Origin of the sequence: Mesorhizobium sp. DCY119 (genome assembly GCF_003590645.1) — a bacterium.
GTDB lineage: Bacteria > Pseudomonadota > Alphaproteobacteria > Rhizobiales > Rhizobiaceae > Mesorhizobium_M.
Genome location: NZ_CP031834.1, coordinates 4467660 through 4525111 on the forward strand (window position 1 = coordinate 4467660; position 57452 = coordinate 4525111).

Genomic DNA, 57452 nt, shown 5'->3' on the forward strand with positions numbered 1-57452 from the left:
CTCGCTCGGCTCCGGCTTCTCGAATGCTGACCGCGATTTCGTAATTGATCAGGTTCCGAATCTTGGGAACACCCCGGAGGGCAACCGCAAGTTGGTCGATATCCAGCGCAAACTGAATGAGCGCAAGCGGGATATCGCCGGCATTGCCCGAGACTATGCGTCCCGCAACGACGGCAGGATTGACGCCGGGTTTGACGACTATCTAGCGAAATGGTCAGAGCAGAATCCGCTGTTTCGCAATACGCCCCGAGATTCTACGGGCCGGGGCGCTGGAAATGAAACAGGGCGTCAGCGCGCCCGAAACCCCAAGACCGGGGAAACCGTCGAATGGGACGGCACGCAGTGGAGGCCGGTACGATGACCAGCAAGATTCCGGCTCCACCTCCCGGTTTTGTCATCGAGGAAGCACCCCGCGATTTGCAGGGGCCTCCGATGTATCGCCCGTTTAAGAGCGGGGAAACGCGCCCCAATGCGGATGGATCGTACTCGACGGAGGTATCTACCACCTGGCAGCAGCCAGACGGCCAGTGGACCAATATTCCGTCGCTTTGGATGGGACCGAATGGCCCGACGCAGTTCAACCCGGACGATGAAGATGCCATTACCGCCACTGCCCGGAACTATGAACAAGCTCGCGGCCAGACATTTCCGCGCTTCGATAGCGTTCAGGATGCGGAAACCTCCGCCCGGTCACGCTCAGAACAGGGTGGCGCAGGGATGATTCCTCCGCCACCTGGTTTTGAGTTGTTGGAGATGAACGACCTCGGTCACGGTGTACCTCAGTTCGCTCCTCCGGGCGTTGAAGGGTATGATCCGGCAACAGGGCTTGTAACAAAACCCGCCCCCAGCCTCAGCACAGCCCAAGCTTTTGCTAATGGCGCAGCTGATGTTGGTACATTTGGATTTGGAGATGAAATCGCCGCAGGTATCGGAACCTTGGCCGATATGCTTCCTGGCGGACATGGTGAGGGTTACGCCAGCATACTTGACGATATTCGCAGTAGGCAGAAAGCCGGCGCGGAACAGCATCCTATTGCCAACGTAGCCGGCATGGTGACGGGTGGCGTTGGCAGCGGCTTTGGATTGGCGCGCGGTGGCCTGTCTCTCGCAGCACGAGCGGCCCAAGGCGGTAAAGGCTGGTTTGCCCGCATGCTCGGCGGTGCTGCTGATGGCGGCATTGCCGCTGGCGCATATGGTGCAGGCAGCGGCGAAGGCACAGCAGGGCGATTGAGAAACGCCGCCGACAATGTCCCTCTCGGATTGGCCTTTGGAGCAGGTGGCGAGGCTGTTGCTACCGGTCTGGGTGCCGTTGCGCGTCGCATCTTCAGTGGAGCTGATAATGTCGCTCCCGGAGCGAACCCCGCCGCAAATGTCTCGCTGGCGCAAGAGTTCGGCATCCCTCTTTCCCGAGCACAAGCTACGCGCTCTGTCCCACAGGCAAACATCGAAAACCAGCTTCGGAGCCAAGGTGCGATGTCAGCCTTCGACCAAGCTCAAAAGGAAGCTGTTGGACAGTCAATTAGCGATGTGCAGAGCCGGCTTGCATCCGGCGCTCCCGTTATTCCGGGCCCAGCGTCCGCCTATGAAGGCGTTCCCAGTGCTCTTCGCGGTAAACGCGATGCTCTTAAATCCGCAAGCCAGGAGGCCTACGAGGCCTCGGTAAACAATCCTGATGTGCTTGTCTCCGGCGATGCAGTTCGCTCAATACCGGATTTCATTCGCGGCAAGCTTTCCGCCGATGATATCCTGATTGATCCCATGTATCACCAGGGCGCAGCGCGGGCGATGTCCTTCGTTGACGACTATATCGGGCGCATGCCGGCGGTAGGAGGCGACGTGAAGGGCGTTCAGGCCCAATTGCGTTGGATTGAGAATCTGCGTGCTGGCCTTCGCAAGAACTTCCCTCCGATCGGCCAGGACGCCCCTGCCCTCAAGGCCATCAGTGGTGCAATCGATGATTGGACCGACGATGTTTTTGACAAGGGGCTTGTCAGTGCCAGTGACGATGTCTTGTCCGAACTGAAAACCGCCCGCTCCAAGTGGTCGGAATATATGTCCATGGCCGATCCGAAGCCAAGGAAAGGGGGCCGGCTTAATCCTCAGTATGAGGCGCAGGCCAAGGTTCGCAACATCATGGATAAAGATTTCTCGCCAGAAGAGATTGGGCAGTATCTGTGGGGGTCCTCGGTCGCCAGCCCAAAGAACGCGTCCTTTATGACCGCTCAGGAGCTTCGCAGGACGCTTGGCCCGGACAGCCCGGAATGGAACGGCATTCGCCAGTCTTTTTGGCTCCGTGCCACTCGGGCTGGGGATGAAGCGCTGAATCCTACTCAGATTACGAAAAACCTCGACGGGCTTCTAAACGGAAACGGTAAGGGCGTGGCCATGATTTTGTTCAGTCCAGCCGAGCGCGACTTGATGTGGAAATATGCCAGCGTCATGCGGCACCTTTCCCCCGCTCGTGAGGGCATAAATGGATCCAATACAGCCAATCGTCTAATGCCGGCGTTGCAAAAATACGGAACGGCGATTGTTGGCGCTCTCGCTGGCGGTGGAGGCATGTGGAGCGGCTTGGGCCCCTTAGAGGCCTTGGGCGTTGGAGCCGTCTCTACCGGACTCCTACGTGGCGTCAACAGCGTTGCTCAAGCCTCTCGCGCAAGCACCGCCACCCGTTTGCCTGTTCCAGTCAATCCATCCGGGTTGGGCGGCGCAACGCTCCGTGGAGGTTCGGTCCCACTCGTTCTAGGTCAAGAGAAACGGCAGCCACTTCAAATTACTGTAGGGAGGCCACAGCGGTGAGCGCGTCAACGAGGCTGGTAGGGCTCGCCGGTCCATCCCCTGACGGTTTCGTAAACCCAATCGCCAAATGGCAGCGACACGTTCTGATGTATAACCGGAGCCAAGAGATAGAAAAGCAGCCCCATAACCAGAAGGGTCCCTATCACGCACGTAATCCGAAACACCACTTTGCCCGTGGGCGAGAAATGTTCAGGCGGGCGGAAATGATCGAATTGGCTCATACGCTGAAGAATACTCGAAAATTGAGGGCGTTAGAAGTCAGATGACCCAGCCAATCCCCACCCTTCCCGAGCGAATGGATCAAATCGAAGCAACCTTGGTCGCAGGACTTACAGGAGAAGATATCTCAGAACCCATTTTCGCTATCGTTTGCGAGATGTTATGCGAACCACTCTCAATTCACGCCGATATTTTTGAACACGTGGCTGTGGCTCGTGGCTGTCATTCCGCCGCGCAGGAGTTACACCGGCAGGGCAAGCATACGATTGCGGAAGGCTTTTCAGCTATGGGTCAAGATATCTTGGCGAAGACGATTGCCGTCATTGCGGAATTCGCCGCCCTGGACCGGTACATTTCGGGAGGGACCATCCATTAAGCGCCTGAAAACAGACGGACATCAGACGGAAAAACCCTGCTGAAAACAGTGGCAGAACAACGGAGAGACGATTGTCCAGCGCATATGTGAACGAAGGTTTTTCGGGCATCACATTGCGCGTAGACGAAATCATCAGGACACCGAGTTCCATGGCGCAGAAAATCGTTCGGTGAAGCGCTCGGACCTTTGAAAACAAGCGTTTAGTGATTTTTAAATCGCCCGAGCCGCATTTTTGACTTCGGCCAGACAAGTCAGCTTCTTAAGCAGTTAAAAATCAACCATTTAATTGTGTCTAGCCAATTCAAAGGCTGTCCGTGAAGTTGGAATCGAGCTTATCGACAATTGATTGTGCGCAGACCTTCACTCCAAAAAAATTGCATATTATGTGATTAGTGGCCGATACCTACCTCGCCTAACCTTTTGGATGTGAGGAAAGTACGGACCGTAGCAGCTGATGCGGGTATGGAGGGCGGAAGCAATTGACTTGATCGTTTTATGATCCGAGCTGGCAACGCGTCGTTTTACGAGGCATTTGTACCAATAGCTGTTCGGTTGGTCCAAAACGAATTCCGGGTTCTTCACCAGAATGACGGCGTCGATCATGCCGGTTTCATCCTGTTCGAGTTCAAGACCCCCCATTTTTCGACCAACGAAGTATTCGTCTGCCGCAGTCGAGCTGCGCATTTCTGTGTTATCGGAAATGATCAAGATTCGAAGTTGACCATCACTGTCGACATATTTGGCGTGTTCCTCGAACTTGTGTTTTGCGTTTCGAATGGACTTCATCATTTGGCCTAGTATGAAGTCGGTCAATTTACGGCTTGCGTCTTCTGGGTTCGGGAGCGTTTCGATAATCCGGCCCATATTGAACTGGCCGACTGCATAGAAAGGCTTTCCCTGGTTCTTAGCAATCTCTTGCAGCTTGTAATAGACGCGCGAATTGTCGGCCGCATTCCGTGATTTTCTTTCAATAAACACCTTACCGTCGAGAATTGCATGGTCAGGCGCTTTGAACTGCCTCCCTCCAGGCAGAAAGTTGTTCTGATCAGGTACAGTCTGTTCAGGGAAAACGTCCTCGATCGCCATGCGGACGACATCGTCAACTGTCGTTTCGACGAGATGATTTTGTTTATTCAATCCCCGCACCGATCAACCCCCGCTCCAGTAATTGGCAGAAGTTCCATAGACAGCAATTGCCACGGAATCCTCAATGAGCTTTTATGCGCGTGCGGCTTTTGGTTGGGGTTGGGGTTGGGAGGCATCCATGTCTGACGATGGCGACAAACCGAAGCCCAGATTGCGGGTGGTGGTTGAAAATGACAGCATCGAAGTGCGCAAAGAGCAGTATCGGTGGCTGTTCGATCAACCCTTGAGGGAGCTAGCAGCAAACATCATTCGAACTTCTCGCGGCGCTGGGAAACCATATGACATTCTCGGTGAGTGTATCGAGGTCGTTAAGAAATTTCAGGAATATCGCGAGGTTGTCGGTCATTGGCCGTCAAGTTTCGACATACAAGCATCGCTAGCGGTTCGAAAAACGTATGACTTTGACAACCCGCAGTATTTTGACGAGATCGATTATTCGGCGGAAACGGTAATTAGCGGTGCGCTTCGCGTCAGTGCCGCACGATTGGTCGGTCAGGACCTCCAGGAGCGGCACGGCGAAAAGGAGCTCTGGCAGGGGATAGACGCTGTCGAACGTCATCGCGAGGAGATGAGGGCAAAGCGCGCGGCAGAATTGCGAGCAGCTAGATCATCCACGGCAAAGCCTCGCAAGGCACCGAAAAAACGAGCCAAAAAATGACCCGCCAGAGCGGCAACCACGGCGGGTGAACAGCTTCAAGTCAGCCTAGCCGTTGCTCATCATTCACTCCATGCCGCCCAGAAGGGCTATGACGGCTTTATGGCGGTTTCGATGCGTGGCGCGACCAAGACAAACCCGGCCTGGTGATCAATCTCAACCCGCCATATTCCACCGTGCATTTCCTGCATCTGCCGCGCGAGAGTGTTTGCGGTGTGGGTGACCCGAGATTTGGCGCGGTCAGCGGTTTCGACGGCATCAGTGAGAAGGGCGTTGATTGCCCGCTGGTGAACGAGGTGTGTCATGTACGCGCCTCCGAGAAGGGCAGCGGCCCCGGTGATGGTGAGCGGCGGGTGATGGGCGTGGTCATACCTCCCTCACCTTGCGAATGATTTTTAGCGTCCGGTCGCTGAAGTAGACGTTCGGCCCGTCGCTGCGACCTTTCCACCAATGGCAGGCGCGGTACATGTAGCACTTGTCCATTTCAGCGTAGACGCGATCGATGAAGTAGACGGGGCGGTACTTGCCGTCCTGTATCTCGTAGATCGCCGGCCCCGACCATTCGAGATGGACTGGAAGCGCGGGCTTATGCGCAATCAGCATAACCGGGATGGCTACGTACGGGCCTTCTGCGTCGGTTGGAACCGCTGGCTCAGTCCATCCCTCGATGTCCGGCCATAGTTCTTGCGCGGCTGCCTTCACTTCCTCCAGCGCCGCGAGCAGACGTTCACGAGGTGACAGACTCACTGGCGCGGCAACGGCGGGTGCTACTGCGGTGGTTAGAACAGCGCCAGCGACTGCTGTGTTGCGAAGGAACAGGCGGCGGGAGAGGTTGCTGGTGATGTTCATGTCAAATCCTCCACAGAGCGAAAATCATGGCCTCTCGGGCCGGCCCGACAGCGCGGTGGGCTACTAAATTGGCCTCCCAGCAGCGGTTACATTCGGCCTTGTCGATCGGCTTGGCCCGAAGGCTTTCGCTGTAGGCTTTGTGAGTCTGGACCGATGCGCGGTGCGCGTGCTGCCAAGCCTTGATCTTCTCCACTGTCTCGGTGGGGATAGCCGTTAGATCGACCGATGGAGTAGCCGCAGCCTCGATAACGGCAGGGGCCGCTATTGCGGCAGCCGCTGCGCTCGCGGCTACTGTACCGCGCATGAACAAGCGGCGGGAAATTCTTGGCAAGCCTTCAGCGGCTGCCGGAACGAGGGTGTTCGGCATCGGTCTTTCTCCCTAGCTAGGTTGAATGGATTATTCTCCCGCGATCGGGTATGCGGCTTTCAGAGCGGTGTGGACCGCAAGTCGGTCTCCTGGGCTGTAGTTGGCAAATCGTGCCTGGCCCCAAGCCGTACGCAGAGCGCGAGATAACAATGCGGCACGAAACGGTGAGCGATAGAGGTTCATTAGGTTGCGGACGATGGCCCAGGCTGCCGTCATGATTTTCGAGCGATTGAACATGGGACGTTCCTTGAAACTTTCGTTTTGAGGTGCTAACTTTCTATTTACATAATTCATGTAGCTTTCGCTTTCAAGCACGAAGTTATGAAAAAGGAAAGTTTATGATATCTCCAGAACAATGCCGTGCGGCTCGCGCCCTGCTGAATTGGACGCAAGCGGACCTAGCTAGCCGTGTTTCGATCAGTGCCGTTTCCATTCGGGCATTTGAGAAAGGCGGGGAGATGCGCGACTCGAACCAGAAGCTATTACGGCTCACGTTTGAGCAGGCCGGTATACAGTTCATACCGGAGAATGGCGGCGGCGCAGGCGTAAGGATGGCGAGGCCAAAGGCGTCATTGGACGGCAAACGGCCTGAAGATTTAAATGCGACCAATGACGACTAGCGTCCAAGAATAAGCCGGCCCAGAACGGGCCGGCTTGTACCATTGGGGTCAACGTCGATTGCGACTGGACAATGCAGCCAGAACAAAAGCCAGCGATGCTTTGTCCGCTATTCCAAGCTCTGCCGGATCGTCTTCATTGTCATGCTGCTCTTCAAACGGTTCCGGTTCAAAGTCCGGATCGCCGTCTAACTCATCCAGGATGCCAATCAATCGTTCGATAGCATTCTCGATGTGTCGCCGCGCCGGTTTCACTCATCGATCCATTCGACGACCATCCTGCCGCCCAAGGCTCGAACCGCGCGATAAATATGAGCCGGGCTTATCGGTTTACCATGGGTGCAAGTCTGGAATGTTTTTGTCCGGCCAAGGGATCTGTCCAAATCAGCTATGCTCATTTTCATGTCAAAGGCCCTTAGGCGGATCGCGTCGACAATCGGGTCTCCGACTAGTTTTGGCGGACGCTTTGCCAAGTGGATTTTGGAATACATCATGCGGCCAGCGACCTGCTGAACGCTAAGCCCGAGTTCGGCGGCTATCTCTTTGCGCGTCACTCCGGTAACCGCAAGTCGGCGTAGCTTCGATTGTTCGGCAGCAGTCCATATGTGTTGAACTCTTTCTGGTATCAGCCCGCACCGCTTCGCCATGTTTCTTATTGCACGTTCGGTGCGGTATTTCAGATGTCGTCGTATCAAATCTACATCAGGCCAGTGTTTCTTAAGAACCTCGCTTTCAGAGTAGGTCCACGTATCATCGCGCCGGACAATGCGGGCGCGACGGAATGCTGTCACAGTTCCGTGCATCGATATCTCCCTTCAATGCCGTGTGCGCTGAATATTTGCGCGCAAACAGATAAGGTCTTCGATTTCATAATTGCTACGAAACTAATCCTCGATGCCCGATTTCCTCTAAGTTACTGTTGAAACAATAAAAAATGCGAGGATTAATAAGGAAAGACATTGATATTTCTCGAAAGGCATATTTCAGGGATTGTCCCAACGGCATTCTCTTCATTCATCCTTAACCCTGTTTCTGCACCCTCTCACGGCGCATTGTAATGAGTACGCGTCTCGAAAATGATCGACGGACAGTAGGCTGCCCGTCGTTCAGTTCGATTGAACTGAACGGAAGCTATGAAATACGAGGCTCGTTACGATTGGACCGGAGCAAAGGTTGCTGGCGGACCACCGTCAGCGCGGCCTTCCTGGTCGGATCACTTCTGCAATAACTGATGAAACTTTAATTTCGAGGACCGGACAATGACAACCGGCCAAAGCATGCTCGCCCGTCGATCCTGATTGCAATAGTGCCACTCCTCGTGGCGATAGTCGTTGCAATCGTTCTGGTTGGAAGATTTGCCCAGGAGCCCGCCGTTGCGAGGGCGGCAACGGCGAGCGTTATGCTGCCGGGGAGTTATGGGAATGCCGGCAGCTTGCCGCCACGGCGTGGCAACCGAAATGGGCGGCCCGAATTAACGCTTCGGCGCTCCGACTGTTCCAATCAAATTCGCTAGCCGGGCAGGAAATTCAGTGATTATCTGATCGCGTGGCTGGGTCCGCCGGCTGCATTGGCCGATACGGCGAATGGAACCCTCGCCGTGTCGGCCTCTCATGAAGCCGTGCGGTAGGATAGACTCCAAATGCCCCCCGCCCCTGCTCAACGCCCCAAGCCTGCATTGAGCAAGCATACGTGACAGTACCACCGAAAATTGCGGGCAAAACTGATGTAGATCAGCCGCCGCTAGGACATTTTGCTAAAAAATCCCGCCACCCCTTTCAGAGCGGCGGGGCTGTGCAGCGCGAAGTGCGGGGGGGGGGGGTGAGTTGGCTTCGCAACTGCTGAACTGCGGGAAGTTCGTTCGTTAGGTAGTACGTGCAGAAGGGATGATAGACGTTCGGTCTAGAACTCGCTGTTCAAAAGTGACCACCGGTACAAAAAAGGGAAACATTCGTGCGCATGGAAAGCCCGCCACCCCTTTCGGAGTAACGGGAAGCAGCTTGGCGATCGGGAAACCGCCTACGCTCGCTGCCTGAGTTTTTGAACCAGGACTTTTTCCTCATCTATACCGGAGGAATAGAGGACAAAGGCGAGGTCAGCGATTTCTTTCGCGCCGTCTCCGTTTGCTTCAATGCCTCTCGCCTTGCGCACTTTTCTGCAAACACGTGTCAACATCGACAGTTCATCGGGAAAATAGACGGTGGGGTGAAACGATTGGCGGTTGGTCACAGCTTCCTCCTCCTGCGTTGGGGCGAAAGCTTGATGACCTCTTCCAAACGCCGGCGCCCTGAAGATTGGCCAGCGACACGACAATTATGCGCCGATTTGCAACCCAGGCAATGCAATTCGGAAACGCGAGCGAATCCAGATGCTTGCCCGCTAGACGACAAAAAAGCCCGCGCGCTCCAGAAGGAACACGCGGGCATGACGGGCTCGAAGGCGCAGAATACCAGCCCGCCACCGTTTTTGCCACTGCTGTCTATACCTGAATTCAGGGATACCAATTTCGCCGGCATATACCCAGGCTTGCCCCATTTTCCATGCAAGGAGACTGGCCGTGGCATTGGACGACGCGATAGCACTCTTCGAACGTCTTATTTCGGAGGAACTTAAACATCGAGAATGGCTGCTGACGTTTGTTCTGGACGATCCTACTAACGGCACGAGGTTTGCCATCGAGCAGAGTGATCGGGTGATTGCGACCTACCAAATGCTCATTGAGAAGGCGAAGTGTCTGGCACAGACTAGCGTAAGGCATTGACGAATGGTTTGAATTTTCGCATTTCTCCTCCGGGGGAAATTTTGCCGACGAAAAAAATTAACTTTGAAGATATCTGGCCAATTGGCACAGACAAACTGACTGTTCAGCAGCTCAGAAGTCTGAGCGACTCCGATTTTCGAAAGCTCAAAAAATTGGTCGCCAAGCGCGCCGTGCAAAGCGGAAATTCCGCAGCGTTCGGAAGCAGCCTCGCTCGGCAGTTAGAACTTAAACGGCGGCGTGAACGGCGAACGCCATATTCCCAAGCCGCTCTGCTGGCAGCCTTTAAGACAGGGGAGATTTTAGACGCCCTTGTCCCGAACAGACGTTCTAGATGGCGCCCGGTCTTTCGTAGAAAACTTGGATCAAAAGTCGAATGCACAGGTTTCTCCTTCTTGGATAACCCTATGCCGACCTACCAATCGCTAATATCGATGGCAGAGGCAGATTGCGACGCTCTTCACTATCGAATCGACTTCCTTGATGAATATGTCACTGACATTGGCCCATATTTGGTTTTCGGCATAATGCGGGAGCAAATGGCACCGTTATCTGCGGGAGGAACCGTAAGCGGTCCAACCAGGAAGGTCTTGGAGGCAGTCGGTCTACGCGCTTTCTTGAGGATGAAGCCATTTCAAGGAGTTACAACCGATGATGTCTGGCCTCTTCCAGTAATGCAACGACGAAGAGGAGGAACCTCGTCCACTACGAACTTAGCTGCCGAACCATCTACAGTCGAAATTCGTGCAGATGAGATTACCAAACGGGTGGATTCATGGCTCGAACAGCTTGATCCGCCCAGCGAGCTTACCGAACACGGCATTGGTCGGATCAAAAGTATTGTTACGGAAACATTAAACAACGCCGAGAGGCATGGACGCGTCGGGGGCGATGGCGAATGGGTTGTCGCCGGCTTCATGGCGCGCCGACCCATCACCGATGATGAGGACGCGCCGCTGGTGCACGTCTGTCACCTCGGCTTCCTCAATCTTGGCCGTCCTATCTCTGAAACTATTCTGGAGGCTCCAACTGAGATTACGGAGCAAATTTCAAAATACCAGAAAGTGCATTCACGATCGGATCTTTCTGCCGAAACCCTTGCTACGGTTTTTGCTCTCCAAGACGGCATCTCTCGAGTGCTCCAAGGCAATGGCAACCCGAGCGGTGGCACTGGACTGATGGATATGGTAGAATTTGCCAATGAGGTAGGGCGTTCGAGCATCCCCGGAAATGGCCCAAAGGTGGCAATTTTGTCTGGGAATGCGTATATCCGGTTTGAAGCGCCTTACTCTGAAGGGTTTGGAACCAGTGACGATGATCGTAGGTTGCAATGGTTTAACCTCAAAAATGATGTCTTGAAGAAACCAGACAGCGGGTATGTTATGGACCTGCCCCGAGCATTCCCTGGAACTCTAATAACTATGCGATTTGTTCTAGACGGCTCGTTACAAACGGAAAATTTGGATGATGATAATGGAGAAGGTTGATCTGGGTACCCTCACAAAGGGTGGAAGAATTCGGAATCTCTCTGGAAAAGAGAGAGGCGTCGCGGCGCGTACCGAACTCGGTATTGATCAGCTTGACCAAGCACCCGGAACCGTCGAGGTGGTAGTTCCAGACTATGTTGACGCCATTTCTCCGTCATATTTTCAAGGATTGTTTTCACAGAGCATCGCCCACCTGAATGGCAAAGAAGGATTTCTTTCAAAGTACCATTTTGCCGCAAGCGACCAAGCTATGCAGTGGGTAAACATTGGGATTCGTAATGCCACAACAAGTCGCGCGCCACTGATATAGGAGAGACGACTGTTCTCTGACATTGTCTCGGCGCTTGCGCTAGTTGCCTCGATCGGAACATTCTGTTGGACTCTTTCTCTTGAAAGTAGGCTTCGAACAAAAGCTGAAAAACGGGAAACGTTTGACGCGTGGGTAGTTGGCCCCACTGAGGTGTCCTTTCAAGCGCTTTCAACATGTATTGGCCGTCTCTCGGCATCCATCCGAGAGAACTCCACAGATGCAACAGAGCGCGCAAAAGCCGTTCGAGCAGTTCAAGTTTCGGAATTTGACGAATGGTATTTTGATTTCAATGCTCTTTGCGAAAGCAGGTCGGATGATGTGTTTTCTCTCCTAAACGATGAAGCAATCGAGTTGGTGGACGGAATTCTAGAAGTAATAAATATGTCGTCAGAAGATGCTTCTGCGCAGCAGCTTACAGAACTAAACAGAAATCTATCTCGAATTAAACAAAATTTCCTTTCGAGAGCAAAGGCCCATATTCAGTCAGCGCGCCTTGGCTTAAAATAGTAAGATTCAAGCTGGGGGCGGTCGGAACCAGCCCAGGATTTTCGTCACCGACTCCCAGAACATGACGGTCCCAACGGCAATGCCGATGGTCGTTATCGCCAGCCACTTTGTCGGCTTCGGGAAGGTGACAATCATGCGGATAATCGGCAGGCCGGTCTTGATGGTGGCGATATCATCCGGGCTGAGTTCTGAAAGGAACTCGCGCGTTTTCGTCGGCAGTTCCACCATGCGGCGAGCCGGCTCTTGATTTTCGTCCATGCTCAGGGCTGCCAATCGCACCACTTCACGCCCCTACCTTTGTACTGAGAAATGCCCTCCGCTCAGAGAAATGTTGCTATATCGTTGCTTCATACTGAATATGGCATGCGAATCTTATAATATAGTATTGTTATATCAATGCTTTAGGTAAAATCTTGAAAGTCTGTATCCAGCCCTTGAACCAGCGCTTGCGCTGGGCGAGCCAGGTGTCGAAATCTTCCGGTCCGTCTTCGCGCGTCGGGCATGACAGGGTGTCGGCCCGGTAACCGAAGCGCGCCAGTCGCAGGCCAAGATCGGCATCCTCGGTCACGTTGTAGGGGTCCCAGCCACCCACTTCTTCCAAGGCCGCGCGGCGAAAATGATTGGAGGTGCCGCCGAGCGGCAGCACCAGCCGGTGCGCGGCCAGCCATGGCAGCAGACGCCGGAAAAGGCCGGCATATTCGAAGCCGAACATATTCGAGATGAGGCTTGCCCGGCGGTTCGAAATCTCGAGCGGCGCCTGAAGGCAGGCAAGTTCCGCATCCGCTGCCTCGAACCTTTGCCAGGCCTCCATCAGCTGCATCGGGTGCGGCCTGTCTTCGGCATCGTAGAGCACCACGAACTCCCCGCTCGTCAGCGGCAATGCATAGGCAAGCGCCTTCGGCTTGGTACGCGGCAGCGACGCCGGCACCGACACCACTTCGACATAGCTGCGCAGCGGGTGCGCCCGGATTGCCTGGACCGTCTCCTTGTCATCCTCTTCGCAAACCAGCTTGATCTCCAGCTTGCTGCGCGGCCATTGCAGCTTGCTCAGCCCGACCAGAAGCTGCGGCACGACTTCCGCTTCCCGGTGGAGTGCGACCAGCACCGAATAGACCGGCATCTCAGGCGACAGCGCCGCCGATGGCCTCTGCGGCGGCCGCTTCTCAAACCAGAAGGCGGCGGCAATGCGCAGCGCCACGCAGGCCAGGAAAAATACCGAGAACAGGACATGCAGCAGGACGAAAAAAGCCGTCGATCTCAAAAGCAGCGCGGTCGGCACGGTGACCGCGAAGGCCCCGAGGAAGAAAGCCTGCCAGGCGCTCAGGACATTGCGGGCAGAGCAATCGGGTCGCTGCTCGTAGAGACCGTTCAGGGCGCGTTCGGTCAGTGTCTTTCGCGACCGCCGCAACACCGCCTGCCGCAGAACCGCAGGCGCCACGATTCTCGCACGCCGGGAGAGCTCGCTGCCTTGGAAACGGCGCAGGCGTTTCCAGCCGGCCAGATCCGGCGCAATGAGAAAGACGATGCGACCGAAACCATCCTCGATCCGCGCCGCGCCCTTTGCCGGCTTCTGCCGCAGCATCGTCAGCGCCTGCTCTTCCCGCAGCATCAGGCTGTGCGGGTTGATCCTCGTCTCGAACCTCATCCCAAGCTCGTCGGCGATGGCGCGATAGAAGGCGATTTCCGTGACGAGGCCCGACACGAGAAGTTCGGCCTGGAACGTCGTGCCATTGATGCCCGCGCGCGAGGCGATGACGACGCTATCGTCGAAGGAAATGCCCAGCCGATCTAGCACAGGCCGCCATTCCGCCACCTCTGGCAGCACGAGAACCGCAAAAAGACTTATGCTGCCGTTCGCAGCCTCAATTTCGGCATGGAATTCGTCAGGCCGTTCGGCCTCATGAAAAGAAAAACCGCGGACGCGCTCGGATTCTAGCGCAGCCATCGAACACCGGTCCGGATTTGCCGATCGCCCGCGCCGAATTCACAACGCGCACACAAATCCGGCGGCCTGCTCAATGCAGGTGCCCCATGCCCTCCACCGCAGTAACCCCGCGTCGGCACAAAATGCGCCATCGCAACACCCCCATGTTGCAATCCCCGCGTGCATTAATGCACATCCTGACGCCTGCTGCCATGGTAAAAAAGCAAGTGCTAATTTATCAGCCGGCCAAACGAGATGAGGCCTTTCGACAATGTTTTTGCCTGCCGGCCACGGGAAGGCTAAAGGTCTATGCACTTGTTCGCATTGCCAGGCGTTTCATGAAAGCACGTTCGATCCTGATTGCCGTTTGTTGCGCGCTGACAGCGCTGAGCGCACCGGCGCGTGCGGCAGGACCTGATGTTCCGGTTTTCTGGGACACCAAGGAGCGCTTGCCCAAGCCGGACCTTTCGACGCTTGAGAGACTGCGCTTCCTGACCACCACCGATTTTCCGCCGTTCAATTTCCTCGATGGAAACGGGCGGCTTTCGGGCTTTCATGTCGACCTTGCCCGCGCAATCTGCGCCGAACTCGATATCGCGGCGAAGTGCCAGATCCAGGCGCTTCCCTGGGGCGAGCTCGACGCGGCTTTGCAGAAGGGTGACGGTGAAGCAATCATCGCCGGTGTTGCGGTGACGCAGGAAAACCGCGCGAAATATGCTTTCTCCCGGCCTTACCTGCAATTTCCGGCGCGTTTCATCATGCCGAGATCGTCCGCCGTCGCCGAGCCGATCTATGCCAAGCTGGAAGGCAAGCGCATCGGCGTTCTCGCCGGCTCGGCGCATGAACGCCTGCTGCGCAGCTATTTCCCGGACGTGAAGGCGGTGACCTATGCCAAGCAGGAATGGCTATTCGACGATCTGAAGGCCAACAAGCTCGACGGCGCTTTCGGCGACGGCATGCGCTTCGGCTTCTGGCTGGGCGGATCGGAAGCCGCCGGCTGCTGCCGCTTCGCCGGCGGCCCCTATCTCGCCCCTGAATATCTCGGCACCGGGCTTTCAATCGCCACCAAGGCCGACAATCCGCAACTGGCGGATGCCCTGAACTATGCGCTGCACGAAATATCGGTGAAGGGCACCTTCGCCGAATTGTATCTGCGCTATTTTCCGGTTGGCTTTTACTAGAGCCCTACCAGACCATCACGTAATGGCGCGCTCAGCCTCAGCCTGGCGGGCTTCGGTAACCCTAGGTTCTGCATGAACAGCTGGGATCGGCGAGGCATTTCTTAGCCTTACTGGCCAAGCGTTCACTCTCCTCCACCAACGGAGCGTATTGCGCGAGAAATTGGTCCATCTCGGCGACATAGGCGGAGTTCACTTTCTTCGCCTGAAGCTCCTCTTGTCTGTTCTTCCGGGCAAGGTCGATTTTCCACTTATTTTCGCGCACATAACCAGTCTCCCTGGTTACAACCTCTTTCAGAAGTCCTGCCGGCATACATGCTTTCGTACCGCCAGAGTTTGAAGCGCCCTGGTCTTCGTACTCGGTGCACTTCTTGATTTTGATGTTTTTCTTCGAAATCGGCTTTGTGCTGAACAGGCTTTCCGATTCAGCGTTTGAATTTCTAAGAATTGTCGTGTTTGGCGTTGAATCCAAATAGTACTCAACCTTCGAGCATGCGTTTGCGCTGCTGTGAACGGTAATCTCAGCAGAATAACTTGGCTTTGAACCGCCAGAGCTTTCAATACTTATTGAACCCGTGCACGAGCCGACAGGCTTGTCGAAATTGCATTGTGCCGCTGCTATCACCTCGGATGGCAAGGAGGCAGCAAGCACAACACCGAGAAAACCCATCGAAACCACTGCTTCTACCGTGAAGTGTCGTCGCGACATCAAAGCCCCCGCTCGCCAGCGCAGATGCGCCTGAATTGTCGTGGAACCTTGTGCACAGAATTGCAGCGGCCGAACCACCCAATTGGAGGGTGAGGAGCGCCAGCCGATCCGTTATCGTCCCGTCACAACGGGCATCCCGAAGCAACACGCCAGGTAAGCCCCATTATTTTTGCGAGGGGATGTTCTTGCGACTGCTTCTTTCTGCCGTCAGTTCGGCTTTCATGGTTGTTTCGTCATGGTCGGTCGCTGCGGCTGCCGATTGTGATTTCAACAAGCGGGTGGGCAGCTGCAAAGCGCAGATCGAGATCAGGAGTTCATCAGGCTCCAAGGGCAGCTACTCCGCGGAAATCATCGTTCGCAGTTCTGCGCCGACCTGCTCCAAGGTCGACTACTATCTGGACAACACGCCCCAGCGCGCCATCCTAAAAGGAGGCAATGCGGAGCCTGAAAGCGTCTTCGGTACGCGCCCGATCTCAAGAAAAAATTTCAAGGTCGAAAAATGCGCTGCATTTGAAGATCGCCAGAATGCTGCACAGGGAGGCGACCAAAAAGGACGCGAAGGCCTAAAATCCTTTACCGGAACCTGGCAAGGGAAGGTGGGCTGGATGATGGTCTCTGCACCCATGACGCTGAACCTCCGGGTTAACGGGAACTCGGTCACGGGAAACTCTTCGTCACCAAACGGCCAATCCTACGAGATCCAAAACGGCCGGGTTTCGGGAAACACCGTTTCCTACACCTACCAGCAACCCTCCGGCGACGGAGAGGCCAGCGTCCGAATTACGATGAAGTCTGCAAACAGCATATCGTATTCCGCTTCGGCAAGCGGCATAACGATGTCGGGAACGCTGCAGCGCCAGTAAAACAATTTCTCAAGAGACGTCTATCTAGCGCCCTGCCCTGAACGGCAACGCCAGCAGCCAGCCAAGCCGCGACGGTCTTTCATCGCGCCACTCCTCGAGGCCGATCGCCATGCCGTCATGGCCGCGTTTCGGCTGGCCGACGTAAGTCCTGAAAAGCCGATCCCAGAACGAGAAGTTGAAGCCGTAATTGGAGTCGGTCTCAGGCCGGTCCGTCGAATGGTGGACGCGGTGCATGTCCGGCGTGACGATCACCTTGCGCAGCCAGCGATCGACCGAGGGTGAAAGCCGCACATTCGAGTGGCTGAACATCGCAGAGCCGTTGAGTACGATCTCGAACACCAGCACAGACAACACCGGCGCGCCAAGCGCTATCACCACACCGGCCTTCCAGACCATGGACAGCAGGATCTCCAGGGGGTGAAAGCGCAGGCCGGTGGTGACATCAAAGCCCGTATCGGCATGGTGCACGCGATGGATTCGCCACAGGACCGGCAGTTTGTGGCTGGCGACATGCTCCAGCCAGACCGCAAAATCGAGCACGACGAAGGCGATGACGCCGCCGAGAACCCCGTCGAGACCGGCAGCACGCAAAAGCCCCCAGCCTTTCATCTCGGCAAAGGCCGCAGCTCCAACGGCAGCAGCGGGAAAGACCACACGTAGCAGCAACGAGGAGATCACCACCAGCGAAAGATTGGCGAACCAGCGGCGCGATTTCAGCGCCCCGGCCATTTCCTGACGTTCCAGGCGCGGCGACCACAGTTCGAACAGGGCCATGACCAGGAAGATCGCCAGGAAGGCGGCCGTGCGGACGAAGGCCTCGGACCCTGCGGCATCGGCCATCACATGCTGCCGGTCACGTCAGCATGCGGTGGCGTGCCTTGGTCGCCCATTCAATCGCCGAAATCATCTTTTCCTCGACGCTGAGATGACGCCGCAGAAGCTGCAGCACGCGCACCTCCTCCAGCCGCATTTCGAGATCGACGGCGGCGACTTCGAGCGCGGCGGCGTAGGCCGTGTCGTGGAGGCGCTTTGGTATGGCCTTGGCGGCGGCCGCAAGAACGCCGTCCAGACCTTCCTGCTCGTGCAGCAGCTTCTGGCAGTCCTGCCCGATGCGGACGAGTTTCTGGTCGTTGAACCCTTCGAACACCGGCCAGGAGCGAACCACGTCCCCGATGCGCGCAAGTTCGAGATCGGTCATGTCGCGATCGGAAGCGGAGGTGACAACCATCAGGTAGATCAGGGCTTCATGGGCGGTGGGACCGGGCATTTGCTGTCCTTGGGTTGCAATGGGCTTCGAAGTTAGGAAGGCGCCACCCATACCGCAAGGAAAAACGCCCGCAATCGTTGACGCTTGTTGCCGCGCGCCTTAGAGCAGGCATCGCCGGACTGTGCCGGCAAATTATGCAGGAATGGCGACATGACGGGATCAAACATCATCGATCTCAACCCCGAACTTCTGGCGGCCGCGACGGAAAGCAAAGCCTGGCCGTTCGAGGAGGCGCGCAAAATCGTCGCGCGCTACAAAGGTCGCGATTTTCCCGAGACCGTCCTGTTCGAGACCGGCTACGGCCCGTCCGGCCTGCCGCATATCGGCACCTTCGGCGAAGTGGCGCGCACCACCATGGTGCGCCACGCCTTCCGCGTGCTGACGCAGGACAAGGTCAAGACCAGGCTGCTGTGCTTTTCCGACGACATGGACGGCATGCGCAAGATCCCCGAGAACGTACCGGACCGCGCCGGGCTTGAGCCCTATCTGCACATGCCGCTGACCGCCGTGCCAAATCCATTCGGCGGCGACTATGCCAGCTTCGGCGACCACAACAACGCGATGCTGCGCCGTTTCCTCGACACCTTCGGTTTCGACTACGAATTCGCCAGCGCCACCGAATATTACAAGGCCGGCCGCTTCGACGAGGTGCTGCTGCGCGCCGCCGCCAAGTATGACGACATCATGAAGGTGATGCTGCCGACGCTGGGCGAAGAGCGCCAGGCAACCTACAGCCCGTTCCTGCCGATCTCGCCCAAGAGCGGCCGCGTGCTCTACGTGCCGATGAAGAATGTCGACGCCAAGGCCGGCACCATCACCTTCGACGACGAGGACGGCCAGGAAACCACCCTGCCGGTGACCGGCGGGCGCGTGAAGCTTCAGTGGAAGCCGGATTTCGGCATGCGCTGGGCAGCGCTTAACGTCGATTTCGAGATGTTCGGCAAGGACCACCAGACCAACCAGACGATCTACGACCGCATCTGCGTCATCCTTGGCGGCCGCGCGCCGGAGCATTTCGTCTACGAGCTGTTCCTCGACGAGAACGGCCAGAAGATCTCGAAGTCGAAGGGCAACGGCCTGACCATCGACGAATGGCTGACCTATGCGCCGACGGAGAGCCTCGGCCTCTACATGTTCCAGCGCCCGCGCCAGGCCAAGAAGCTTTATTTCGACGTCATTCCCAAGGCGGTGGACGAATACTACGCCTTCCTTTCCGCTTACCCCAAGCAGGAGTGGAAGGAGCGGCTGGGCAACCCGGTCTGGCACATGCATGACGGCAACCCGCCGGCGATCGACATGCCGGTGACATTTGCGCTGCTGCTCAATCTCGTCAGCGCCTCCAACGCCGACAGCAAGGATGTGCTGTGGGGCTTCATCTCGCGCCACGCCAAGGATGTCACGCCGAAGTCGCATCCCGAGCTCGACCGGCTGGCCGCCTATGCGGTGCGCTATTTCGACGATTTCGTGAAGCCGACGAAGTCCTTCCGAAGCCCGGACGAGGTCGAGAACGCAGCGCTTCAGGCGCTGTCGGACGCGCTCGGCCAGTTGCCGGCGGATGCAAGCAGCGAGGCGATCCAGAACGCATCGCTCAATGTCGCCCGCAAGATCGAGCGCTATCAGGATCATTCCAAGCAGAGCCCGGAAGGCGGGCCCGGCGTTTCGGTCGCCTTCTTCCAGATGATCTATCAGGTGCTGATCGGCCAGGAACGCGGCCCGCGCTTCGGCTCGTTTGCCGCGCTCTACGGCATTGCCGAGACGCGCGCGCTCATTGCAAAGGCGCTTGCTGGCCAGTTGGCGGCGTAGGCGCAGGCGGGAAAGCGCCGGGAGCCACTGGAACAGTTTCCTGTGGCTCGACCGGAATACCCGGTGACTCATCCGGCGGCGGAAGCGGCGCCGGCAAGGCGCTTGTGGTCGAAGGCGAAAGCGTCACGCTGACGCGCGCCGGCGGCGGACCGAATATGCCCTTCTTGTCCGACTGGGCCTTTTCGCCGGCCTCCGCATAGGGGCCGCCGGTGGCGGCGCGCGCCCAGCCATTGGCCACCAGCCAGGCGCCGACATCCTCCTTGCCGACGCGGCAGTCGGCGGAAATGACGGCGCGGTCGGGCTCGGGCGGAACCGTGCAGGTGACGGCGCGGCCGCGCAGCCAGGAACGGAACGCCGTGCGCGCCCGCGCACCGCATGGCCACGACGTACCTTCGAAGCTGCACTCGTCGCTCGCCGGCACGGGTTCGATGCCGGCAATGGCGATCGAATAGCCCTTGGCCTCGATCTGCCCGGCCGAACTCGCCACCGGCTGGTAAAGCGGCGTGCCCTTCCAGTCTTCGGGGGCTACCGGCTTCGGCGGCTTGGGCGGCAGTGCGAGGCCGAGCTGGCTCAGCGGCTCGCGCGGCGCGATGCGCTCCAGCTCGCCGGATTTGGTCGATGGCGCGGCGTTGTTTTCCGGCGCAGGCGTCGGGGCTTCCGGAGCGACCGGCAAGACGCTGTCGTCGGCAGGCGAGCTCTGCTGCGTGTCGTCGGAGGGGGAGGAATCCTCATCCATCGGCGGGAGATCGGTTTCGTCGGGCACTTCGATCTTCGACGGATCGTAGGCTGCATCATTCGCCGTGATCGCGTGCCCGCCGGCAACGATGGCGAAGCTCAGGCCGAAAAGTGCAGCCACCGTCAGCGCGAATATGCCGGGACGCATCAGGCGGCGCCTACTGGCTTGCCCAGACGATGCGGGCGAGCCAATCGACATCGCCCATCGCTATGTTGCGGACCGGGTGTTCGGGGTTGATCGACAAAAGCTCGATTTCCTGCGCGCTGCGGCGCACCAGAACCTTGGCCATGACCTCGCCGGACTGCGTCTTGACGACCACGCGGTCGCCCTTGCGCACCGTCGCGCCCGGCTCGACGATCAGCACGTCGCCATTGCGGTAGAGCGGCAGCATGGAATCGCCCTGCACCTGCAACGCGTAGGAGTTCTCGGTCGACTGCGCCGGCAGTTCGATCAGGTCCCAGCCCTGCCCGGCCGGAAAGCCGGCATCGTCGAAGAAGCCGCCAGCACCGGCCTGCGCAAAACCAAGCAGCGGCACCGAGGATTTCTGCACCGGTAGCGGCCGGTCATCCTTGGATCGTCCCTCGACGAGCCCGAGAAACTCGTCCAGCGAGGAATTCGTCGCCTCGATGATTTTTGCCAGCGACTCGGTCGAAGGCCAGCGCGGACGACCGTCGGCGGAAGCACGCTTCGACTTGTTGAAGGCAGTGGAATCGAGCCCTGCCCGCTTCGCCAGCCCGGAAGCCGAGAGCGAGTATCGTTCGGCCAGCGCATCGATGGCGGCCCAGACCCGGTCGTGCGAAAGCATCGTCATGGTCCCGAAACAGGAAAAAATACCTCTATGTTCTAGCGCGGGTGCGAGAGGTTGTCCAGACGATCGATGCTCGAAGCAATCCCTTATGCCGTGAAATTCACTTTGCCCGATTTATGCTGGCCATGGTACTTTCCCGACCATGAAGAATAGGCCTCGTTCCGCACCCAAAAAGCTGCAACCCGGCAAGCTGACCCGTTCGCGGGGAGAAAAAATCAGCGCGGTCGAGGGCTTGGCGCTGTCGTCGCGTATGAGTGGAATCCTGGCACATGCGGAGCGCAATGGTCTGAGCGGCGAAGAAAGCCGCGCCCTCATCCGGGCCGCATTCACCAGCAAAAAAACTGGCTGAGCGTGAGTTATACGGCAGAGCACGACCCGCTTTGCTATCCGGGTACAACCGTTCTCAAGAACAAGCTCGATATTCGAAGCCAGTCAGATTTGGACGAGTACGAACTCGCCGTGTTCCTGACGCGCGCCGACGAGGACTGGCCAGCGGGACAACTGGATTACGAACACTACAAGGCCCTTCATCATCACCTGTTTCAGGATGTCTATGATTGGGCCGGTAAGCGGCGCACGATTCGCATAGGCAAGAACGGCAACTGGTTCTGTTACCCGGAATACATCGACCAGGAGATGGATCGTATCTTTGAAGAGCTGGCAGACAGCAACCACCTGACAGAACTCTCCGTCTATGACTTCGCCAAGGAGACTGCGCATGTCCTGGCCGAAATCAACGCGGTACATCCTTTTCGCGAAGGCAACGGCCGCACTCAACTGGCGCTTCTGTCAATTCTCGCCGAGCATGCGGGCTTCCCCTTCGACGACGACAAGCTTGACCGCGACCGCGTGATCCAGGCGATGGTCGACAGTTTTTCGGGAAACGAAGCGCCGCTATCCGATCTGATCCGAGATATCGTATCGCCCTGAAGGGCGCCCCCTCAGCCTTTCTTCGCCAGCGAGCGCAGACCGTCGTGGGATTGCATGAAGATGCGCTCGGCTTCGTTCGGCGCGCGGGCTTTCGCCTCGCTGCCGAGTGCTGCGATCACTTCGTCGATTTCGAGGAAGCGGCGGTTGCGGGCGTCGTAGACGCCGGCGGTCGTCAGCACCAGCGCTGCGGTGACGCCATTGTCGAGGATGAATTCATGACGGCCTATGACCTGGGTTCCCTCCCAGGTCTCGACCGTGGAAACGACATCGAACTGCCGCCACAGCCTGATTTCGCGCACGAAGACGGACTGGAGCCCGCCCATCATCGGCGCCCAGCTATTCCTGCGCGCCAGCCTGATCAGGCCTGCGCGCAGAAAGATATCGATGCGGCCAAGATCGGCCAGCATCATGTAGCGGGCATTGTTCAGGTGCATGTTGGTGTCGATGTCGGTGGGCAGGCAGCGAAAGCTCAGCCTGCTTTCATCGCCCATGCGATAGATGCCGCGGCGACGCGCCGTCACCGCGGTCTTTAGAAGCCGTGCCCAGACATACATGCTTTTCGCTGAAAGCGGCCGTCAGGCCGCCTTCTTCGCCTCCGCCTTGGCATAAGGATCGAAGCGCTCGTAGAAGGTTTCGCCCTTCTCGGCCATGTCGTGGAGAAGCTTGGGCGCCTTGAACTCAACGCCATATTTCTTCTGCAGCGACTTCGCGAGCTTGACGAACTTTTGGGCGCCAATGCCATCGATATAGGACAGCGTACCGCCGGTATAAGGCGCGAAGCCGAAGGCGAGGATCGAGCCGACGTCGGCCTCGCGCGGGTCGGTGACGATGCCCTCTTCCATGACGCGCGCCGCCTCCAGCGCAATCACCACGAGGAAGCGCTGCTTCAGCTCCTCGAAGTCGATCTTGTCGGGGTTGCGCTGCTTGTAGAGGTCCTTCAGGCCGGGCCACAGCTTCTTCTTGGCGGGCTTTGCCGGATAGTCGTAAAAGCCCTTGCCGTTCTTGCGGCCGAAGCGACCATGGTCGTCGACCATGGTGTTGATGAGCTTCATCTGCTCGGGATCGACGGCCTTCTCGCCGAGATCGCGGATGGTCTGCTTCATGATCTTCTGGGCGAGGTCGACTGCCGTCTCGTCGGTCAGCGCCAGCGGCCCGACCGGCATGCCGGCAGCGCGCGCGGCATTCTCGACCATCGGTGCCGGCACGCCCTCGATCAGCATCTTGAAGGCTTCCGACATGTAGCGCAGCACGCAGCGATTGACGTAGAAGCCGCGTGTGTCGTTGACGACGATCGGCGTCTTCTTGATGGCGCGGACATAGTCGATCGCCACCGCCAGCGCCTTGTCGCCGGTCTTCTTGCCCAGGATGATCTCGACCAGCAGCATCTTGTCGACCGGCGAGAAGAAGTGGACGCCGATGAAATTCTTCGGCCGCTTCGAATTCTGCGCCAGCGACGTGATCGGAATGGTCGAGGTGTTGGAGGCGAAGACCGCCGCAGGCTTCAGCACCGCCTCGGCCTTCTCGGTTGCGCCCTTCTTGACCTCGGAATCCTCGAACACCGCCTCGACGACAAGATCGCAGCCGTCGAGATCGGCATAGTCAGCGGTCGGCGTGATCAGCGAGAGAAGCTTGTCCTTGTCTTCCGCCTTGGCACGGCCCTTCTTGACCTGATCGGAGATCAGGCTTTCCGAATGGGCCTTGCCCTTGGCGGCGGATTCAATGTCGCGGTCTAGCAGCACCACCGGAATGCCGGCCTTGGCCGTGACATAGGCGATGCCAGCACCCATGAAGCCGGCGCCGAGCACGCCGATCTTCTTGAACTTGGTGGGGGCGACGCCTTCCGGGCGGCGCGCGCCTTTGTTGAGTTCCTGCAGCGACACGAACAGCGAGCGGATCATCATCGCCGCTTCCGTCGTCTGCATGATCTGCGTGAAATAGCGCTGCTCGATCCTGAGGCCGGTGTCGAACGGCACCAGCAGGCCTTCATAGACGCATTTCAGGATCGCGCTTGCCGCCGGATAGTTGCCGTAGGTCTCGCGGCGCAGGATGGCGATTGCCGGTGGCCAGAGATTGGCTCCCGCCGCCGAATAGACCGGGCCGCCCGGCAGCTTGAAGCCCTTTTCATCCCAGGGCTGGACCGGCTTCAGGCCGTTCTTGATCATCGCCTTGGCGGTTTCGATCAGTTTTGCCGGCTCGGCGATCTCGTGGATAAGGCCCATACCCTTGGCCTTCTGCGGCGAAAGGTTCTGGCCGGACGTCAGCATCTGGAGAGCCGACTGCGGATCGGCCAGGCGCGGCACGCGCTGGGTGCCGCCGGCGCCGGGGAAGATGCCGACCTTCACCTCGGGCAGCGCCATCTTCACCTTGTCGGAATCGGCTGCAACGCGGCCATGGCAGGACAGCGACATTTCGAATGCGCCGCCCATGCAGGTGCCGTTGATGGCCGAGACCCAAGGCTTGCCGGAGGTTTCGAGCTTGCGGAACAGCGCGCCCATGCGGCCGGCAGTGTCGAACAGAAGTTTTACCGCCTTGTCGTGGTCCTTGGCCTCTTCCTCATGGAACAGCGTCAGCATGCGCTTCAGCATGGTCAGGTCGGCGCCGCCGGAGAACGAGTCCTTGCCGGAGGTGATGACCGCGCCCTTGATCGCCGCATCGCCTGCGACCTGGTCGATGATCTTGTCGAGTTCGTTCATCACCTCCTCGGTGAAGACGTTCATCGATTTTTCCGGCATGTCCCAGGTGACGAGTGCGATGCCGTCAGCGTCGGTTTCGACCGTGAAATTTGTGTAGGTCATGTTCTTCCTCCCGGTCAGACGCGTTCGATAATCGTGGCGGTGCCCATGCCGGCGCCGATGCACAGCGTCACCAGCGCGGTGTTGAGGTCGCGCCGCTCCAGCTCGTCCAGCACCGTACCGAAGATCATGGCGCCGGTGGCGCCCAGCGGGTGGCCCATGGCGATGGCGCCGCCATTGACGTTGATCCTGTCGTGCGGAATGTCGAAAGCCTGCATATAGCGCAGCACCACCGAGGCGAAGGCTTCGTTGAGTTCGAACAGGTCGATGTCCGAGATCTTCATCTTGGCGCGCTTCAACAGCTTTTCCGTCACGTCGACCGGGCCGGTTAGCATCAGCACCGGCTCCGAGCCGATGTTGGAGAAGGCGCGGATGCGCGCGCGCGGCTTGATGCCGAGCGACTTGCCGGCCTTCTTGGAGCCGAGCAGCACGGCGGCCGCGCCATCGACGATGCCCGACGAATTGCCGGCATGGTGGACGTGGTTGACCTCCTCCACTTCCGGGTGCTTCTGCACCGCGACCGCGTCGAAGCCGCCCATTTCGCCGGGCATGACGAAGGATGGGTTGAGCGAGGCCAGTGACTGCATGTCGGTGGACGGGCGCATATGCTCGTCACGGTCGAGGATGGTCAGCCCGTTCTGGTCCTTCACCGGAATGACCGACTTCTTGAACCAGCCCTTTTCCCAGGCGTGCGCTGCGCGCTTCTGGCTTTCGACGGCATAGGCGTCGACGTCGTCACGCGAAAAACCATACTTCGTGGCAATCAGGTCGGCAGAGATGCCCTGCGGCACGAACCAGCCGGGAAAACCGACCGACGGGTCCATGAACCAGGCGCCGCCAGACATGCCCATGCCGACGCGCGACATCGATTCCACGCCGCCGGCAATGACGATATCGTCCGACCCTTGAGCGATCTTGGCGGCGCCGAAATTGATGGCATCAAGGCCAGAGGCGCAGAAGCGCGAAATCTGCATGCCGGGCGCTTTGGTGTCGTAGCCGGCCTCGAAGGCGGCAGCGCGCGGAATGACCGAGCCCGCCTCGCCGACCGGATCGACGCAGCCGAAGATGATGTCGTCGACCGTGCCGGTGTCGAGATCGTTGCGGTCGCGCAGTGCCTCCAGCACTTTCGCGCCGAGCCTTACGGCCGGCACTTCATGCAGCGAGCCGTCCTTCTTGCCGCGTCCGCGCGGTGTGCGCACGGCGTCATAGACATAAGCGTCAGCCATCTTTTTTCTCCCAGTGTTTCAGGATCAGCGCGTCACAGGCTGCGCGCGATCAACAGTTTCATGATTTCGTTGGTGCCGCCATAGATGCGCTGCACGCGGGCGTCGCGGTACATGCGGGCGATCGGATATTCGTTCATGTAGCCATAGCCGCCATGCAGTTGCAGGCATTCGTCGACGACCTTGCCCTGCAGGTCCGACAGCCAGTATTTCGCCATGGATGCCGTTACCGGATCGAGCCCACCATTAATGTGACGCTCGACGCAATTGTTGTAAAAGACACGGCCGATGGTGACCTCGGTCTTCAGCTCGGCAAGCTTGAACTGGGTGTTCTGGAAGTCGAGGATCGTCTTGCCAAAGGCCTTGCGCTCCTTGACGTAGTCGATGGTCAGCGCCAGCGCCCGCTCGGCCATGGCAATCGCCGTCGTGCCGATCTGCAGGCGTTCCTGCGGCAATTGCTGCATGAGCTGGACAAAGCCCTGCCCTTCCTCGTGACCCAGGAGGTTCGCAGTCGGCACGCGGACGTCGTTGAAGAACAGCTCCGACGTGTCGTTCGACTTCAGGCCGATTTTGTCGAGGTTGCGGCCGCGCTCGAAGCCTTCGACCTCGTCGGTCTCGACCACGATCAGCGACGTGCCCTTGGCGCCCTTGGCCGGGTCGGTCTTGGTGACGACGATGATCAGATTGGCGAGCTGGCCGTTGGTGATGAAGGTTTTTGAGCCATTGATGCGGTACTGGTTGCCATCCTTCTCGGCGCGCGTCTTGACGCCCTGGAGGTCGGAGCCCGCGCCGGGCTCCGTCATGGCGATGGCGCCGATCAGCTCGCCGCTCGCCATCTTCGGCAGCCATTTTTTCTTTTGCTCTTCCGAGCCATAGTGGAGGATGTAGGGCGCGACGATCGAGTTATGCAGCGCTATGCCGAAGCCATCGACGCCGACATGGCTGATCGCCTCGATGATAGCGCTCTCATGGGCAAAGGTGCCGCCCGAGCCGCCATATTCCTCAGGCATGGAAGCGCAGAGCAGACCGTTCTCGCCGGCCTTCTGCCAGCTCTCGCGGTCAAAGATCTCGGCCTTCTCGAATTCATCGTAGCGCGGCGCGATCTCGGCCTCGAGGAACTTCGACGCCATATCGTAGAGCATGGCGACGTCTTCGCCAGCCCATTCGGGCTTCGGCAGGCCAAGCACTTCTGCTGGATTGGTGGTCATGGGTTCACTCCATCCGCGGCGCCAACGTCCCCCTCCCCCTTGAGGGGAGGGTGGCCGCGAAGCGGTCGGGAGGGGTCGCCGACGAGATACTCGGCCTTTTCCTTCACCGCCTGCGCTACGTGCCAGGCACTGTTCATAACATCCGGCTCATCCATCCTGAGAATCGTGTAGCCAAGAGATTTCAAATATGCATCGCGATTTGCATCGTGGCGCTTGCCGTTTTCGGTCTCATGGAGATCACCGTCGACCTCGACAATCAATCGGACCGACGGGCAAAGAAAATCGACGATATATGGCCCGATCGGCGCTTGGCGCCTGAACTTGAGGTCATGTGCTCGCAACTCGCGCAGTTCGTACCAGAGCAGCGATTCCGCTTTCGTCCCGTGGAGACGAAGCGAGCGCGCCTTTTGCCGCATTTCGAAACTGACACGGGTTCGGGGCACTTTACCAATTCTCCCAACGTGCATTTTCAGACTTGAGGTCGGCGCATGGCCGCGCTGACCCCTCCCGACCGCTTCGCGGCCACCCTCCCCTCAAGGGGGAGGGGAACGCCGAGCACCCTAAAACGCTTCCGCGTCCAGCGCCATCATCGTGTCGGCACCGGTGGAGATGCGGGCGAGGTGTGCCGCCGTCTCGGGCATCACCCGCTCCATGAAGTAGCGGCCGGTGACCAGCTTGTTTTCATAGAAGGCGGCCGAGCCGTTGCCGAGCTTGCCCTGCGCCGTCTTGGCCATGCGCGCCCACATATAGCCGAGCGCGACGAGGCCGAAGAGGTGCAGATAGTCAGTCGAGGCAGCACCGGCATTGTCGGGCTTCTGCATGGCATTCTGCATCAACCACATGGTGGCGGCCTGGAGATCGTTGAGGCCCTTCTTGAGCGCCTTGGTGAAAGGCGCCATCTTCTCGTCCGCGCGGTTTTCCTCGCAGAATTCGCCGACTTCCTTGAAGAAGGCCTGCACGGCGCGGCCGCCATTCATCGCCAGCTTGCGGCCGACGAGGTCGAGCGCCTGGATGCCGTTGGCGCCTTCATAGATCATGGCGATGCGGGCATCGCGCACGAACTGGCTCATGCCGTGTTCTTCGATATAGCCATGGCCGCCGAAGACCTGCTGCGCCATGACGGCGTGGTCGAAACCCTTGTCGGTCAGCACGCCCTTCACGATCGGGGTCATCAGGCCCATATGGTCGTCCGCCGTCTGGCGCTCGCCATCGTCGCCCGAACCATGGGCGACATCCGACTTCAGCGCGGTCCACAAAACCAGCGCGCGACCGGCTTCGTTGAAGGACTTCATGGTCATCAGGTTGCGGCGGATATCCGGGTGGACGATGATCGGATCGGCCTTCTTGTCCGGCGCCTTGGGGCCTGACAGCGAGCGACCCTGGATGCGCTCCTTGGCGTAGGTCACCGCGTTCTGATAGGCGACTTCCGACATCGCCAGCCCCTGCAGGCCGACGCCGAGACGGGCTTCGTTCATCATCGTGAACATGGCCTTGAGGCCGCCGTTCTCGGCCCCCAGCAGCTTGCCGGTCGCCTCGTCGTAATTCATGACGCAGGTGGCGTTGCCGTGAATGCCCATCTTCTCTTCGATGGAGCCACAGGAAACGCCGTTGCGCTCGCCGGGGTTGCCATCCGCATCGAGATGGAACTTCGGCACGATGAACAGCGAAATGCCCTTCACGCCTTCTGGCGCACCCTCGATGCGGGCCAGCACCAGATGGACGATGTTGTCGGCCATGTCGTGCTCGCCGGCCGAGATGAAGATCTTCTGGCCGGAAATCTTGTAGGTGCCGTCGCCATTGGGCACTGCCTTGGTGCGCAGCAGGCCGAGATCGGTGCCGCAATGCGGCTCGGTCAGGTTCATGGTGCCGGTCCAGCTGCCCTCGACCAGCTTCGGCAGCCAGGTGTTCTTCTGCTCTTCTGTACCGTGGACGAGGATGGCAGCCATCGCGCCCTGCGTCAGGCCGGGATACATCATCAGCGCCATATTGGCCGAGACCATGTATTCGGCGACCGCCGTGTGCAGCGAGTAAGGCAGGCCCTGGCCACCATATTCGGCCGGCACCGCAAGACCCATCCAGCCGCCTTCGCGATACTGATCGTAGGCTTCCTTGAAGCCCGTAGGCGTCGTCACCGAGCCGTCGTCATGGCGCACGCAACCTTCGAGGTCACCGGTGCGGTTGGTCGGCTGGAGCACGTTTTCGGAAAGCTTCGCGCCTTCGGCCAGAATGGCTTCCAGCACATCGGGGGTAGCGTCGGAAAATCCGGGAAGATTGCTGTAGCGCTCGTAGCCAAGCACCTCATTCAGCACGAAAAGCGTATCCTCGACCGGGGCCCGGTATGTCGGCATCTTAAATCCTCCGCCACAATACTATGCGGCTCCCGACGCGCGTAATCCAAGCGTCGAGTCCGCTTTCCAGATCGCCATAGCAATAATTGACGTTTGCGTAAACGTCAATTTTTTCATGGTTGTGAATTTTCTGAAGGAGGACGGCGGCAAGAGACCGCAAAGCTAGCCGCAAGTCCACGTCGACAATATGAAAAAAGCCACACAATGTCGTCGGACATTGTGTGGCTCAGTTTTCGAAATGCCCGAGGCCGAAAAGGCCTTCAGGCATCAGCACCGGCTCAGCCGTTGGCGGCAACCGGCAGCGGGCGGTCGGCAAGCATGCCGCGCACCGCCGACATGGCATTGCTGAGTTCGCCGATGGCGTCCTCGATCGCCTCGCGCTGCTTGTGCAGGCGCGAAAGCTGCTTTTCCGACTTGTCGAGAGCGAGCTTGAGCTGCTTGGCGTTGGTGCCCTTGGGATCGTAGAGATCCATCATCTGCTTGACGTCACGCAGCGAGAAGCCAACCTTCCTGCCGAGCAGGATCAGCTTCAGCCTTGCCTCTTCGCGATGGGTGTAAAGACGCGTGCTGCCTTCCCGCTTCGGGTTCAGCAGGCCCTTGTCTTCATAGAAACGAAGCGTGCGAAGGGTCACGCCGTATTTCTTGGCTATTTCGCCGATGCGGGAAAGATCGGTTTCCGCCGCGTCGGTAACAGTTTCGGTCATGGCCGCCGTGTTGCCGGCCTGCATAAGCTTCATCGTCATGTTCTTTTGCTTCCCCGTTGGCCACCGCGGTTTGACCGGCGGGGCCTGAACGAAAGCAATCGGGGCTGTGCTTCCGTTCGTGGTTTCAACGAATACTGCGCAAGGGTGCTCAAGCACCGCTTACGTTTACGTAAATGCTATACTCAGAGTGCCGTTACGTTGCAAGCGCCAACTGAATGAAACTGTTTTGCGACTTTTCGTTGCATTCTTCGCCGCGCGGTAAGGTTGGTTAACAACTTGTTTACCACGTTGGGGGAAATGTGCGCATGTCGGTCTGCCGTGGATAGTCTGTATTCGAATTGTTCATGGTTTTCGGAGCGCGGGAAAAACCCTGGAAAGCCAAGCTTTCCGCTGTTCACCCAGCCGCATCGGTCCCGACGGGGAAGTTGAAGAACCTGGCCGAAAACCAGCAACGGGCGAATGGGCGTTTCGATGAACAGCAAGCGGTCCTATCTCGACACACTCAATACCGGGAGGCTACGCAAGCCTCACACCACGCTCGAGGAACTGAACCGTTCGCTGGAGAACCTTGAGCAGCGCCTCAGCCGGCCGCAGGATGCCGGCCTGGACTTTTCACGCGAGCGCGACGACATGCGCCGCCAGCAGCGCTTCGCCGACCTGCCCTACGGCCAGAACCGCAGGGAAGACACCCGCGCCTATGCCGCTGCCCCGCAGCCGGCACCGCGCGCGTCCTACGACCAGCCCTACCAGACGATCGCCCGCGACCTCGACCGCGTGCGCGCGCAGGAAGACGGCGTCGCTGCCTTCGGCAAGATCGCTGCGGAACTGCAGGCGCTGCGCGAAGACCTTCGCCAGCAGGTGACCTCCGGCATGCGCCGCGAATTCGAAGCGGTGCGCGAGGACATCAGGCGCGCTTACGCTTCAGGCGCTACCAAGGGCGGGGTCGACGAACTCGGCGTCGAATTCGAGCGCCTGTCGAGCGCCATCCATTCGCTTTCGGAACGCAGCGACGACAAGAGCATCAACATGCTCCGTCTCGAACTGGAGCAGGTCAAAGGCTCGCTCGATCTGCTGGCGCGCGAAGAAACGGTGCGCTCGGTCGATCGCCGCTGGGACGACTTCAACAAGCGCTGGACGGATTTCGAGGACCGCATTTCGACCGGATCGCACGACCCGGCGATTTCCGCACTGACCTCGCGGCTTGAGCAGATCAACGACGCCGTCAACAACCTGCCCGAATCGCTGTCGCTGCGCTCGCTGGAAGAAAAGGTGCGCACACTGGCCGGCGCGGTCGACCATTTCGCCCGCCAGCAGGAAAATGCCGACGCCAACACTTTCGGCCAGATCGAGGTGCGGCTGGACGAGATCTCGCGCGCCATCGTCGCCTCGACGGCGGCAGCCACCCTACCCAATTTCGATCCCGCTCCCTTCGAGCGCATCGAAGCGCGGATTTCAGCACTGGCCCGCCAGATCGAGGAAGTCGCCGGCGACCAACCCACCGGCAATGAGGTGATGGAGCGCCTCGGCCTGCTCTCCAGCCGCGTCGACCAGATCACGCAGCAGATTCACCTGCCGGAAGCGGCGGTGGAGCGTCTCGGCAAGCAGATCGCCATCATCGCCGACAAGATCGACCGCGCACCGGCCACACCGGATGCGGACTATATTTTCCAGGGCATCGAGCAGCGCTTCGATCACCTGTCCGATATGATCGAACGCCGCCAGGGCGACGCTGCCGAACAGAGCAACACGCTGTTCCGCGATCTCGAGCGCCGGCTCGATGAAGTTGCCGACCGTCTCGACCAGCGCGCGCATGCGCCGGCGCTGGACAATAGCGGCATCATGGACGCCATCGACGCGCGCTTCGCCACGCTTGCCGAACGTCTTGAAGCGCGCCAGCCCGAGCCGGCCGACAACGCCGCCATCCGCAAGCTCGAAGCACGGCTCGAAAGCATTTCGAGCCGGCTCGATTCGTCTGCCAGCCAGTTCGCCAATATCGATCCGGACCTGATCCGCAATCTCGAAGCGCAGGTTTCCGGCCTGTCGCAGCACCTCGCCCGTCCGTCGAGCCCGCTGCCGGAATTCGAGGATATCGGCCCGCGCCTCAACGACATCGAAAAGTCGATCGCCGGCAGCCATGACAGCATCCTCGAGGCCGCGCGTCAGGCCGCCGAAAGTGCTGTCCGCTCGCTGTCGGGTTCGCAGACGCATACGGTGGCAGTGTCCGGCCTCGCCGACGACCTGAAGGCGCTGGAAGCACTGACGCGCCGTTCCGACGAGCGCAACACCAAGACCTTCGAGGCAATCCACGACACGCTCCTGAAGATCGTCGACCGGCTTGGCTCGCTGGAACAGGACGAGCGCCCGACCAGCAAGGTCGAGCCCGAGCCCCTCAACACGCTGCGCAAGATGGCGCTGCAGGACACGCCGTCGCTCGATTTCGACGATGGCTTGCCGCTGGTCGAGGCCGAAGATCGCCCCGCGACTTCGCGCGTCGGCAGCACGCTCACGCCGGCTCAGGCAGCGGCAGCCGCCGCAGTCGCGGCGCTCGATTCGGATACGATTGCCGAAGACGAGCCGGAGGCCGGTTCACGCTCGATGTTCGGCGGCCTTGGCCGCGTCTTCAAGGGCCGCAAGGGGCAGGCTGCCGCACAGGCCGCAACCGCTGCCCCTGCCGACGCCATAGCCAAGGACGAAGCACCGAGCGTCGACCTCGACGAGCCGCTTGATCCCAAATTCGCCAACCGGCCGCTCGAACCCGGTTCCGGCGCGCCCGACCTCAACGCCATCATGCGCCGCGTGCGCGACGAGCGAGGCCAGCCGGCAAAGCCTGTCGAAACAGAAGCTGCCAAGGCCGATTTCATCGCCGCCGCGCGCCGCGCCGCACAGGCAGCAGCTGCGGAAGCCGAAGCGCTGAAGCGCGATTCCAGCCTGAAGGGCCCGGTGAAGGCACTACGCATCGGCGATCTGCTCAAGGCACGCCGCAAGCCGATCCTGATGGCCGCCGCCGCGATCATGCTGGCGCTGGCCGGCCTGCAGCTCGGCAAGGCCTTCATGGCCGGCGATGCCGAGGTGGCGGAAGTGGTGACAACGCCGGCAATCGTCCAGCCAGCCGAGCAGTCCGCTCAAGTTGCCATGGCCGAAGCACCGCAGGCGCCCATCCAGATGGACAGCCTTGCCGACGCCCGCGGCGAAGCCTCGGCCACCCGCACCGTCGACCTGCCGCAGGACTCTCTTGCCGCCGATCCTGAACCGACGCCGGAAGAGGCGACCGCCGCCATTAGCGAGCCGGCCCCGGCTCCCGAAACGACGGCTTCGACATCTCCCGCCTATCAGCCAATCGATAATCCGGCGACGGTCATGAACACCCCGGCCGAGCCTATGCTTGCCAGCCCCGTTCCGGCCAATCCGGTCACGCCTGCTGCCACCACGGCTGCCGTCAGCGTGCCGACGGAAGCCGGCCCGGTGGCGCTGCGCGAAGCAGCTGGTTCCGGCGACGCCAAGGCGCTGTTCGAAGTCGGCTCGCGCTATGCCGACGGTCGCGGCGTCAAGGCCGACATGAAGGCAGCCGCCAAATGGTACGAGCAATCGGCCGAGGCAGGGTTTGCACCGGCGCAGTACCGCATCGGCAATTTCTACGAAAAGGGCCTCGGCGTCGACCGCGACGTGGACAAGGCCAAGACCTGGTATCAGCTGGCCGCCAGCCAGGGCAATGCCAGCGCCATGCACAATCTGGCCGTTCTGTTCGCCATGGGTGCCGACGGCACCGCCGACAATGAATCGGCTGCGCGCTGGTTCATCCAGGCGGCCGAACTCGGCGTCAAGGACAGCCAGTTCAATCTCGGCATCCTCGCCGCCAAGGGCGTCGGCATGCCGCAGAACCTCGAAGAGTCCTACAAGTGGTTCGCCCTCGTCGCCAAGACCGGCGACAAGGATGCTTCCGCCAAGCGCGACGAGATCGCCCATGCGCTGCGCCCCGAACAGCTGGAACGCGCCCGCGCGGCAACCGAACTCTGGAAGGCAAAGCCGCTCGACACGGCATCGAACTCGGTCGACATCCCCGAAGCCTGGCAGGAAAGCCAGGGCACGACCGCCAGCGTCGACATGAAGAAGGCCGTCCGCAACATCCAGGCCATCCTCAACAAGAACGGCTACGATGCCGGCGGCGCCGACGGCATGATGGGCCAGAAGACCAAGAACGCCATCGCCGCCTTCCAGAAAGCCAACGGCATGGACGCCACCGGCGAGATCGACGAAAAGGTCGTGCGGGCCCTGCTGGCGCTCAACAAATAATGGCAGTCGCCTACTTCGTCACGCACCCCGAGGTCATCATCGATCCCGAGGTGCCCGTGCCGCAGTGGGGACTGTCCGCCCGGGGACACGAACGCCTACAGGCCTTTTGCGCCCGCCCGATCCTGAATTCGGTGAGCGACATTTTCGTCAGCGACGAACGCAAAGCGCTGGACTGCGCCGAGACGCTCAAATCTCTGCGCAACCTCGAATTCCGCATAGACCCTCGCCTCGGCGAAAACGACCGCTCGTCCACCGGCTATGTCGCGCCGCCGCGCTTCTGGGAGATCGTCGCGGAATTCTTCGCCCATCCTGATACCAGCATCCTGGGTTGGGAAACGGCGGCAGACGCACAGCGGCGCATCAAAACGGCAGTGACCGAGAGCATCGCCGGCCGAACCGGCAAGGGAGACGTCGTCATATTCTCCCACGGCGGGGTCGGTACGCTGTTGTTATGCGACCTGCTGGGAGAACCGATTTCGCAGAATAGAAGCCAGCCGATCAGCGGAGGCGGCTGCTATTTTGCGTTTGATGCGGATACATTGGCCATTCGCCACACTTGGCAAGACATCGTGCCGGAACAATCCTGAAAGTTAATCCTGAAGCGAGCGATCCGATGGGTTCATCGGGCGGCCGAACTCGCTATCTATTCCACCATGTTGACGAAGACCCCGCCAAGGCTTAATGATACAGACCTGTCTCACCCTTTCGAGTCTGCGTCATGTCCTCCACCTACGGCAATACCGAAAAGCGCCAGCACATCGTCGAAACGGCTTATGCGCTGTTCAAGCGCGAAGGCTTTCACGCCACCGGGATAGACCGGATCATTGCCGAAGCGGGCGTGGCGAAGATGACGATGTACCGCCATTTCCCCAGCAAGGACGGCCTTACCGTCGAGGTTCTTGCCTGGCGGGCGCAGCGCTTCGACCATCAGCTTGACCAACTCGCCGAGCTTGACGCCACGCCCGAACAGAAGATCGCAACGATCTTCGATTGGTACGGACGCTGGTTCAAAAGCCCGGATTTCCATGGCTGCCTGTTCGCGCATGCGCTCGCGGAATTCGGCGATCCCGCCCATCCGGTTTTCAAGGCCGTGGCCGACCAGAAGAATGGCCTGAAAGGGCGCATGCGCCGGATTCTCGAAGCGGCTTTGCCCGAAGATCAGGCCGAGAGCATTGCGGCGGCTCTTTTGATGCTGCTCGAGGGCGCGACCCTTCTGGCCCAGATGGGCCAGGGAGAGACCGCCATTCGGGATGCAAGAAACGCCGCTCTCGGCCTGCTTGCCAGGCTGCCGGCACGGCAATGAGCGCGGCGGTCGTCAGCCTGGCGCTTTTTGCGGCAATCCTGCACGCGACATGGAACGCCTTTCTGCGAACGGGTGCCGACAGGCTCTGGACCATCACGGTCATGAGCCTTTCCGGTACGATCGTCGCTCTTCCCTTCGTCTTCATCTATCCTCTGCCGGAAAGTTCGGCCTGGCTCTATATCGTTCTGTCGGCCTGTCTTCAGGTCGGCTACAGCGTCTTTCTGGTTGCCGCCTACAGAAACGGCGAGCTGGGGCAGGTCTATCCCATCGTTCGCGGCACCGTACCGCTGCTGGTGACTGTCGGTGGATTTCTGCTCGCCGGCGATCGCCTCGACACCTACCAGACGGCCGGCGTCGTCCTCGTGGCAACGGGAATCATGAGCCTTTCCTTGGGCAAAGGCAGGGCGGCCACGTCATCGATCCTCTTCGCCCTGGCGACGGGCGCGATCATTGCCAGCTATGTGACGGTCGATGCGATCGGCGTCCGCGAGGCTGGCCATACGGGCGCCTACACCGCATGGGTGGTGGTGATTTATGGCGCGCTGCTGCCGCTGACTTTCGTGCTGTTCCGGGGAAAACTCGTCGTCGACATTCATTCGCCCGAAACCTTGAAAGCACTGGCGGGCGGCATAGTCGCGCTCACCGCCTATGGCGTGGTAATAGCGGCATTGGCCCTTGGGCCGGCCGGGCCTATCACCGCCTTGCGGGAAACGAGCGTCGTGTTCGCAGCCCTGATCGGATGGCTTTTTCTGGGGGAAGCATTGACGCCCCGCCGTATCCTTGCCTGCTCAATCGTGGCTTTCGGAGCCATCTGCCTCAGCCATTGATCACGGCCCATTTGCGACGGAACGGCCCGTCGCAGAACCCGGTCGCACAGGCCCGCCTTTGCTTGCTATAGTTCGGCGGCAAACAGCGAAGGTGCGAAAACAATGCCGGCCGGCCAATTCAGGATGCTTCGTTGCAGAACGGCCGGTGTGGAAGCCGTCGAGGCTGCCACGCGCCATGCCTTCTCTCGGCACTGGCACGAGCAATACGGCATCGGCGTCATCCATCAGGGCGCGCAGAAATCGCTGAGCGGGCGCGGCATGGTGGAGGCCGGTCGTGGGGACACCATCACCGTCAATCCCGGCGAGGTCCATGACGGCATGCCGATCAGCGATGCCGGGCGGTCGTGGCGGATGCTTTATTTCGATCCGGCGATCATCCAGGCGGCCTTCGCAGACATGAACGAAGGCGCGTCGAAAGCCTGCGAGTTCGTCTGGCCGGCCAAGACCGACGCCGCAGTTGCCACCCTGTTCCATCGCCTTTACGCGGCAATCACCGGGCATGCGTCCGGCTCGTCCGACCTGCTGAGCGAGGAACTGCTGCTGCGCCTGCTGGCCAATGTCGTGCGCGAGCGGAGCGAGGTCGAGGCCTCAGCGTCCGCATCCACGGCGATCATGCGCGCAAGGCAGTTGATCGACGACGAGCCCACCGCCCCGATCACGCTTGCCGATCTTGCGCGGCAAAGCGGCATGAGCCGGTTTCAGGTGCTGCGCGGCTTTGCCAAAGCGACCGGCTTCACCCCGCACGCCTATCTCATGCAGCGGCGCACCGACCTCGCCCGCCGGCTGATCGCGCAAGGCACGCCATTAGCCGAGGCTGCTGCAGGCTGCAGCTTTGCCGACCAGAGCCACATGACTCGAATGTTCACGCGCAAATACGGCGTGTCGCCGGGCGTATACGCCGCCGCCGTCGCCTGACCCGCCTGCAATTTCGTTCAAGACGGCGAGCCCTCGCACGGCTCAAATCGGTTCTCTCACGGAGAACTGGCATGAGCATCGAATTCCTGATCACATCCTTCATCATCGTGGTGTCGCCCGGCACCGGCGTCGTCTACACGCTGGCGACCGGCCTTTCGCGCGGCGCGCGCGCCAGCGTGGCTGCCGCGTTCGGCTGCACCATCGGCATCGTCCCGCATATGGCGGCGGCGATCATGGGGCTGGCTGCAATCCTGCACACCAGCGCGCTTGCCTTTCACGCCTTCAAATATGCCGGCGTCGCCTATCTGCTTTACATGGCCTGGAACGCGCTGCGCGAAAACGGCTCGCTGAAGGTCGACGAGGAAATCACCGAACGCTCGGCCGCCCGGATCACCCTCACCGGCATCCTCGTCAACATCCTCAATCCGAAACTGTCGATCTTCTTCCTCGCCTTTCTGCCGCAATTCATCAGCACCGGCGAGGCGCACCCGCTGTCGCGCATGCTGATTTTGAGCGCCGTGTTCATGGCGATGACCTTCATCGTCTTCGTCGGCTACGGGTTGTTCGCCGCATCCGTGCGCGACAAGGTCATCTCGCGCCCGCGCGTGCTGACCTGGATGCGCCGCACTTTCGCCGGCGCCTTCGTGCTGCTCGGTGCAAGGCTGGCGCTGGCAGATCGGTAAGGGCCAATCCGACCGCAACCCAAATGCGACCGCGAATGGCGGTCGCCGTTAACCCGCTGACATGCTTTTTGTTTTAGACTGCCCGTGATGTTTGACTTCGCCGCAATGTCGGCGCAAGAGCAATGTAACGACCGAGGGCAAGGGACAGTCTTGGCCGGCAGGCACATAGCGTAGAGTTTGACGGGTGGGCATCTATCTCCCGATCGCAGAATTATCGGCCAACATCGTCGTGCTGCTCGCAATGGGCGCCGCGGTCGGGTTCCTGTCGGGCATGTTCGGCGTCGGCGGCGGCTTCCTCATCACCCCGCTGCTGATCTTCTACAACATTCCCCCAGCCATCGCAGTCGCCACCGGCGCGAACCAGGTCATCGCTTCGTCCTTCTCCGGTGCGCTTGCGCATTTCAAGCGCGGCACGCTCGATTTCAAGCTCGGAACGATGCTTCTGCTTGGCGGCATCGTCGGCTCGACGCTCGGCATCTATGTCTTTGCGCTGCTGCGCGCCATCGGCCAGCTCGACCTGTTCATTTCGCTGCTCTACGTCATCCTGCTCGGCACCGTCGGTGCGCTGATGATGGTGGAAAGCGTCAACGCCATCCGCAAGACCAAGGATGGCGCAGCCCCCGCGCTGAAGAAATCCGGCCAGCACAACTGGATCCACCGCCTGCCGCTGAAGATGCGGTTCCGCGCCTCCAAGCTTTTCGTCAGCGTCATACCCGTGCTCGGGCTCGGCGCCGGCATCGGCTTCCTGTCGTCGATCATGGGCGTGGGCGGCGGCTTCATCATGGTGCCGGCGCTGATCTATCTGCTGAAAGTGCCGACCAATGTCGTCATCGGCACCTCGCTGTTCCAGATCATCTTCGTCTCCGCCTATACGACCATCGTCCACTCCACCACCAACCAGACCGTCGATATCGTGCTGGCCTTCGTGCTGATGGTGGGCGGCGTCGCCGGCGCGCAATATGGCGCCAAGGCCGGGCAGAAGCTGCGCGGCGAACAGTTGCGCGCCCTGCTTGCGCTGCTGGTGCTGGCGGTGGCGCTGCGCCTTGCCTTCGACCTGTTCGTGCGGCCGAACACGCTTTACTCCCTCACCGGGATCGACGGGGGCCACCTGTGAGGCTGGCCGCGATCTTGGCTGCCGCGCTCGTCGCGGCCTTGCCGGCATTCGGGGCAGCGCTTGCGCAGGCTCAGCAAGCCAATCCCGAAAACATCCAGATCGGCCTTTCGACCGACCGCGTCGCCATCACCGCCGACTTCAGCGGCGCCGACCTGACGATCTTCGGCGCGGTGGAAAACGCCGACCCGCTGATCAACCGGCAGGGAAGATACGACGTCATCGTCGTGCTGGAGGGGCCGGCAAAGCCCGTCGTCGTGCGACGCAAGGAACGCGTGCTCGGCATGTGGATCAACCTGGATTCGGAGACATTCGAAAACGTCCCCTCCTCCTACTCCGTCGCCACGACGCGGGCGTTCCGCGACATAGCCGAGCCGAAGAACTACAAGCAGCTGGCTCTGGGTGCGGACAACCTCTACATCCAGCCGGCGGACACGACCGACGACCCGGTGACGATCGCCGAGTTCACGGCCGCCCTGCGCGAGCGCAAGAAGGCAACCGGCCTCTACAGCGAGCGCATCGGCGGCGTGCAGTTCCTGTCGGCCAACCTGTTCCGCGCCGCCCTTTCGCTGGCGCCCAACGTGCCGGTTGGCACGCACCGCGCGCGCGCCTTCCTGTTCCGCAACGGCGTCTTCGTCAAGGAAACCTCGGCCCAGCTCGCCATCTACAAATCCGGCTTCGAGCAGACTATCTACCGCTTCGCCAACAACCATGCGTTCTGGTTCGGCATTTTCGCCGTGGGGCTGGCTATGCTCACCGGCTGGCTCGGACGGATCATTTTCCGCCGGGATTGAGGCTGGGTTCCTCTAATGGCCCTCCCCACAAGGGCAGGGCCATCGCATATGTCACAGCCGACCCCCACTCCGCCTCGCTTTGCTCGGCACCTCTCCCCCTCAAAAGGGGAGAGGAAAGGCGCCCAGCCTTGCGGCCGGCATTTCCTCTCCCCCGTCGATCGGGGGAGAGGTGGCTCGGCGAAGCCGAGACGGAGTGGGGGTCGAATTCTATAAAGCGTCGCGGAGCCGCTATCCAGGTCTTAACATCGACCCTGCAATCGGAAATATCCGATGCGTTCCAAGCATGTACGCAATCAGGCTTTCCATGCGGAACAGCCCGGCATAGGCGCGGTCGAGCACATTCAGCGAGCCCGTATAGGCCCCAAACGCCGGCATGATGATGCGCGCGCCATCGCTGGCAAAACAGCGCCGCCGCACCGAGCGGCCGCGCTGGACGATGCGCGCGCAAGGGTGGAGGTGGCCCGCGATCTCGCCCTCGACCGGCGTGGCCGACGGTTCATGCCGAAACATCAGGCCGCCGACGGCGATCTCCTGCACCGTCTCGCCGGGCAGGTCGGCTGGTGCCTGCGGGTCGTGGTTGCCGGCGACCCAGAACCAGTCGCGCCCGGCCATCATCGCCTCGAGCCGCTCGCGGAAGATATCCGGCAGGCGTGCCGCCCCTGCCCCATCATGAAAACTGTCGCCAAGGCTGATGACGCGCCTTGGAGAATAATCCTCGATGACATGGGCAAGCCGCGCCAGGGTCGCCGCCGTATCGTAGGGCGGCAGCAGCGCGCCGCGCCGGACCGCATAGGAAGAACCCTTCTCCAGATGCAGGTCGGAGACGACCAGCATCTCCATCTCCGGCATGAACAGCACGCCGCGCTGGTCGCAGATCACCCGCTCGCCGGCGATGGTGATCGCCTCGTTCTTCGGTGTCATCGCGCGCACTGCAAGCGTCATTGCGGGCCCATTGCCTCTTCGATCAGGTCTGCCGCTTCCATCAGGAGCGTTTCGTTGGCGCCGCCATTCACCGGCTCCTTGCCGATTTCCAGCATCACCGGCACGGCCAGCGGCGAAATCTGGTCAAGGCTTTTATGCACGATTCGGCCGCGTATGCGCGAGAGCATCTCGGCCAGTCTCCTGACATCGAGCAGGCCGGAAGCAGCGTCCGTGCGCGTCGCCTGCAGCAATATGTGGTCCGGCTCGTGGCTGCGCAGCACATCGTAGATCAGGTCGGCCGACACCGTCACCTGCCGCCCGCTTTTCTCCTGGCCGGGAAAGCGCTTCTCGATCAGCCCGGCAATCACCGCGCAAGTGCGGAACATGCGCTTCAGCATCCAGCTGTCGTTCAGCCAGGCGTCGAGGTCGTCGCCGAGCATGTCCTCATCGAACAATTCGCCAAGCGACGGCTTTTTCGTGCGGAACATGTGGCCCATGTCGTCCAGCGCCCAGACGGCCAGCGAATAGTCGGTCGCCACGAAGCCGAGCGGCCGCGCGCCCATCCGCTCCAGCCGCCGCGTCAAAAGCATGCCCAGCGTCTGGTGCGCCAACCGGCCCTCGAAGGGATAGGCGACCATGTAATGTCGGTTGCCGCGCGGAAAGGTTTCCACCAGCATCTCGTCGCGGCGCGGCAGCACCGACTTTTCCTTTTGCAGCCGCAGCCAGTCGGCCACCTGTTCAGGCAGACGCTTCCAGCGCTCCGGATCGGCCAGCATCGCCCGCACCTCGCCTGCCAGATAGGTCGACAGCGGAAACTTGCCGCCGGCATAGGACGGCACGATGATGTTGGCGCCGCTGCCATTGGACACGAAGCACTCGTTCTCGCGGATGCCCTCGAAGCGCAGGATCTTGCCGGCGAAGAGAAAATTATCGCCCGGCCGCAACGTTTCGGCGAAATATTCCTCAACCTTGCCGAGCACCGGCCCGCCGCGCGCCACCATCCCCCTGCCCTGGCGCACGTAGCGCACATTCAGTTCCGGCATCTCGACGATGGTGCCGATGTTCAGCCGGTATTGCTGGGCAATCCGCGGATGGCTGACGCGCCACGTGCCGTCCTTGGTCAGCTTTATGCGGGCGTAGCGCTCATAGCTCCTCAGCGCATAGCCGCCGGTGGCGACGAAATCGACGACACGATCGAAGGTGTGACGGTCGAGCTTCACGTAAGGGGCGGCACTGCGCACCTCCTCAAACAGCGCATCGGCATGAAAGGGCGCGGCGCAGGCACTGCCCAGCACATGCTGAGCCAGCACGTCGATCGCGCCTTCGATCAGCGGCGGCGTGTCCTGCGCGCCGAGATAATTCGCCTCCAGTGCTGCCCGGCATTCCAGCACCTCGAAGCGGTTGGCCGGTATCAGAATCGCCTGGCTCGGCTCGTCCATGCGATGGTTGGAGCGGCCGATGCGCTGCGCCAGCCGGCTCGCGCCCTTGGGTGCGCCGACATGAACGACGAGATCGACATCGCCCCAGTCGATACCGAGATCGAGCGTCGAGGTCGCGACGATGGCGCGCAGCGAATTCGTCTCCATCGCCTTTTCGACACGCCGGCGCTGGCCGACATCGAGCGAGCCGTGATGCAGCGCAATCGGCAGGTTGTCCTCATTGCCGCGCCACAGTTCCTGAAACAGGAATTCGGCCTGGCTGCGCGTGTTGACGAAAAGCAGCGTCGTGCGGTGCCGGCGGATGGCATCGTAGATTTCCGGAATGGCATAGCGCGCTGAGTGGCCGGACCACGGCACGCGCTCTTCCGACTCCAGGATCGAGATTTCCGGCTTGGCCCCGCCTGGCACGGTGATCAGGTCGGCCATGTCGCCCTGCGGGTTCTGGCTCACCAGCCAGCGCCGCAATTCGTCCGGCTCCGACACCGTCGCCGAAAGCCCTATCGCCTGCAGGCCCGGCACGATCGAGCGCAGCCGCGCCAACCCGAGCGCCAGCAGGTGCCCGCGCTTGGAGGTCACCAGCGAATGCAGCTCGTCCAGCACGACATAGCGCAAATCCTCGAAGAAACGCTTGGCATCGGAGGCCGCGATCAGCAGCGCCAGTTGCTCCGGCGTGGTCATCAGAATGTCGGGCGGCACCAGCTTCTGGCGCTGGCGCTTGTGCTGCGGCGTGTCGCCGGTGCGCGTTTCCATGGTGATCGGCAGGCCCATCTCGCCCACCGGCTTGCCGAGATTGCGCTCGATATCGACGGCCAGCGCCTTCAGCGGCGAGATGTAGAGCGTGTGGATGCCGCGATGCGCCTGTCCCGGCTTGCGCTTCGGCCGCGTTGCCAGTTCAGTCAGCGTCGGCATGAAGCCGGCCAGCGTCTTGCCCGCGCCCGTCGGCGCAATCAGCAGCACCGACTTTCCCGCCTGCGCCCGCGACAGAAGTTCGATCTGATGCGCACGCGGCGACCAGCCGCGACCAGCGAACCATTTGACGAACGGCTCGGGAAGAATGGCGGCGCTCTGGCCTTGCTCGGTGCGGCTCTGGTCGTTCACGCAAAAGACCTAGCGCGAAGGACGACCCGCGCCAAGCGGAATTTGGAACAAAAGGTGATCGTTCTGTGGGAGGCATGGCCTTCGATCTCAGGGTAAGTCTTGGCAAGGGGCGATGCCAACCACGAGTTCGTCATCGCGGAAACCGCAGCGAAGCGGAGGTTGTCCGGGACCCATTGGTCAGGGCATCGTCAGCGCGGTCCGGTCCTAATGTTGATGCGCGCGTTCGGCACCGCTGAAGCTCCTTTCCATTCCGGCATGGATCCCGGGTCTCCGCTTCGCTCCGCCCGGGATGACGAAGAGAGGGGGTGTCGCAGCCAATCGCAAACGTTGTTGCTGGCCAAAGACGCAACTGCCGCGAGCCAGCATTGACGATTAGCGAAGGCTAAATATGCAGTTCGTCATCCCGGGCGCAGCATGAGCGAAGCGCATGCGGAGACCCGGGATCCATGCCGGACCATCGATGAAGGCTACAGCGGTGCAGAACTGCCGAAGCTGAAACCAGCGGAAACTGTGGGGGAAAGATTTCCACCCAATTTCCACTCAACCCATTGTTTCCATTAACCCCACACATTTTTTCACGCCCGATTTATCCCCACCCCAAGACACCACCCGCATAATCCCCTCATCGCTCTTGCGGGACCGGGTTCTGGAACCGGGATCGGGGAGAGCGGCGGTGACCTCCCGCCCTGGTGTGGTAGCCAGGAACCCGAGGGCCCGACACAGGCCGGCGTCCTGCGGCCGCATGCCCTGGCTGGAAGCTGCAAGCGATAAGCTTGTGGCGGAAGGATCAAGGGTAGATCGCGCAGGATGCGGAGAACCCGCGGCGTCTTGTCCATGGAATGTACATGGAGCGGGCGTTGTGACCGGCCGACTTCGGGACAGACACCGAGACGGGCGGTCGAGAGATCGCAGAAAAATACAAAGATGAGCGAGATTTCGGCCGCCCGTCTTTCCCGGCTCTTTGACAATGGCCAGATGCGAAAGCAGGCGTGGCGATGAACAGGTGCGTCCTTCGAGGCTCCCCTTCGACAAGCTCAGGATCGCACCTCAGGATGAGGGAGGGTGTGCCGGCAGAAATTGTCTTCATGAAGAGTAGGTGCGTTTCAAGATGAGGGAGAATTGCGCTAACCTCCCTCATCCTGAGGTGCGAGCGCTAGCGAGCCTCGAAGGACGCACCGGAATGCTCCGGGGACAGTTCCCCGGAAGGGCGCGGCAGTTGCGATCTCGCACAAGGGGCAAAAAGTAAACTGTCCCAAGCGCTTCCTCAGGGGGAAGGGAAACGCCGGCGCTAACCCTTGCGGGCAATCACGATCAGCCCGTCCACCGGCTCGCGGCGGTCCTGCCGGATCACTGCGGTCTCGATGGAAAGCGGCGCAAAGCCATTCCCAGCAAGCATGCCACGCACATAACGCTCCGAATGCGCGTAACGCCGCGATGGCTGAAGGACAAAATCCCCCTCGCCGCGCAAAAGCTCGACCGAGAAGCCGAACAGCCCGTCCTGCTCGAGCATGGCCGCTACCACCTTCATGACGCCGTCGAGCGCGCCGACATACATGAACACATCCGCCGCCGTGACGAGATCGGCCGGCGCGCCATCATAGGCAAGCGTCTGCAGATCGGCCTTGACCAGTTCGTCGTAGACTCCCTTTTCGCGCGCCTTGCGCAGCATTTCTGCCGAGATGTCGTAGCCTGCGAGATGATCGCAGGACGGGCGCAGGCGCTCGCCCATAAGCCCGGTGCCGCAGCCAAGATCGATCGCGCGGCCGAAACGCCCGGCATGCGTGGCGCGGATCGCCTCGGCCAGCAGGTCCGGCACGCGGTATTCGAGCTTGTTGACCAGCGCATCGTCGAATTTCGGCGCATATTGATCGAACAAAGCCTCGACGAAGGCGCTGGGCGGGGCATCCGCCGCTTCAGTAGCGCCGATCAGTTCGAGCTTCAGCGCCGCACCCGGACGATCCAGCGGCTCCAGTTTCAGCACCATGCGCCAGGCTTCCGCCGCCTGCGCGAGATTGCCGGCAGCCTCGTGCATTTCGCCGAGCCGGAACCAGCCCATCGCCCATCCCGGCGCAAGCTCAACCGCGCCGAGCATGAGTTCAGCCGCGGCGGCATGATCGCCCGAGCCGAACAGGAATTCGGCATAGTCGGCGCGGCGGTCCGCCAGCAGGTCACCGGAAGAGGTTTGCAAGGGTTTCAAGTGGCGCATTCCTGCGGCGGAAGCGCCGGTGGAGCGCTATATCGCTTGTCAGGAGCAAAATTCAACAGGCTTTTCTGTGCCGTGCAAAACCCTATCTTGAGCGGATGCGCGCACGCGACCTGCTCCACACCCGCCCGGAAGGGCTCTATTGCCCTCCCGGCGATTTCTATATCGATCCGGTCCGGCCGGTCGCCCGCGCCCTGATCACCCATGGCCATTCGGATCATGCCCGATCGGGCCATCGCTCGGTACTGGCGACGGCCGAGACGCTGGACATCATGGCGCTGCGCTACGGCGCGGATTTTGCCGGCACAACGCAGGCGGCCAAGCTTGGCGAAACCATTGACGTCAACGGCGTCGCGGTAACCTTTCACCCGGCAGGCCACGTGCTCGGTTCCGCGCAAATCTGCGTCGAAAAGGACGGCATGCGCATCGTCGCTTCCGGCGACTACAAGCGCCGGCCGGATTCGACCTGCGCGCCCTTCGTGCCGATCCGCTGCGACGTGTTCATCACCGAGGCCACCTTCGGGCTGCCGGTGTTCAAGCATCCGCCGGATAGCGGTGAAATCGCGCGGGTGCTGAAATCGGCCGAACAGTTTCCCGAGCGGGCGCATATGATCGGCGCCTATGCGCTCGGCAAGGCGCAGCGCGTGATAAAGCTGCTGCGCGAGGCCGGCTATGATCGGACGATTTTCATCCATGGCGCGCTGGCGAAGCTCTGCGACTATTACGAGAGCCAGGGCATAGCGCTCGGCGATCTCCAGCCGGCAACGGTGGACAGCGGCGCAAAAACCGATTTCGCCGGCGCCATTGTCGTCGGCCCGCCCTCGGCCTTCGCCGACCGCTGGGCACGGCGCTTTCCCGACCCGGTTTCATGCTTCGCCTCCGGCTGGATGCGCATCCGCCAGCGCGCCAAGCAGCGCGGCGTCGAACTGCCGCTGATCATCTCGGATCATTCGGACTGGGACGAACTGACCGAGACCATCACCGAGACCGGCGCCGGCGAAGTCTGGGTAACGCATGGCCGCGAGGAGGCGCTGGTGCGCTGGTGCGAACTCAACGGCATTGCGGCGAGCCCGCTGCATCTGGTCGGTTATGAAGACGAGGGGGACTGAGCGATGAACCGCTTCGCCGAACTCCTCGACCGGCTGGTGCTGACGCCGTCGCGCAACGGCAAGCTGACGCTGATGACCGACTATTTCCGCACGGTCGAAGACCCCGATCGCGGGCTGGCACTGGCGGCGCTTACGGGCGACCTGTCGATCGCAGCGGTAAAGCCGGCCATGCTGCGCATGCTGGTCACCGAGCGGATGGACCCGGTGCTGTTCGGCTACTCATACGATTATGTCGGCGACCTCGCCGAAACCGTCTCGCTGGTGTGGCCGGAGCCGGACGCGCATCTCACCGCCAACAGCCAGCCCACACTTGCCGATGTGGTCGGCGCGCTGCAATCGGCGAGCCGGTCTGACGGGCCAAAAGTGCTGGTGCGCCTGCTCGACCGGGCCGACATCTCGGCGCGCTACGCCATCATCAAGCTGGTGACCGGCGGCCTGCGCATCGGCGTCTCCGCGCGCCTTGCCAAGCAGGCGCTGGCCAATCTCGGATCGGTCGACGTGACGGAAATCGAGGAGCTGTGGCACGGGTTGACGCCGCCCTACACGGAATTGTTCGCATGGCTGGAAGGCAGGACGGAGCGTCCGCAAAAGACCGCCAAGGCGCTGTTCCGGCCGGTCATGCTGTCCAATCCGGTCGGTGACAACGACCTCGAAAAGCTCGATCCCGCCGACTATGCCGCTGAGTGGAAATGGGACGGCATCCGCGTGCAGGCCGTCTGCGAGGGCGGAGTGCGGCGGCTCTATTCGCGCACCGGCGACGATATTTCGCCGGCCTTTCCCGATCTCGTCGAGGCCATGGTCTTCGACGGCGCGCTGGATGGTGAGCTGCTGGTCGGCGATCCATCGTGCCAAACCGGCACATTCTCGGACCTGCAGCAGCGGCTGAACCGCAAAACGGTGACGCCCAAGATGCAGCAGAGCCACCCGGTCTTCGTGCGCTGTTACGACCTTTTGCAGGACGGCACGGAGGATCTGCGCGCGCTGCCCTTCATCGAGCGCCGTGCCCGGCTGGAGGCATTCGTGGCCAAGCTCGATCCGACGCGTTTCGACCTGTCGCCACTGGCGCCGTTTGCTGATTGGGCAGCGCTTGAAGACATGCGCCGCAACCCACCGCATCCGGTGATCGAAGGCGTCATGCTGAAGCGCAAGGACTCGCCCTATCTCGCCGGCCGTCCGAAAGGCCCGTGGTTCAAGTGGAAGCGCGACCCTTTCACCGTCGACGCGGTGCTGATGTATGCGCAACGCGGCCACGGCAAGCGCTCCAGCTTCTATTCCGACTATACGTTCGGCGTCTGGTCCGGCCCGGAAGGCGGCGAGGAGCTGGTGCCGGTGGGCAAAGCCTATTTTGGCTTCACCGACGAGGAACTGCGCCAGATCGACAAATATGTCCGCGACAACACGATCGAACGTTTCGGGCCGGTGCGCTCGGTGCGCGCAGACCGCAAACAGGGGCTGGTGCTGGAAGTCGCCTTCGAGGGCCTCAATCGCTCGACGCGGCACAAATCCGGCGTCGCCATGCGCTTCCCGCGCATTTCGCGGCTGCGCTGGGACAAGCCGACGGCGGAAGCCGATCGGATAGAGACGCTGCAGGCACTGCTTGACTAGGCAGATGAATTTACTGCGAAATCGAAACCTTGATAGCGTAGATGTCCACCGCCTTGCCCTCACCGGCAACATCGGAATTGATGGCGATCGTGCCGCCCGCGCCGGGTTTCTTCTTGGCGAAATCGATCTCGAAAAGATAATCGCCCTCCTCCTGGCCAAGCGCGTAACGCTTGCGGCCGCAATCGCCGAGTTCGCCGAAGTTGCAGTCCACCGACATCTGGGTTTCCTTGCCATCCTCGCCGCGGGCAACGATGTCGAAGGTGGCCGACTTGCCGCCGACCTGCTCAAGCACGCCCTGACCGATATCGAACAGCACGGTGGCGCCCGACTGGCCGGAACGGACGCGCAGGAAGCTGCCCGATGCATCCTGCATGACTTCGGCCTTCGAATCTCCCGGCGTCGTCACCTTCGTGGCGTCCTCGGGCGAGAAGACACTGATCCAGTTGCGGTTCGCGTCAGCCTGTCCCGGCCTTATCGGAGCGCCTTCATTTTCCGGAATGAAATCCTCGCTCTGGGTCGTCGCAGGCGGGTTGGGAACGGAGGTGTCGCGCTCGGCCGGCGATTTCAGCAGACCGGTCTGGTAGGCCCACCACCCGCCGATGCCGATCGCGGCAAGCACGGTTGCGGTGACGAATATGCGGGTGAACGGTATGTGAAACCTGCGGGCACGAGCCTCGTTGCGGTCGGGCTCGACAGATATTGCCCTGTCGCCGGCAAGCGGCCCGGCGCTTGTGGTTTCTCCCCGGCCGGGCATGTCGACGCGCGGTACCGCCGCGCCTGCCGGACCTTCGACGGCGATTTCAGGCGACGAAGCCGTCGAAGCCCCACCGCGTTCGGGCCGAACATCGTCGAGCCCCGGCTCGATCGCAGGCACGGCAGGCTGAAATTCCGATTCGATCTCGGTGATCTTGGCCTGCATGGCCTTGCGGCGGTTGATCGCCGCCTCCACCGTCAGGCTGGGGTTTGCCTTGAGCGCACGGTCAAGGGCGGCAAATGCCGAGCGATAGACCTTCTCGCGGAAAGCCCGATCATCGGCATCTCCTTTTTCGAAGGCGTTTCGGATCGCCTTTTCGATCGCATCCAAACCGTTTTCCCCACGATGAAAGTAAGTGCTACCAGATGGTTAGACGTAGCGGCGTAATCAAGCAACGGCCAGCGGGGGCAATTAGCCTCCTCAATTCGGCCGCAACGACGATTTTCCCCGCAAAGTTTGTATCAATTCTGTCAGAATTGCTGATTGCCCGCTGGAATCGATCTGCTAAAACAGATTACGTTTACGCAAACGTCAATATTTTAGCGAGAGGCTTGAGCAGTGGCGCTACCTGACATCTTGAAGAAAAACCTGCGTATCCCGGTCGTCGGGTCGCCGCTTTTCATCATTTCGCACCCGCCGCTGGTGCTGGCGCAGTGCAAGGCCGGTGTGGTCGGCTCATTCCCGGCGCTGAATGCGCGGCCCGAATCACAGTTGGACGACTGGCTGGCCGAAATCACCGAGGACCTCGCAAGCTACGATGCAGCCAATCCCGGCCGGCCGTCGGCTCCCTTTGCGGTCAACCAGATCGTCCACAAGTCCAACACCCGCCTGCAGCACGATCTCGAGCTTTGCGTGAAGTACAAGGTGCCGATCGTCATCTCCTCGCTCGGCGCGGTGGAAGAGGTCAATCAGGCGGTCCACTCCTATGGCGGCATCGTGTTGCACGACATCATCCATGATCGTCATGCGCGCAAGGCAATCGAAAAGGGCGCGGACGGGCTGATCGCGGTGGCGACGGGTGCCGGTGGCCATGCCGGCACGCTGTCGCCTTTCGCCCTGATCCAGGAAATCCGGCAATGGTTCAACGGGCCACTTCTGCTGGCAGGCGCAATCGCCAATGGTGGGGCGGTGCTTGCCGCGCAGGCGATGGGCGCCGATCTCGCTTACATCGGCTCGCCCTTCATCGCGACGACGGAAGCGCGCGCGACCGACTCCTACAAACAGATGATCGTGGAATCGAAGGCTGCCGACATCGTCTATTCGAACCTCTTTACCGGCATCCATGGCAACTACCTCAAAGGTTCCGTGCGCGCGGCCGGCATGGACCCGGACAATCTCGCCGTCTCCGACCCCTCGACGATGAATTTCGGCGGCGACAAGACCAAGGCGTGGAAGGATATCTGGGGCTGCGGCCAGGGGATCGGCGCGGTGGGTGAAGTAGGTCCTGTGTCCGCACTCGTTGACCGGCTGGCCGATGAATATGCAGCAGCGAAATTGCGTCTGGCTGCGTAGGCGCTCGGTGGCCCGGCGTATATGAAGTTCACAGACCGTGTTCGCCGACGAGGCGAGGCGCCCGACACGCCGGTTTGATCGGCGCACCACGCCGTGCAACGGTATTTGCAAATTACGCGATAGCGGCTTGAATTTGCCGCGCAATGCAGATATCACGCGCCCACTGTTTCGCGCGTCAGCGCGAAAAGGGTTGCCGCTTTAGCTCAGTTGGTAGAGCACATCATTCGTAATGATGGGGTCAGGTGTTCGAGCCACCTAAGCGGCACCATTCCTCCGTCTCGCCGAAAACTTCTTGTTTGCACGCCGATCACCTGCCGTGATTGGCCTATCCGCCCATACCGCTGCGGGGCAGAAGGATATTTTCGAAGCGTGCGCGCAGGCGGTCGTCGATATTCTTGGAGACGTGCCGCGGGAATCGCTCGGCCAGTATCTTTTTCTTTTCAACGATCGCGCGCTGCAAAATGTCGGGCCTGCCCTTCTCGTTCCATTCCTTTGGACTGAAGCGATCGCCGACGGCAGGATAGAAATATTCGGTCTGCATCAGCCTCAAGGTCTGCTCGTTGCCGAGATAATGGCCCGGCCCATTCATGCAGACCTCGGTGATCGTATCGATCGACAGCGCTTCGTCGGTGACCTCGATGCCGCGCACACAACGCTGGCAATGGCCGAGCATGTCGTTGTCGATGATCAGGCTTTCCAGGCAGAAACCCAGCAGCGAGGCGTGCATGCCGGCGGACTCATAGACCAGATTGAGGCCCGACAGCCCGGCCATGACATTGGTGATGCCTTTTTCATAGCCGGACTGGATATCGGGCAGCTTGGAATCGGCCATGCCGGCGGCCGAGCCGCCCGGCAGGTCGTAGAACTGCGCCATCTGCGCGCAGGCCGCCGTCAGCAGTGCCTGCTCGGCCGAACCGCCCGACATCGCACCGGTACGCAGATCCGAGACGAAAGGCCAGGTGCCGAAAATCGCGGGATGGCCGGGCTTCAGCGCGTTGACATAGACGAGACCGGCCAGCACTTCCGCCACGGCCTGAACCACGGCGCCGGCGATTGCCGCAGGGGCCGTAGCGCCAGCCTGACCGGCCGAGAGCAGCAGGATCGGAATGCCGCCCTCTACGCAAGCCTCAAGCACGCCGCAGGCGTCCTCGGCGAATTTCATCGGCGGCACGACGAAGCAATTCGAGTTGGAGACGAAGGGGCGGGCGCGGAAATTCTCTTCGCCGCCGGCAATCGCGTAGAGCATCTCCAATGCTGGCGCGACGTTCTCGCGCACGGTGAAGCTCGTTCCGACATGCTTGGACGTGCCCATGACGCAGGCGTAAAGCGTGTTGAAGTCCATATCAGCGGGATCTGGGATGTCGCGCGGCACCATCGGGCGCTGGAAGAAATGGATGTTGTCGAGCCCGTCAACGATGCGGGCTGCATCATAAATGTCCTGCAGCAGCGACTCGCGGTATTCGCGTTTTTCTACATCGACCAGATGAACCGCAGCGCCCGCCGTGCCGTAATGGACGCGCGTGCCCTGGATCAGCATGTCATGCCTGGGATCCTGGCCGTGCAGCGTAAAGTTGCGCGCGGCGGTCCTGACGGTCGACATGACCAGTTCGCGGGGAAAGCGGATGCGGCCGTCGCCGTCGTAGCTTGCGCCGACGCGGGTCAGCGCTTCGATGCAGCTTGGAATTGCGTTGGCGAAACCGACCGTTTCCAGAAGGGTCAGGACCGCCTCATGGATTCTTTCGAGATCGTTCTGGCCCAACGGCTTGTACCTGCCGCCTTCCAATCCGGGTCGAATGGGACGGACATCATCCGCCAAGGGGGCTGCGCGCATGGCGCGGCGGGCTTCCCGGCCGCCGGAGCGGCGGGAACGTTGGTCTGCTACCGTAAGGTCATGCTGTTCCAGGGCGGTCGACATCGAAACCTCCACCGTATTTGGAAGCATCCCCGCGCCGAATGTGCCTTCGGTCACGCTGCTTCGTTCCCCTTGATTGCAAGACTATGCAGCGGCCAAACGGCGTGCGTATGGGCCACGGATTTCCGCCAGATGGGCCAGAGGCGCAGGCTTTGAATAAGCCGGAATCGGCAAATCTCCGCGCGCCCATCTGGACGCGCGGAGATGCTGTTTTAATAGGCAATATTGGCCGGTCGCCCGATCACGCCGCTGCTGGCCGTCGCCCCGCAGCTGTCGCAAGCTCGCGGATGCCCGGCTCGATGTGCTGGAGCGCGATCGAGGAAATGCCGAGCCGCATGAAGCGGGAAGGCTTGTCGGCCTGGTCGAAGAAACGGTCGCCCGGCTCGATGATGACGCTGCGGGCAGCAGCGGCCTCGGAAAGTCCGCGCGAATCCGTGCCGCGCGGCCCTTCCAGCCACAGCGAGGTGCCGCCGGCAGAATCCGTCGAACGCCATTCGGGCAGGAAGGCCGAGATCGCCTGGACCAGACGCTTGCGCCTTTCGTCAAAGGCCGACGAAAGACGGCGCACCAGCGCCTCGTGATGGCCAAGCGACAGGAACAGCGCCACGGCCCGCTGGTTGTTTGCCGGCGGGTGGCGCAGCATGAAGCGGCGCAGTGCGCGCAATTCGGCAATCAGATCAGCAGAGGCGACAATGTAGCCGAGCCGCAGGCCGGGCGCCAAAGTCTTCGACATGGAGCCGACATAGATAACGCGGCCCGAGCGATCGATGCTCTTCAACGCCTGCTGCGGCGCTTCATCGAGCAACTGGCTGTCATAGCCGTCCTCGATGATGATCTGGTTGTGACGGCTGGCGCGCGCCAGAAGATCCTGCCGGCGCTCGGCGCTGAGCGGCACCATGGTCGGGCAGTGATGGCTCGGGGTGACAAAGACAAAGCCGGCATCGTTCGGGATAGACGAGGTGACGATGCCCGACTGGTCCACCGGCGTCGGATGGATGTTCGCACCGGCGAGCCTGAAGATCGAGCGCGCATCCGGATAGCCCGGATCTTCCATGGCAACCTTGCTGCCCTTGGTCATGAGAAGCGTCGCCAGCATATAGAGCGCGTGCTGCGCGCCGAGCGTGACGATGATCTCGTCCGGATTGGCAAAGATGCCGCGGCGGGGCAGCAAGCGCGCCTGGATCTGCTCGATCAGCAGCGGATCGTCGCGATCGACCATGTCGGCCGCCCAGTTGCGGATTTCGAGCACGGCCAGCGCCATGCGGTTGCATTCGCGCCATTCGGCGGTTGGAAACAGCGCCGGGTCGAACTGGCCATAGACGAAGGGGTAGGACGACTTGATCCAGTTTTCCTGCTTGGCCGGGCGCGGCATGTCGCTGGCTGCGATCTGCCGGCGCGACTTCCAGTCGATCTCGTTGGCCTGATCGATGGACTTCTGCTGCGGCTTGGCCGGTGTAGCCAGCACTTCCGGATTGACGAAGTGGCCACGCCGCTCGCGCGCCACGAGAAAGCCCTGATCGACAAGCTGCTGGAAGGCCAGCACGACGGTGCCGCGCGCGACGCCAAGCTTTTCGGCCAGGATGCGGCAGGACGGCAACGGCATGGAAGCCGCGATCTGGCGGTCAAGAATGGCGGCGACGATAGCCTGGCGAATCTGGGCCTGAAGGGTCTGGCCCGACTCCGCCGAAATACGGAACAGCCCCGACCATATGGCCGAATCGTTTCTCTGTGGCATGAGCGTTTCCTCGAACAGGCGCTATATTTTTCTCTTTTTGGACCAGTGGAGCGTATCTGTGGTCCAACCGGTTGCGCCAATGAATTTTTCTAATCGTTATGATTTATGTCAATGATCTATCCCGTGACGGCCCGACTTCGCGCCAGCGTGGGCCACAAAAGTCAAATCGATTGAAATTTTCATCCACACGAGCGTCAAACTCTCTCCATGATCACAGTGGTCTGATAAGGTCCAAGGAGGCTCGCCAAGACTCAGATGACGGCGTGCCCCCGGAACATTTGAAGTAACGAATTTTGGAGAATGGCCGTGACCGACGCCCCCCTTCACTCCGCGCTGACGGCGCTTCGCGACGATCAGGCCGACACGCCGAAGAATATGCGCGAGGCCTTCAAGGCCGACCCCCAGCGTTTCACCAAGTTCTCGCTGACCGACGGCGATCTCCTGTTCGACTGGTCCAAATGTGCCGTCACCGCTGACACCATGACGTTGCTGGACAAGCTGGCGCACGCAGCCCGGTTGCCGGAGCGCCGCGACGGCATGTTCTCGGGCAAGAAGATCAATGTCACCGAAGGGCGCGCCGTGCTGCACACCGCACTGCGCGACGGTCCGGGCGACACAGTGCTGCTGGACGGCAAGGATGTTATGGGCGACGTGCGGGCCGTGCTGGATGCGATGGCTGACTTTGCCGATGCCGTGCGATCCGGTGGGGCACCGGGTGCGACGGGCAAGAAGATCACCGACATCGTCAATATCGGCATCGGCGGTTCCGACCTCGGCCCGGCGATGGCGACGCTGGCGCTGGCGCCTTACCATGATGGGCCGCGCGCGCATTACGTCTCCAATGTCGACGGCGCGCATATACATGACACGCTGAAAGGTCTTGAGCCCGAGACGACGCTGTTCATCATCGCTTCCAAGACCTTCACCACCATCGAGACGATGACCAATGCCGAAACCGCCCGCAAATGGGTGGAAAAGGCGCTCGGCAAGGAGGCCGTGCCGAAGCACTTCGCCGCCGTCTCCACCGCGCTCGACAAGGTAGCGGCCTTCGGCATCGCGCCGGAGCGGGTGTTCGGCTTCTGGGATTGGGTCGGCGGACGTTATTCGCTGTGGTCGGCGATCGGCCTGCCGATCATGATCGCGGTTGGGCCGAAGAATTTCCGCGAGTTCCTCGCCGGCGCGCATGAGATGGACCAGCATTTCAAGAACACACCGCTGTTGCAGAACATCCCCGTGGTGATGGGGCTGATCGGCTATTTCCACCGCGTCGTCTGCGGCTATCCGGCGCGCGCCGTCATCCCCTACGACCAGCGACTGTCGCGGCTGCCGGCCTATCTGCAGCAGCTCGACATGGAATCGAACGGCAAGCAGGTCACCGTCAACGGATTGCGCGTGACGACGCCGACTGGGCCGCTGGTGTGGGGCGAGCCGGGCACCAATGGCCAGCACGCCTTCTTCCAGCTTCTGCATCAGGGCACGGACATCATCCCGGTGGAATTCCTCGCGGCAGCCGAAGGCCATGAGCCGGAGCTTCGCCACCATCACGACCTGCTGCTTGCCAACTGCCTGGCGCAATCCGAAGCCCTGATGAAGGGCCGCACGCTGGAGGAAGCGCGCCGGCAGATGCTGACCAAGGGCATGCCGGTGGAGGAGGTCGACCGCGTTGCGCCGCACCGCGTGTTCCCGGGCAACCGGCCGTCGGTCACGCTGCTCTACCGCAAGCTCGACCCGCATATGCTGGGACGGCTGATCGCACTTTACGAACATCGCGTTTTCGTGGAAGGGGTGCTCTACGGCATCAATTCCTTCGACCAGTGGGGCGTCGAACTCGGCAAGGAACTGGCGACTGGTCTTCTGCCTGTCGTGGAAGGAACGGAAGATGCCGCGCGCAACGACGCCTCGACCGCTGGTCTGGTGCGTCATATCCACCAGCTAAGGGCAGCGGGGTAGACATCTTGAACGGCATCAAAGGCATCCTGTTCGACAAGGACGGGACACTGGTCGACTTCCAGGCGACATGGTTCGCCATCGGCGATCGCATGGCGCTTAAAGCGGCAGGCGGCGACCGCGCCAAGGCGGACGCTCTGATGGCCGAGGCCGGCTACGATTTCGAGCGGAAGTGTTTTAGGGCCGACTCGGTATTTGCTGCCGGCACCAATGCCGACATCGTGGCGCTATGGTATCCCGAAATCGGCGCCGAGGAACGCCAGGTGATGACGACCGGTTTCGATACCCTCACCGCGGAAGAGGGTGCTGCAGCCTCCGTACCGCTGCCCGGCAGCAAGGACGCGATCTCCAGCCTGCACGGCTCCGGCTTCCGGCTCGGCGTGGCAACCAATGACTCCACCGGCGGCGCAGAAAAGACTTTGCTGGCGCTCGGCGTGGCGCAAATGTTCGACGCCGCTTACGGTTACGACGCCGTCGCCAACCCCAAGCCCGCGCCCGACGCGATCCATGCCTTCGCCGACCTGACCGGGCTGAAGCCTTCGGAAATCGCCATGGTCGGTGACAACCGCCACGACCTCGAAATGGCCAAGGCCGGCGGCGCCGGACTAGCCATCGGCGTGCTCAGCGGCACCGGAACGCGCGAGACGCTGGCACCGCTGGCGGATGTGATTCTGGATTCGATCGCCGATCTGCCGGGGTATCTGGCCTCGGCCT

Annotated in this window: 52 protein-coding genes and 1 tRNA gene (2 of these 53 cut by a window edge); 26 read left to right on the forward strand and 27 right to left on the reverse strand. The window is 60.9% G+C overall.

The genetic code is table 11. The annotated features are described in order from the left end of the window. The 3 genes from DZG07_RS21845 to DZG07_RS21865 form a co-directional block, all read left to right on the forward strand. Window positions 1-361, forward strand: partial view of a hypothetical protein gene (locus tag DZG07_RS21845; protein ID WP_133304782.1) — the final stretch only. The gene continues 1073 nt to the left of window position 1, outside the view; 361 of the gene's 1434 nt are visible here — the last part of the coding sequence; its start codon lies off the left edge, out of view; its stop codon occupies window positions 359-361. Next, a complete protein-coding gene (locus DZG07_RS24040; RefSeq protein WP_133304783.1) occupies window positions 358-2799 on the forward strand; it encodes a hypothetical protein in 2442 nt (813 codons plus the stop codon). Before DZG07_RS21845 ends, DZG07_RS24040 begins: the two co-directional genes overlap by 4 nt. Window positions 2800-3061: 262 nt before the next feature. Then, window positions 3062-3394, forward strand: coding sequence for a hypothetical protein (locus DZG07_RS21865; RefSeq protein WP_119820850.1), 333 nt, complete (start codon window positions 3062-3064; stop codon window positions 3392-3394). A gap of 381 nt (window positions 3395-3775) precedes the next feature. On the opposite strand, the gene DZG07_RS21870 is transcribed toward DZG07_RS21865, so the two are convergent. Further along, a complete protein-coding gene (locus DZG07_RS21870; RefSeq protein ID WP_119920311.1) occupies window positions 3776-4480 on the reverse strand; it encodes a hypothetical protein in 705 nt (234 codons plus the stop codon). 178 nt (window positions 4481-4658) lie between these two features. On the opposite strand from DZG07_RS21870, the gene DZG07_RS21875 reads away from it, so the two are divergent. Continuing rightward, complete coding sequence (locus DZG07_RS21875) at window positions 4659-5198, forward strand: hypothetical protein (protein ID WP_119820854.1); 540 nt, start codon at window positions 4659-4661, stop codon at window positions 5196-5198. Between the two features lie 86 nt (window positions 5199-5284). On the opposite strand, the gene DZG07_RS21880 is transcribed toward DZG07_RS21875, so the two are convergent. From DZG07_RS21880 to DZG07_RS24045, 6 genes are all read right to left on the reverse strand, one after another. Further along, a complete protein-coding gene (locus tag DZG07_RS21880) occupies window positions 5285-5500 on the reverse strand; it encodes a hypothetical protein (protein ID WP_119820856.1) in 216 nt (71 codons plus the stop codon). A 61-nt stretch (window positions 5501-5561) separates the two neighbouring features. Further along, window positions 5562-6044: a hypothetical protein gene (locus DZG07_RS21885; protein ID WP_119820858.1), complete on the reverse strand. Its 483-nt coding sequence runs from the start codon at window positions 6042-6044 to the stop codon at window positions 5562-5564. A gap of 1 nt (window position 6045) precedes the next feature. Beyond that, window positions 6046-6411, reverse strand: a complete 366-nt coding sequence (locus DZG07_RS21890) for a hypothetical protein (RefSeq protein WP_119920312.1) — start codon at window positions 6409-6411, stop codon at window positions 6046-6048. Between the two features lie 668 nt (window positions 6412-7079). Continuing rightward, window positions 7080-7283, reverse strand: coding sequence for a hypothetical protein (locus tag DZG07_RS21900; protein WP_119820863.1), 204 nt, complete (start codon window positions 7281-7283; stop codon window positions 7080-7082). Beyond that, window positions 7280-7831 carry a hypothetical protein gene (locus DZG07_RS21905; RefSeq protein ID WP_133304784.1) on the reverse strand — a complete coding sequence of 184 codons (552 nt, stop codon included), beginning with the start codon at window positions 7829-7831 and terminating at the stop codon, window positions 7280-7282. The genes DZG07_RS21900 and DZG07_RS21905 overlap by 4 nt, the downstream gene beginning before the upstream one ends. A gap of 1213 nt (window positions 7832-9044) precedes the next feature. Continuing rightward, a complete protein-coding gene (locus DZG07_RS24045) occupies window positions 9045-9254 on the reverse strand; it encodes a hypothetical protein (protein WP_119920313.1) in 210 nt (69 codons plus the stop codon). 328 nt (window positions 9255-9582) lie between these two features. Between DZG07_RS24045 and DZG07_RS21910 the strand changes: the two genes are divergently transcribed. The 3 genes from DZG07_RS21910 to DZG07_RS21920 are packed head-to-tail and all read left to right on the forward strand — an operon-like array spanning window position 9583 to window position 11580. Beyond that, window positions 9583-9786, forward strand: coding sequence for a hypothetical protein (locus DZG07_RS21910; RefSeq protein WP_119920314.1), 204 nt, complete (start codon window positions 9583-9585; stop codon window positions 9784-9786). Beyond that, window positions 9783-11270 (forward strand): hypothetical protein, encoded by a 1488-nt coding sequence (locus DZG07_RS24050; protein ID WP_133304785.1) that lies wholly within the window; start codon window positions 9783-9785, stop codon window positions 11268-11270. Before DZG07_RS21910 ends, DZG07_RS24050 begins: the two co-directional genes overlap by 4 nt. Next, window positions 11257-11580: a hypothetical protein gene (locus tag DZG07_RS21920; protein WP_133304786.1), complete on the forward strand. Its 324-nt coding sequence runs from the start codon at window positions 11257-11259 to the stop codon at window positions 11578-11580. The genes DZG07_RS24050 and DZG07_RS21920 overlap by 14 nt, the downstream gene beginning before the upstream one ends. 513 nt (window positions 11581-12093) lie before the next feature. Here DZG07_RS21920 and DZG07_RS21925 read toward each other — a convergent pair. Both DZG07_RS21925 and DZG07_RS21930 read right to left on the reverse strand, forming a co-directional pair. Further along, a complete protein-coding gene (locus tag DZG07_RS21925) occupies window positions 12094-12345 on the reverse strand; it encodes a hypothetical protein (RefSeq protein ID WP_119920316.1) in 252 nt (83 codons plus the stop codon). Window positions 12346-12475: 130 nt separating this feature from the next. Next, window positions 12476-14032 carry a glycosyltransferase family 2 protein gene (locus DZG07_RS21930; RefSeq protein ID WP_119820875.1) on the reverse strand — a complete coding sequence of 519 codons (1557 nt, stop codon included), beginning with the start codon at window positions 14030-14032 and terminating at the stop codon, window positions 12476-12478. 317 nt (window positions 14033-14349) lie between these two features. On the opposite strand from DZG07_RS21930, the gene DZG07_RS21935 reads away from it, so the two are divergent. Then, the gene (locus DZG07_RS21935) at window positions 14350-15192 is read left to right on the forward strand and encodes a transporter substrate-binding domain-containing protein (protein WP_091917936.1); all 843 of its coding nucleotides are present in this window, start codon (window positions 14350-14352) and stop codon (window positions 15190-15192) included. Window positions 15193-15253: 61 nt separating this feature from the next. On the opposite strand, the gene DZG07_RS24055 is transcribed toward DZG07_RS21935, so the two are convergent. After that, the gene (locus DZG07_RS24055) at window positions 15254-15898 is read right to left on the reverse strand and encodes a hypothetical protein (RefSeq protein WP_162931696.1); all 645 of its coding nucleotides are present in this window, start codon (window positions 15896-15898) and stop codon (window positions 15254-15256) included. A 185-nt stretch (window positions 15899-16083) separates the two neighbouring features. Here DZG07_RS24055 and DZG07_RS21945 point away from each other — a divergent pair, with 185 nt between their 5' ends. Further along, entirely contained in the window at window positions 16084-16761 is a 678-nt protein-coding gene (locus DZG07_RS21945) for a hypothetical protein (RefSeq protein WP_133304789.1), read from the forward strand. A gap of 24 nt (window positions 16762-16785) precedes the next feature. On the opposite strand, the gene DZG07_RS21950 is transcribed toward DZG07_RS21945, so the two are convergent. After that, on the reverse strand, window positions 16786-17601 hold the full coding sequence (locus tag DZG07_RS21950) for a sterol desaturase family protein (protein WP_119820881.1): 816 nt from the start codon (window positions 17599-17601) through the stop codon (window positions 16786-16788). Window positions 17602-17614: 13 nt separating this feature from the next. Next, window positions 17615-18028, reverse strand: a complete 414-nt coding sequence (locus DZG07_RS21955) for a tellurite resistance TerB family protein (RefSeq protein ID WP_091917916.1) — start codon at window positions 18026-18028, stop codon at window positions 17615-17617. 150 nt (window positions 18029-18178) lie between these two features. Between DZG07_RS21955 and DZG07_RS21960 the strand changes: the two genes are divergently transcribed. Next, the gene (locus tag DZG07_RS21960) at window positions 18179-19831 is read left to right on the forward strand and encodes a lysine--tRNA ligase (RefSeq protein ID WP_119820883.1); all 1653 of its coding nucleotides are present in this window, start codon (window positions 18179-18181) and stop codon (window positions 19829-19831) included. On the opposite strand, the gene DZG07_RS21965 is transcribed toward DZG07_RS21960, so the two are convergent. Together DZG07_RS21965 and DZG07_RS21970 are read right to left on the reverse strand one after the other, a co-directional pair. Beyond that, window positions 19794-20714, reverse strand: coding sequence for a thermonuclease family protein (locus DZG07_RS21965; RefSeq protein ID WP_119820885.1), 921 nt, complete (start codon window positions 20712-20714; stop codon window positions 19794-19796). The genes DZG07_RS21960 and DZG07_RS21965 overlap by 38 nt on opposite strands. A gap of 10 nt (window positions 20715-20724) precedes the next feature. Beyond that, window positions 20725-21372: a helix-turn-helix transcriptional regulator gene (locus tag DZG07_RS21970; protein ID WP_091917937.1), complete on the reverse strand. Its 648-nt coding sequence runs from the start codon at window positions 21370-21372 to the stop codon at window positions 20725-20727. 145 nt (window positions 21373-21517) lie between these two features. Here DZG07_RS21970 and DZG07_RS21975 point away from each other — a divergent pair, with 145 nt between their 5' ends. Further along, complete coding sequence (locus tag DZG07_RS21975; RefSeq protein WP_119820887.1) at window positions 21518-21724, forward strand: hypothetical protein; 207 nt, start codon at window positions 21518-21520, stop codon at window positions 21722-21724. A 2-nt stretch (window positions 21725-21726) separates the two neighbouring features. Beyond that, entirely contained in the window at window positions 21727-22305 is a 579-nt protein-coding gene (locus tag DZG07_RS21980; protein ID WP_119820888.1) for a Fic family protein, read from the forward strand. Window positions 22306-22316: 11 nt separating this feature from the next. On the opposite strand, the gene DZG07_RS21985 is transcribed toward DZG07_RS21980, so the two are convergent. From DZG07_RS21985 to DZG07_RS22020, 7 genes are all read right to left on the reverse strand, one after another. Then, window positions 22317-22859 carry a thioesterase family protein gene (locus DZG07_RS21985; RefSeq protein ID WP_119820890.1) on the reverse strand — a complete coding sequence of 181 codons (543 nt, stop codon included), beginning with the start codon at window positions 22857-22859 and terminating at the stop codon, window positions 22317-22319. A gap of 21 nt (window positions 22860-22880) precedes the next feature. Then, window positions 22881-25100 carry a 3-hydroxyacyl-CoA dehydrogenase NAD-binding domain-containing protein gene (locus tag DZG07_RS21990; protein WP_119820892.1) on the reverse strand — a complete coding sequence of 740 codons (2220 nt, stop codon included), beginning with the start codon at window positions 25098-25100 and terminating at the stop codon, window positions 22881-22883. A gap of 14 nt (window positions 25101-25114) precedes the next feature. Then, complete coding sequence (locus DZG07_RS21995; RefSeq protein WP_119820894.1) at window positions 25115-26323, reverse strand: acetyl-CoA C-acetyltransferase; 1209 nt, start codon at window positions 26321-26323, stop codon at window positions 25115-25117. A gap of 32 nt (window positions 26324-26355) precedes the next feature. Continuing rightward, window positions 26356-27528, reverse strand: coding sequence for an acyl-CoA dehydrogenase family protein (locus DZG07_RS22000; RefSeq protein WP_119820896.1), 1173 nt, complete (start codon window positions 27526-27528; stop codon window positions 26356-26358). Further along, complete coding sequence (locus DZG07_RS22005; protein ID WP_119821972.1) at window positions 27525-27971, reverse strand: endonuclease domain-containing protein; 447 nt, start codon at window positions 27969-27971, stop codon at window positions 27525-27527. Before DZG07_RS22005 ends, DZG07_RS22000 begins: the two co-directional genes overlap by 4 nt. 117 nt (window positions 27972-28088) lie before the next feature. Continuing rightward, window positions 28089-29876 carry an acyl-CoA dehydrogenase C-terminal domain-containing protein gene (locus tag DZG07_RS22010; protein WP_119820898.1) on the reverse strand — a complete coding sequence of 596 codons (1788 nt, stop codon included), beginning with the start codon at window positions 29874-29876 and terminating at the stop codon, window positions 28089-28091. Window positions 29877-30154: 278 nt separating this feature from the next. After that, on the reverse strand, window positions 30155-30619 hold the full coding sequence (locus DZG07_RS22020; RefSeq protein WP_162931697.1) for a MerR family DNA-binding transcriptional regulator: 465 nt from the start codon (window positions 30617-30619) through the stop codon (window positions 30155-30157). A gap of 432 nt (window positions 30620-31051) precedes the next feature. On the opposite strand from DZG07_RS22020, the gene DZG07_RS22025 reads away from it, so the two are divergent. The 8 genes from DZG07_RS22025 to DZG07_RS22060 all read left to right on the forward strand — a co-directional run bounded on the left by DZG07_RS22025 (window position 31052) and on the right by DZG07_RS22060 (window position 40503). Beyond that, on the forward strand, window positions 31052-34870 hold the full coding sequence (locus DZG07_RS22025; RefSeq protein WP_119821974.1) for a peptidoglycan-binding protein: 3819 nt from the start codon (window positions 31052-31054) through the stop codon (window positions 34868-34870). Next, window positions 34870-35457, forward strand: a complete 588-nt coding sequence (locus DZG07_RS22030; RefSeq protein WP_119820902.1) for a histidine phosphatase family protein — start codon at window positions 34870-34872, stop codon at window positions 35455-35457. Before DZG07_RS22025 ends, DZG07_RS22030 begins: the two co-directional genes overlap by 1 nt. Before the next feature lie 131 nt (window positions 35458-35588). Then, window positions 35589-36173 carry a TetR/AcrR family transcriptional regulator gene (locus DZG07_RS22035; RefSeq protein ID WP_091917927.1) on the forward strand — a complete coding sequence of 195 codons (585 nt, stop codon included), beginning with the start codon at window positions 35589-35591 and terminating at the stop codon, window positions 36171-36173. Beyond that, window positions 36170-37000, forward strand: coding sequence for a DMT family transporter (locus DZG07_RS22040; RefSeq protein WP_119820904.1), 831 nt, complete (start codon window positions 36170-36172; stop codon window positions 36998-37000). Before DZG07_RS22035 ends, DZG07_RS22040 begins: the two co-directional genes overlap by 4 nt. Window positions 37001-37102: 102 nt before the next feature. Continuing rightward, on the forward strand, window positions 37103-37915 hold the full coding sequence (locus tag DZG07_RS22045) for an AraC family transcriptional regulator (RefSeq protein WP_119820906.1): 813 nt from the start codon (window positions 37103-37105) through the stop codon (window positions 37913-37915). 71 nt (window positions 37916-37986) lie between these two features. Next, the gene (locus DZG07_RS22050; RefSeq protein WP_119820908.1) at window positions 37987-38598 is read left to right on the forward strand and encodes a LysE family translocator; all 612 of its coding nucleotides are present in this window, start codon (window positions 37987-37989) and stop codon (window positions 38596-38598) included. Between the two features lie 184 nt (window positions 38599-38782). Beyond that, window positions 38783-39712, forward strand: a complete 930-nt coding sequence (locus DZG07_RS22055) for a sulfite exporter TauE/SafE family protein (RefSeq protein ID WP_091917931.1) — start codon at window positions 38783-38785, stop codon at window positions 39710-39712. Window positions 39713-39726: 14 nt separating this feature from the next. Continuing rightward, the gene (locus DZG07_RS22060; protein WP_281004506.1) at window positions 39727-40503 is read left to right on the forward strand and encodes a TIGR02186 family protein; all 777 of its coding nucleotides are present in this window, start codon (window positions 39727-39729) and stop codon (window positions 40501-40503) included. Between the two features lie 228 nt (window positions 40504-40731). On the opposite strand, the gene pdeM is transcribed toward DZG07_RS22060, so the two are convergent. The 3 genes from pdeM to DZG07_RS22080 all read right to left on the reverse strand — a co-directional run bounded on the left by pdeM (window position 40732) and on the right by DZG07_RS22080 (window position 46158). Beyond that, window positions 40732-41445 (reverse strand): ligase-associated DNA damage response endonuclease PdeM, encoded by a 714-nt coding sequence (gene pdeM, locus DZG07_RS22065; protein WP_119820910.1) that lies wholly within the window; start codon window positions 41443-41445, stop codon window positions 40732-40734. Continuing rightward, window positions 41442-43961 (reverse strand): ligase-associated DNA damage response DEXH box helicase, encoded by a 2520-nt coding sequence (locus DZG07_RS22070; protein WP_162931698.1) that lies wholly within the window; start codon window positions 43959-43961, stop codon window positions 41442-41444. Before DZG07_RS22070 ends, pdeM begins: the two co-directional genes overlap by 4 nt. Before the next feature lie 1288 nt (window positions 43962-45249). Next, window positions 45250-46158, reverse strand: a complete 909-nt coding sequence (locus DZG07_RS22080; protein WP_119821977.1) for a methyltransferase domain-containing protein — start codon at window positions 46156-46158, stop codon at window positions 45250-45252. A 104-nt stretch (window positions 46159-46262) separates the two neighbouring features. Here DZG07_RS22080 and DZG07_RS22085 point away from each other — a divergent pair, with 104 nt between their 5' ends. Both DZG07_RS22085 and DZG07_RS22090 read left to right on the forward strand, forming a co-directional pair. After that, window positions 46263-47273, forward strand: coding sequence for a ligase-associated DNA damage response exonuclease (locus tag DZG07_RS22085; protein ID WP_119820914.1), 1011 nt, complete (start codon window positions 46263-46265; stop codon window positions 47271-47273). A gap of 3 nt (window positions 47274-47276) precedes the next feature. Beyond that, window positions 47277-48878, forward strand: coding sequence for a cisplatin damage response ATP-dependent DNA ligase (locus DZG07_RS22090; protein WP_119820916.1), 1602 nt, complete (start codon window positions 47277-47279; stop codon window positions 48876-48878). A 10-nt stretch (window positions 48879-48888) separates the two neighbouring features. Here DZG07_RS22090 and DZG07_RS22095 read toward each other — a convergent pair whose 3' ends face one another. Beyond that, entirely contained in the window at window positions 48889-49962 is a 1074-nt protein-coding gene (locus DZG07_RS22095) for a hypothetical protein (RefSeq protein WP_091918750.1), read from the reverse strand. Between the two features lie 228 nt (window positions 49963-50190). On the opposite strand from DZG07_RS22095, the gene DZG07_RS22100 reads away from it, so the two are divergent. Both DZG07_RS22100 and DZG07_RS22105 read left to right on the forward strand, forming a co-directional pair. Further along, window positions 50191-51144, forward strand: a complete 954-nt coding sequence (locus tag DZG07_RS22100) for a nitronate monooxygenase family protein (protein WP_119820918.1) — start codon at window positions 50191-50193, stop codon at window positions 51142-51144. Window positions 51145-51336: 192 nt separating this feature from the next. Then, window positions 51337-51412: transfer RNA gene (locus DZG07_RS22105), tRNA-Thr, on the forward strand. Between the two features lie 57 nt (window positions 51413-51469). Here the strand turns inward: DZG07_RS22105 and DZG07_RS22110 are convergent. Together DZG07_RS22110 and DZG07_RS22115 are read right to left on the reverse strand one after the other, a co-directional pair. After that, complete coding sequence (locus tag DZG07_RS22110; protein WP_119821979.1) at window positions 51470-53059, reverse strand: trimethylamine methyltransferase family protein; 1590 nt, start codon at window positions 53057-53059, stop codon at window positions 51470-51472. Window positions 53060-53297: 238 nt separating this feature from the next. Next, window positions 53298-54791, reverse strand: a complete 1494-nt coding sequence (locus DZG07_RS22115) for a PLP-dependent aminotransferase family protein (protein ID WP_091918748.1) — start codon at window positions 54789-54791, stop codon at window positions 53298-53300. A gap of 306 nt (window positions 54792-55097) precedes the next feature. On the opposite strand from DZG07_RS22115, the gene pgi reads away from it, so the two are divergent. Both pgi and DZG07_RS22125 read left to right on the forward strand, forming a co-directional pair. Further along, window positions 55098-56741: a glucose-6-phosphate isomerase gene (pgi, locus tag DZG07_RS22120; protein WP_281004507.1), complete on the forward strand. Its 1644-nt coding sequence runs from the start codon at window positions 55098-55100 to the stop codon at window positions 56739-56741. 5 nt (window positions 56742-56746) lie between these two features. After that, window positions 56747-57452, forward strand: the 5' portion of a protein-coding gene (locus tag DZG07_RS22125; protein WP_091918746.1) for an HAD family hydrolase. It continues 2 nt past the right edge of the window; 706 of the gene's 708 nt are visible here — the first part of the coding sequence; its start codon is at window positions 56747-56749; the stop codon is cut by the window's right edge — 1 of its three bases falls inside, at window position 57452.

What these genes read in the sequence shown, in the direction of transcription:
- DZG07_RS24055 (WP_162931696.1), bottom strand. Translation starts at nt 15,898, where the DNA reads ATGTCGCGACGACACTTCACGGTAGAAGCAGTGGTTTCGATGGGTTTT.
- DZG07_RS21955 (WP_091917916.1), bottom strand. Translation starts at nt 18,028, where the DNA reads ATGCCCGGTCCCACCGCCCATGAAGCCCTGATCTACCTGATGGTTGTC.
- DZG07_RS22025 (WP_119821974.1), top strand. Translation starts at nt 31,052, where the DNA reads ATGAACAGCAAGCGGTCCTATCTCGACACACTCAATACCGGGAGGCTA.
- DZG07_RS21960 (WP_119820883.1), top strand. Translation starts at nt 18,179, where the DNA reads ATGACGGGATCAAACATCATCGATCTCAACCCCGAACTTCTGGCGGCC.
- pdeM (WP_119820910.1), bottom strand. Translation starts at nt 41,445, where the DNA reads ATGACGCTTGCAGTGCGCGCGATGACACCGAAGAACGAGGCGATCACC.
- DZG07_RS24040 (WP_133304783.1), top strand. Translation starts at nt 358, where the DNA reads ATGACCAGCAAGATTCCGGCTCCACCTCCCGGTTTTGTCATCGAGGAA.
- DZG07_RS22050 (WP_119820908.1), top strand. Translation starts at nt 37,987, where the DNA reads ATGAGCATCGAATTCCTGATCACATCCTTCATCATCGTGGTGTCGCCC.
- DZG07_RS21920 (WP_133304786.1), top strand. Translation starts at nt 11,257, where the DNA reads ATGGAGAAGGTTGATCTGGGTACCCTCACAAAGGGTGGAAGAATTCGG.
- DZG07_RS21985 (WP_119820890.1), bottom strand. Translation starts at nt 22,859, where the DNA reads ATGTATGTCTGGGCACGGCTTCTAAAGACCGCGGTGACGGCGCGTCGC.
- DZG07_RS21995 (WP_119820894.1), bottom strand. Translation starts at nt 26,323, where the DNA reads ATGGCTGACGCTTATGTCTATGACGCCGTGCGCACACCGCGCGGACGC.
- DZG07_RS21930 (WP_119820875.1), bottom strand. Translation starts at nt 14,032, where the DNA reads ATGGCTGCGCTAGAATCCGAGCGCGTCCGCGGTTTTTCTTTTCATGAG.
- DZG07_RS21950 (WP_119820881.1), bottom strand. Translation starts at nt 17,601, where the DNA reads ATGGCCGATGCCGCAGGGTCCGAGGCCTTCGTCCGCACGGCCGCCTTC.
- DZG07_RS21975 (WP_119820887.1), top strand. Translation starts at nt 21,518, where the DNA reads ATGAAGAATAGGCCTCGTTCCGCACCCAAAAAGCTGCAACCCGGCAAG.
- DZG07_RS21935 (WP_091917936.1), top strand. Translation starts at nt 14,350, where the DNA reads ATGAAAGCACGTTCGATCCTGATTGCCGTTTGTTGCGCGCTGACAGCG.
- DZG07_RS22030 (WP_119820902.1), top strand. Translation starts at nt 34,870, where the DNA reads ATGGCAGTCGCCTACTTCGTCACGCACCCCGAGGTCATCATCGATCCC.
- DZG07_RS21885 (WP_119820858.1), bottom strand. Translation starts at nt 6,044, where the DNA reads ATGAACATCACCAGCAACCTCTCCCGCCGCCTGTTCCTTCGCAACACA.
- DZG07_RS22090 (WP_119820916.1), top strand. Translation starts at nt 47,277, where the DNA reads ATGAACCGCTTCGCCGAACTCCTCGACCGGCTGGTGCTGACGCCGTCG.
- DZG07_RS21875 (WP_119820854.1), top strand. Translation starts at nt 4,659, where the DNA reads ATGTCTGACGATGGCGACAAACCGAAGCCCAGATTGCGGGTGGTGGTT.
- DZG07_RS22040 (WP_119820904.1), top strand. Translation starts at nt 36,170, where the DNA reads ATGAGCGCGGCGGTCGTCAGCCTGGCGCTTTTTGCGGCAATCCTGCAC.
- DZG07_RS22045 (WP_119820906.1), top strand. Translation starts at nt 37,103, where the DNA reads ATGCCGGCCGGCCAATTCAGGATGCTTCGTTGCAGAACGGCCGGTGTG.
- DZG07_RS21965 (WP_119820885.1), bottom strand. Translation starts at nt 20,714, where the DNA reads ATGCGTCCCGGCATATTCGCGCTGACGGTGGCTGCACTTTTCGGCCTG.
- DZG07_RS21990 (WP_119820892.1), bottom strand. Translation starts at nt 25,100, where the DNA reads ATGACCTACACAAATTTCACGGTCGAAACCGACGCTGACGGCATCGCA.
- DZG07_RS21880 (WP_119820856.1), bottom strand. Translation starts at nt 5,500, where the DNA reads ATGACACACCTCGTTCACCAGCGGGCAATCAACGCCCTTCTCACTGAT.
- DZG07_RS22000 (WP_119820896.1), bottom strand. Translation starts at nt 27,528, where the DNA reads ATGACCACCAATCCAGCAGAAGTGCTTGGCCTGCCGAAGCCCGAATGG.
- DZG07_RS21970 (WP_091917937.1), bottom strand. Translation starts at nt 21,372, where the DNA reads ATGCTTTCGCACGACCGGGTCTGGGCCGCCATCGATGCGCTGGCCGAA.
- DZG07_RS22085 (WP_119820914.1), top strand. Translation starts at nt 46,263, where the DNA reads ATGCGCGCACGCGACCTGCTCCACACCCGCCCGGAAGGGCTCTATTGC.
- DZG07_RS22010 (WP_119820898.1), bottom strand. Translation starts at nt 29,876, where the DNA reads ATGCCGACATACCGGGCCCCGGTCGAGGATACGCTTTTCGTGCTGAAT.
- DZG07_RS21870 (WP_119920311.1), bottom strand. Translation starts at nt 4,480, where the DNA reads ATGGCGATCGAGGACGTTTTCCCTGAACAGACTGTACCTGATCAGAAC.
- DZG07_RS21925 (WP_119920316.1), bottom strand. Translation starts at nt 12,345, where the DNA reads ATGGACGAAAATCAAGAGCCGGCTCGCCGCATGGTGGAACTGCCGACG.
- DZG07_RS22110 (WP_119821979.1), bottom strand. Translation starts at nt 53,059, where the DNA reads ATGTCGACCGCCCTGGAACAGCATGACCTTACGGTAGCAGACCAACGT.
- DZG07_RS22035 (WP_091917927.1), top strand. Translation starts at nt 35,589, where the DNA reads ATGTCCTCCACCTACGGCAATACCGAAAAGCGCCAGCACATCGTCGAA.
- DZG07_RS21890 (WP_119920312.1), bottom strand. Translation starts at nt 6,411, where the DNA reads ATGCCGAACACCCTCGTTCCGGCAGCCGCTGAAGGCTTGCCAAGAATT.
- DZG07_RS22115 (WP_091918748.1), bottom strand. Translation starts at nt 54,791, where the DNA reads ATGCCACAGAGAAACGATTCGGCCATATGGTCGGGGCTGTTCCGTATT.
- DZG07_RS21905 (WP_133304784.1), bottom strand. Translation starts at nt 7,831, where the DNA reads ATGCACGGAACTGTGACAGCATTCCGTCGCGCCCGCATTGTCCGGCGC.
- DZG07_RS21865 (WP_119820850.1), top strand. Translation starts at nt 3,062, where the DNA reads ATGACCCAGCCAATCCCCACCCTTCCCGAGCGAATGGATCAAATCGAA.
- DZG07_RS22020 (WP_162931697.1), bottom strand. Translation starts at nt 30,619, where the DNA reads ATGACGATGAAGCTTATGCAGGCCGGCAACACGGCGGCCATGACCGAA.